This window comes from Actinomadura alba (assembly GCF_014323705.1).
In the GTDB taxonomy this organism is placed as follows: Bacteria; Actinomycetota; Actinomycetes; order Streptosporangiales; family Streptosporangiaceae; genus Actinomadura_C; species Actinomadura_C alba.
In genome coordinates this window covers 170111-222389 of sequence record NZ_JABVEC010000012.1, presented here as the reverse complement: position 1 = coordinate 222389, position 52279 = coordinate 170111, and the positions used below count along the sequence as shown (strand labels likewise).

Here is a 52279-nt window from a genome sequence, read left to right as displayed (position 1 = left end):
AGGTCCGTAGGGAGCCGGCAGCGGCCGCGACGACCGATGGACCGCCCGACCTGAATCACTTTCGGGCGGGGCGGGGGGATGGTCTAGTCGCTGGTGGCGCAGGAGCTGTAGCCCTCGCGGATGATCATTGCCGCCATCGGGACATAGGCGGCCGGGTCTTCGGGAACCACTGCGGCCAGCCCGTCGCAGTAGCGGTTGTACATGCAGAAAGCGGCCGCGATCAGAACGGTGTCGTGGATCTCCGTATCGGTCGCGCCCGCGGTACGCGCGCTCGCCACCATTTCCTTGGTCACGGCGTGGCCGCTCTCCGACGCCGCCTCGGAGATCTTCAGCAGAGCCTTCAGCTTCGGGGAGATGGGCGCGCTGGCGGGGTCGGCCAGGATTTTGTCGACCGTGGCCCGTCCCTCCGGATGTTGCTGTGCGCTCACCTCGGAGTGGGTGTACAGGCAGAACTTGCAGTCGTTCAGAGCTGAAACATGGGCGGCGATCAGCTCGCGGTCCGCACGACTGAGCGAGTGGGCGTCACGGAGTAGGACCTCCGCCAGCTGGCTGAGGGGCCGGCCGGTCTCGGGGCGGTACTGCATGAGACCGGGAGTACCAGGCTTGAGGTCGGGGGCCATGGTGACATGCGGCATTCGAGTCTCCTTTTCGTGCACAGCCGACCTGTGCACGCCATTCCGGTTCCTGCCACTCCTCGCTGCGCGGCGGGCATGTTCCCGCTCTGCCCGGAGGGCCGTGCCAACAGGACACAACTTTAGAAATATCTAGTCAAGGTTTAGACTCCTGGTATTCGACTGTTGCGGAACCTCTGGAGCTCGTGGTCATCGCGAGCGCCACATGCCCAAAGCGACTTGAGAAAGATCTAGTCTATGAGCGCATGGATTCGTCCAGCTTCCGTGGGAAAGGCAGCCCGGCCGATGACCATCGACGAGTTGCTCGCAGCGGCCCGCGCCCGGCTACGCCGTCTGCAGCCTGCCGAGGCTGCTGCTGCCTCCTCCGACGGTGCCTGGCTGGTGGACACCCGCCCACAGTTCCAGCGCCGGGCTGGGGGTGAGATCCCGGGCGCTATCCTCATTGAGCGCAATCATCTGGAATGGCGTCTTGACCCCGCTAGCGCATCGCGCATTCCTGAAGCCACCGATCACGGTGTCCGGTGGATCGTGGTCTGCGAGGAGGGCTACTCTTCGTCCCTCGCCGCCGCGGCTTTGCAGGATCTGGGGCTGCGCAACGCCACCGACCTCATCGGTGGCTTCCTAGCCTGGAAAAGCGCTGGCCTGCCCGTCATCGGCCACCGACCGGTTGGTCCATGACCATCTCCAGGTTGCGGTCGGCGCGGGCTCAAGTGCGCGACAGGCATTGCTCATGTAATGACGGGAGCGGCGATGTCGGCTTGTTCGAAAGTGCAGTTCGCGGAACGAGTTGAACGTCTTCCGTTCTCCGGCGTCGGCGTTATCTTGCTCCCGTGACCGCGACGATTACCGCCGAGCAGTGGACGGCCACGCGGGTCGCCGTCCGGGAGACCGGGGATCGGTTCGCCGCGCTCGTGAACGCCACGGTGCCGGAGACGATGGCGACCGCGGACTGGACGGTGGCCGACACCGCCGCGCACGTTGTACTCATCGCCTGGCTGGACAATCTCCTGCTGGATCCCGGCCTCGCGCCGCCGACCATTCCCGGGCTGATGGACGAGATCGCAGTCACCACGGTGGACACCGTCGACAAGCTCAACGATCACTGCCTGCGGCATTTCGCCGAACGTGACCCGCGGAAGCTCGCCCAGCGGCTGCGTGCCGAGATCGACCGGCTGCTCCTGGTGACCGCGGACCTGGACCCGGAACTGCCGGTGGCCTGGCTGGGCGGCTCCCGGGTTCCGGTCGGCGGACTGCTGGCCCATTTGGTCAACGAACTGCTGATCCATGGGCACGACATCGCCCGCGCGACCCGGACGCGATGGGACATGGCGCCGAAGGACGCGGCCACGTTCCTGGCGGTGTTCGTGCTCGGCATGGTGCGGCACGGCATCGGGCGGATACAAGAGCGCGCGGAGACTCCGTCGGATCGCCGCATCGCGGTCGAGTTCCGGTCCAAGTACACCGCCCCCGCCGTGATGGTCGTGCGCGGGCACGATGTGTCGATCGGGGAGCCCGGCCGTGACATCGACGCACGCGTGTCCTACGACCCGGTGACGCTCAATCTGATGCTGTTCGGACGCGTCAGCCGAGCCCGCGCGCTGCTCACCGGGAAGGTGGTCGTCGTCGGTGGGCGGCGCCCGTGGCTGCTGCCGGCCTTTATGCGCACTGTGCGATTCCCCTCCTGATCTCGGCTCTGTGTTAAGCGCGCAGCCGACTGTGCAGGCTACCTCCTTTTCTGTTTATCGGAACCGTCCTGTTGACCCGGTGACGGCACATGAGCACGCCCTGGGAAATTTGAAAGCTCTCAATATTCCATGGACTGATGCACAATCAGACCTTGGCAGGCCTTTCGGGCGGTCCAGCGAGATTGGGGGGTCAATTGGCCAGTTCTTGGCGTGCGCTGAGGAGCCGCGTTCTCACGCCGAGTTCGACGGAGGTGAGACTCGAAAAACGTGGGTTCCACGTGAAGGACCCTGATGCTCAAGAGCTGCTGGAGACGATCGGACGTGCCTTTTTGACGGGCTACGCCCAGGCCGCCCGATCGCGCTCGCCGGGCGAGCCGGCGAAATCGCTGGAGAAACTCCCTGTGCGGTTTCGCGGATTCGCCTACGAGGGTGCGGCCATGGGTTTCGCCATGGTCGACGGGCTCTCGCCGGGAAAGGGACGCAGGTTCAGCGGGTACATGGCGGGACGCGGTGACGACCACATGTACATGGCGTACGTCGGCCTCGGCTGGGCGATGGCCCGGCTGCCCAGGTTCCGCTGGCCGAAGACTGTTCTGGACCCGGTCGTGCGGTGGCTCGTGCTGGACGGCTATGGCTTCCATCAGGCGTACTTCCGTACCGGCACATATGTGCGCGGGCGGGCCGAGCCCGCGCGGTTGCGCTGGCCGGCCGATGGGCCCGAGTGGTACGGGGCCCGGGTCTTCGACCAGGGCGTCGGCCGGGCCCTGTGGTTCGTCGGCGGCGCCGATGCGGACGTCGTCCTCGGGCTGATCGAGAGGTTCCCGGCGCGGCGGCGGCCGGACCTCTTCAGCGGCGCCGGGCTGGCCGCCACATACGCGGGCGGCGCCGGCGAGGCCGAGCTGCGCGGGTTCTGGCAACGCGCCGGCGAGTACCGGCCGCAGGTCGCGCAGGGCTGCGCGTTCGCGTCCGAGGCGCGGCGGCGGGCCGGCTTGGAGGTGCCGCACACCGATGTCGCCGCGCAGGTGTTCTGCGGGATGTCCGCGGACGAGGCGGCGCGGATCGCCATCAAGACCCGTCCCGCGCGGGTGGTCCCGGGCGAGGTCCCCGCCTATGAGGTGTGGCGGCGTGGCATCGCCGATGAGTTCGTGTCGCTGGGGAGGTGTTAGTCCGTGGCCGCTGTACGTGGCTGGGTGTACCGGCAGCTACCGGGGATCATCGTGATGGTCGTGACCGTGGGTATGTTCTTCGCGGTCCGGCTGCCGGCGGTGCCGGCCGGGGAACGCGCCGAGGTGGCGAGCCGATACCGCTTCGTGCCGATGTCGATCGAGCTGCCGGGCGGCTACCGGCAGCAGACGATTCGCCGGGTGAACAAGGACTACAAGCACATCGACGCATGGATTTCGTCGGTGGGCGCGGGGGTCGCGATGAACGACCTCGACGGTGACGGCCTGTCCAACGACCTGTGCATCACCGATCCGCGTATCGACCGGGTCGTGGTGGCGCCGAGCCCGGGGAGGGGTGCGGACCGGTACAGGTCGTTCGCCCTGAGCCCGGGCGCGCTGCCCATGAACGACGTCATGGCGCCGATGGGCTGCGTTCCCGGCGACTTCAACGAAGACGGCCGGATGGACCTCCTCGTCTACATGTGGGGCCGTACGCCGATCGTTCACCTGGCCCGGCCGGATGCGCGCGCCCTGACCGCCGCCGCGTACGTGCCGGTGGAACTGGTGCCGAATGCGGGCGGCGCGACGTACACCGGTCCGCAGTGGAACAGCAACGCGGCCACGGTCGACGACTTCGACGGTGACGGCCACGACGACATCTACATCGGCAACTACTTCCAGGACGGACCGGTGCTCGACGACCGGGTCAGCGGCGGCGTGACGATGAACCGCTCGCTGTCCGACGCGACCAACGGCGGCGAGGACCACTTCTTCCGGTGGACCGGCGGCTCCGCCGGGCCCAAGCCCGCGGTCGCCTACCAGAAGCTCGACGACGTCCTGCCCGACGACGTCTCGAAGGGCTGGGTGCTCGCCGTCGGCGCCAACGATCTGGACGGCGACCAGCTGCCCGAGCTGTACCTGGCCCAGGACCACGGCAGGGACGCGCTCCTCTACAACCGCTCCCGTCCAGGCAAGATCCAGTTCTCGCGGGTAACCGGAGCCCGTACCCCGCTTGTGCCGAAGTCCAAGCGGGTCGGCATGGACTCCTTCAAGGGCATGGGGATCGACTTCGCCGATCTCGACCACGACGGGCTCTACGACATGTTCGTCAGCAACATCACCACGACCTTCGGTCTCCAGGAGAGCAACTTCCAGTTCATGTCCGCGGCCAGGGGCCAACGTGACCTGCGCACCCGGTTGCGGAACGGCGAAGCCCCTTGGCGGGACCGCAGTGCGGAAGCGGGCACGGCCTGGTCCGGCTGGGGCTGGGACGTCAAGATGGCCGACTTCGACAACAGCGGCGACCCGGCGATCGTCCAGACCACCGGATTCGTCAGGGGCGAGGTCAACCGCTGGGCACAGCTGCAGGAACTGGCCACGGCGAATGACGGCGTGGTCGAGTTCGAGAGCTGGTGGCCGCACGTGACCGCAGGCGACGACATCGCCGGGAGCCAGACCGTGGCCTTCTTCGCGAAGATGCGGGGCGGCCGGTATGCCAATGTGGCGGGGCCGCTCGGCCTCGCCATCCCGGTACCCACCAGGGGCATAGCCACCGGCGACGCCGACGGGGACGGCCGCCTTGACATGGCCATCGCCCGGCAGTGGGACGAGCCGGTCTTCTACCGCAACGAGAGCCCGTCCCAGGGCGCCTTCCTCGGGCTGCGGCTGACCGACGACGTCCCGCTCGCCGCCCCGGCGGCCACCGGAGTGCTGCCCGCTCCGGGTTCACCGGCGACCGGCGCACAGGTGACGGTGACGACGTCCGACGGCCGTACGCAGCTGGCCAGGGTCGACGGCGGCAGCGGCCATTCCGGCAAACGCAGCCACGAGGTGCATCTCGGTCTTGGCGCCGATGTCCGGCCTGTCAAGGTGCACCTGCGGTGGCGTGATCACACCGGTCAGGTACGTGAACAGGACCTCCGGCTCGCCCCAGGGTGGCACGCGCTGCGGCTCGGTTCACAGGCACGCATTCAGACCAGGGAGAAGTGACGATCATGAACGAGAAGAAGGCAAGCCCTCCTCGCCATGACCCGAAGGTCGTCAAGGCACTGCGCAACTTCGCCATATCGATCTCGGTGTTCAACATCCTCGGCTACACGCTCTTCGGGTTCGAGCAGCCGTGGCTGTACCCCTTCATCGCCCTGGCCACCGCGTACACCGTGGAGTTCGGGCTCGAGATCGTAGGCGCCCGGGTGGAGGGGCGGGTGCCGCGTTTCCTGGGCGGCGGCGCGCGCGGCGTCCTGGAATTCCTGTATCCCGCGACGATCACGGCGCTGGCGCTGAACATGCTCATCTACGTGAACGACCGGGTCTGGGTGATGATGTTCGGGGTCGTTGTCGCGGTGGGCGGCAAGTGGGTCCTGCGGGCGCCGGTGCGCGGGCGAATGCGCCACTTCATGAACCCGTCGAACCTGGGCATCGCCGTGATCCTGCTGCTGTTCCCGTGGGCCGCCATCGCGCCGCCGTACGAGTTCACCGAGCACCTCTCCGGCCTGGCCGACTGGATCGTCCCGGCGGTCATCCTGGTGGCGGGCACCATACTCAACGCCAAGCTCACCGGGCGGGTTTGGCTGATCGCTGGATGGCTCGGGGTGTTCGTGCTCCAGGCGATCGTGCGCGGCCTCGTTCTCGACACGGCGATCCTCGGGGCATTGGCCACGATGACCGGGGTGGCGTTCGTGCTCTTCACCAATTACATGATCACGGACCCCGGCACCAGCCCGTCAAAGCCGGCGTCACAGGTCGCCTTCGGCGGCGGTATCGCCCTGCTGTACGGGTTCTTCGCTGGTGCCGGCATCACGTACGGGCTCTTCTTCGCCACCGCGCTCGGCTGTCTCATCCGGGGCGGGTTCCTGTGGTCCATGCACTTCGCGGAGCGAACCGCGGCCGGGGCGGCGCGGGAATCCGCCGTCTCCGCGGACGGGTCCGCTGCCCCAGCGTCCGACCCCGCAGATGGAAGGAAGGTAGTGCCCGCGTGAGACCTGTGGTCGTCGGTCGTGCAGTGCGAACTGAGCAGGCGCGAACTGAGAAGTCGCGAACCGAGTAGGCGCGAACTGAGAAGGATGGTGCCGGGTGTCTAAGCTCGCGGTCGTCGGCATGGCGTGCCGTTATCCGGACGCTGCGTCGCCGAGAGAACTCTGGGAGAACGCGATCGCAGGTCGCCGAGCCTTCCGTCGGCTGCCCGACGAGCGGATGCCGCTGGCCGACTATTGGGACGCCGACCCGTCGGTGCCGGATCGCTTCTACTCGCCGAACGCCGCGGTCATCGAGGGCTACGAATTCGATCGGGTCGGTTTCAAGATCGCGGGAAGCACGTACCGCTCCACTGACCTCACCCACTGGCTGGCGCTCGACATGGCCGCCCAGGCCCTCGCCGACGCGGGATTCCCGGACGCGGCCGGGCTCCCCAGGGAGCGCACCTGCGTGATCGTGGGAAATACCCTCACCGGGGAGTTCACCCGCGCCAACGTGATGCGTCTGCGGTGGCCGTACGTCCGGCAGACAGTGGCCGCGGCGCTGATGGCGCAGGACTGGGACGAGGAGCGGATCGCCGCGTTCCTCGACGCCCTTGAGGCCGATTACAAGAGCCCCTTCCCCGGCATCGACGAAGACACCCTGGCAGGCGGCCTGTCCAACACGATCGCCGGTCGCATCTGCAACTACTTCGACCTCAAGGGCGGCGGCTACACCGTGGACGGCGCGTGCTCCTCGTCGCTGCTGTCGGTGGTGACCGCGTGCAAGTCGCTGGTCGACGGCGAGGTCGATGTGGCGATCGCCGGCGGCGTCGACCTGTCGATCGATCCGTTCGAGATGGTCGGCTTCGCCAAGACCGGCGCGCTGGCCGTCGGCGAGATGCGGGTGTACGACCGTCACTCCAACGGATTCTGGCCTGGTGAGGGCTGCGGGATGATCGTGCTGATGCGGGCGGCGGACGCCGTGGCCGACCAGCGCCGGGTCTACGCCACCATCGCCGGCTGGGGGATGTCGTCCGACGGGAGCGGCGGCATCACCCGTCCCGAGATCGGCGGTTACCACCTGGCGCTGCGCCGCGCCTACGAGCGGGCCGGGTTCGGCATCGACACGGTGCCGATGTTCGAAGGGCACGGCACCGGCACCCAGGTCGGGGACGCGACCGAACTCCGCGCGCTGTCGTCGGCCCGTGCCGCGCGGGTGGACGCGGCCGGCCCGCCTGCCGAGCCGGCCGTGATCAGCTCCATCAAGGGCGTGATCGGGCACACCAAGGCCGCCGCCGGTGTGGCGGGCCTCATCAAGGCCGTGATGGCCGTCCATGAGGAGGTGCTGCCGCCGGCCGTCGGGTGCGTCGATCCGCATCCGGTGTTCGCCGAAGAACCTGCGGCGCTGCGAGTACTGCGCAAGGCCGAACCGTGGCCGTCCGCCGCACCGGTGCGCGCCGGGATCACGTCCATGGGGTTCGGCGGCATCAACACCCACATCGTGGTCGAGAACACGGTCCCGCGGCGGCGCGATTCGCTCGACGCCCGCACCGGCTCGCTGGCGGCATCGATCCAGGACGCCGAACTGCTGCTGTTCGACGCCGAATCACCGGCGGCACTGCGCGACCGGGTGGCGCAGTTGATCGACTTCGTTCCGGTCTTGTCCTATGCCCAGCTCGGCGACCTGGCCGCCGTCCTGCAGAGCGAACTGCGCGACCTGCCCTACCGCGCCGCGGTCGTCGTGTCTTCCCCGGCCGACGCGGAGCGGCGGCTGCAGCGGGTGCCGGCGGCCATCGACGCGGGAGAGACCTCGCTGGTCGACATCGAGGGCCGGGTCTTCCTCGGGCACGTGAGCGGCCCTGGCAAGATCGGCTACCTGTTCCCCGGCCAGGGCTCGGGCCACGGCACGACCGGCGGTGCGCTACGCCGCCGGTTCCTCACCGTGGGCGAGGTGTACGAACGCGCGGCGCTCGACACGACCGGCGACACGGTGGCGACCGCCATTGCGCAACCGCGAATCGTCACCGGCTCGGTGGCCGCATTGCGCGTTCTCTCCGCCCTTGGCGTGGCGGCGAGGGTCGCGGTGGGCCACAGCCTCGGCGAGATCTCGGCGTTGCACTGGGCCGGCGCGATGGACGAGGAGACGCTGCGCCGGCTGGCGGCCGCTCGAGGCCGGGCCATGACCGAGCACTCCGCGGCGGGCACCATGGCCGCGATCAGCGCGGCGCCAGACACCGTGTCCATGCTGGCCGACGGCCTGCCAGTCGTGATCGCCGGATATAACGGCCCAGCGCAGACGGTCATCGCCGGATCGGCCGAAGCGATCGTGGCGTTCGGGCACCGGGCGGACCAAGCGGGGACGCGCTGGAAGCGGTTGGCGGTCTCACACGCCTTCCACTCGCCGCTGGTGGCGCCCGCAGCGGAGGCGTTCGGCGGCTGGCTGGCCGGCGCGGACCTCGCCCCGATCGGCCGGCGCGTCATTTCCACGGTGACCGGGGCCGCGTTGGCGGCCGACACCGACGTTCGAAGCCTGCTGCGCAGGCAGATCACCGCGCCGGTCCTGTTCGCGTCGGCGGTGGAGCTGGCGGCCAAGGAGGTCGACCTATTCGTCGAAGTGGGGCCGGGGCGGGTGCTCAGCGGGCTGGCCGCGGCCCTGACGGATGTGCCGGCGATCGCGTTGGACACCGACGATGAGAGTCTGCGCGGGCTGCTCGCGGTGGCGGGCGCCGCGTACGCCTTGGGCGCGCCGGTACGACACGAGGTGCTCTTCCACGACCGGCTGACCCGCCCGGTGCGCGTCGGGGTACGACCGAAATTCTTCACCAATCCGTGCGCGGTGCCGGCGCGGCAGCCCCACGCCGCCCGGCGCCTCGCACCAAGCGGAGCACCGCCCGAGCAGCCGTCGAAGGGGACGGCACCGAGCGGGACGGGGCCGGACGGGGCGGCGCCTGAGCAGGAGCGCTCGACGGAGCCGAGCCTGGAACTGCTGCGCCGGCTGGTCGCCGAACGTGCCGAGCTGCCGGTCGCCATGGTGACCGACGACAGCCAGCTGCTGGACAGCCTGCACCTGAGCTCGATCACGGTGGGGCAGGTCGTGAACGAGGTCGCCCGGCGGTTGGGTCGTCCGGCGATCCAAGCGCCGACCAACCTCGCCACCGCGACGCTACGGGAGCTGGCCGAAGTGCTTGACACGGTGGCGGACACGGCGGGGCCGGTGGACGCCGAGCCGGCACGCGAAGTGGCCGGGGCGGCGCCCTGGGTTCGAGCCTTCCGCGTCGACCTGCTGGAGGCGGTGGACGAGCTGCCGCTGCCGCCGCGGGCGGCACCCGAGGTCGCCGGATCGTGGGAGGTGTACGCACCGCACGGTCACCCGCTGGCCGAGCCGCTACGGCGGGAGCTGACCCGGGCGAACGTCGGCTCCGGCGTGCTGGTCTGCCTGCCCGCCGATTGGGGCGTCGACGATCTGGAGTCGGCGCTGGCCGGGGCGCGGGCGGCCGCCGCCGGAGCGCCGGACAGCCGGTTCGTCCTGGTTCAGGCGGGCTGCGGCGCGGCCGCGCTGGCGAAGACGCTGCGCCAGGAGGCTCCGCACCTGCGGACGACGATCGTGCACCTGCCCGGGGGCCCGTGGGCGGCCGGCCGTACGGTGCCCCAGGTGGTGGCCGAGGCGGCGGCGACCGACCGTTTCACCGAGGTGTACTACGACCGTGCCGGTGTGCGGCGGGTGCCGACGCTGCGCGCGCTGCCGGTACGGCCGGCCCGGGCACAGGCACCGCTGGACGACACCGACGTGCTCCTGGTGACCGGTGGCGGGCAGGGCATCACCGCCGAATGCGCGCTGGCGTTGGCGGCCGACACCGGGGCTCGGCTGGCCGTGCTCGGGCGCTCCGATCCCGATCAGGACTCCGAGCTTGCGGCCAACCTGCGGCGGATGGCCGACCGCGGCGTGACCGTACGGTACGCGCGCGCCGACGTCACTGATCCCGCGCGGGTGCGGGACGCCGTCGCCGAGCTGATCGCCGAGCTGGGGCCGGTCACCGCGCTGCTGCACGGCGCCGGCCTCAACGAGCCGACCTTGCTGACCGGCCTCGACCTGGACATGTTCCGGCGGACGCTTGCTCCCAAGGTTGACGGACTGCGGGCGGTGCTGGCGGCGATCGAGCCGGACCGGCTGCGGCTGCTGGTGACGTTCGGTAGCATCCTCGGCCATACCGGGCTGCGCGGTGAGGCGCACTACGCCACCGCGAACGAGTGGCTGGCCGACCGCACCCGTGAGTTCGCCGATCTTCACCCGCGGTGCCGCACGCTGTGCCTGGAATGGTCGGTCTGGTCGGGCGTCGGCATGGGCGAACGGCTGGCCGTCGCCGAGGCCCTGGCCCGAGAGGGCATCACACCGATCACGCCGGACCAAGGCGTACGGATGTTGCGTCGGCTGGTCAGCGACCCGGACGCCCCGACCATCGTGGTGATCAGCGGTCGGACCGGGGACATCGACACCGTCCGCCGCGAACTTCCCGAACTGCCGCTGCTGCGCTTTGTGGACAAGCCGCTGGTGCGCTACCACGGGGTTGAACTGATCACCGAGGTGGAGCTGAACCCGGGCACCGACCCCTACCTGGCCGACCATCGCCTTGACGGCGACCTGCTGTTCCCTGCCGTGCTCGGGATGGAGGCGATGGCGCAGGTCGCGGCCGCGGCCACCGGATGGACCCAGACGCCGATCATCGAGGAGGCCGAGTTTCACCGCCCGATCGTGGTGCCGCCGGACGGCGCCGCCACCATTCGGATCGCCGCCGCCGTCACCGCCGCCGACACCGTGGAGGTGACGATCCGAAGCGCGGAGACCGGCTTCTCCGCGGAGCATTTCCGCGCCCGGCTGCGCTATTCCGGCGCTGCGGTGCCGGCCGGTCCACCGAGCCAGGTCGACGGCGACCTGCCGCCGGTGCCGCTGGAGCCGGCCCGCGACCTGTACGGCGATCTGCTGTTCCAAGGTGCGCGATTCCAGCGGCTGCGCCGCTATCACCGGGTCGCCGCCCGTCACGTCGACGCCGACGTCGTGGTGTCGGACGCAAAGCCCGGGACCTGGTTCGCCGGCTTCCTGCCCGCCCGCCTGCTGCTCGGCGACCCCGGAATGCGGGACGCCCTGATGCACGGCAATCAGGTCTGTGTGCCAGACACCACCCTGCTGCCGACTGGGATCGATCGGGTGTATCCCATCGGCGCGAAGAAGGTGGCCGCCGGACGGTTGCGCTATTGCGCGGCCGAACGGCACAGGGACGGCGACACCTATATCTATGACGTAGCGGTACGCGACGGCGTGGGCGACGTCGTCGAGCGATGGGAAGGGCTGCGGCTGCGCGCGGTCCGCACCGGCGACGGGCGCGGGCCGTGGGTGCCCCCGCTGCTCGGGACCTATCTGGAGCGCGGCGTCGACGATCTGCTCGGCGCCCTGGTCGCGGTCGTCGTGGAGCCGGACGCCCCGACCGGTGCGGATGACTCGGCCGGTCCGGACCGGCCGCCGGGGACCGGCAGCGAAGCGCGGCGCCGGTCCAAGACCGCCATGGCCGTGGCGCGGGCGCTAGGACATCACGCCGCGGTGCGATACCGGCCGGACGGCCGGCCGGAGATCGATGGAGACCGGGTGATCTCCGCCTCCCACGGAGCGGGGCTGACCCTGGCCGTGATCGCCGACCGCACGGTGGCGTGCGACGTCGAGGCGGTGGCCGCGCGAGCCGGGGAGGAGTGGGGGGACCTGCTCGGCCGCAACGCATCCGTGGCCCGGCTGGCCGCCCGGGAGTCTGGGGAGCACGCCGACACCGCGGCGACCAGGATCTGGGCCGCCACGGAATGTCTGCGCAAGGCCGGGCTGCCAGCCGATGCTCCGCTCACCCTGGTCGCCGGCGGGAGACACGCGTGGCAGGTCCTCTCAGCAGGCACCCTGCGAATCGCGACGCTCGTGACCGCCGTCCGGGGCGTCTCCGCTCCGGTGGCGTTCGCGGTTCTCACCGAAGGACGTGGATGAATATGGCCAGCTCCGCGGAGAGCTATTTCGAATATCTGTACACGGTCGGATTCGAGGACACCAACATCGTCGGCAACGTCTATTACACGAACTATCTGCGCTGGCAGGGGCGGTGCCGGGAGATGTTCCTCAAGGAACGCGCACCCGAGGTGCTCGTCGACCTTCAGGATGACCTGAAACTGTTCACCCTGAAGGTCGACTGTGAGTTCTTCGCCGAAGTCACCGCGTTCGACGATATCTCCGTCAGGATGCGCCTGATCGATCTCGCTCAGACGCAATTGGAGTTCGGATTCGATTACCTGCGGCTCGAACCCGGCGGCGAGACGCTGGTCGCCCGCGGCCGGCAGCGGGTGGCGTGTATGCGTGGCCCCAATAACGCCACCGCTCCGGCCCGGATCCCCGAATCGATGATCCGGGCGCTCGCGCCGTTTACGGTTGCCGGAGCGAGGGGGGCGGAATGAATGTGAATTCTGTGGAGCCGCGCGAGATGACCAGCGCCGATATGGCCGACGCCGCGCTGCTGCGGCGGACGTTCGGCACGTTCGGTACCGGGGTGACCGTGGTGACGGTGGGCGGCCGGACTCCGCACGGGATGACCGCCAACTCCTTTACGTCGGTTTCGCTGCGCCCGCCGCTCATTCTGTTCTGCATCGACCGCCAGGCGATCATGCACCGGCGGATCCGCTTGGGCTTCTTCGGGGTTTCTGTGCTCGCTGCCCACCAGGAGGGAGTGGCCAGGCATTTCGCCGATCTCCAGCGTCCGCTGGGGGCAAAGCAGTTCGACGGCATCGCCTACGAGCCCGGCCGGCTGATCGGTGCACCCCTGATCAGCGGCGCGCTGGCCCGGTTCGAATGCGAGCTGTGGCGCACCTGCGACGGCGGTGACCACACGATCTTCATCGGCCGGCTGCTGTCTCTGGACTGGGCGAGCGACCTGTCGGCCCGCGAGGGGCTGCTGTTCGTTCAGGGCCGCTTCCGCAGCTTGGCGCCGGAGACAGGCGCGCCGGAGACAGGCTCGGCGTAGACGGCGAGGTCGCGGTATACGCTGGGGGAGAGCCCAAAGGTGCTCTTGAATTTGGCGCTGAATGTACCGAGGCTCGAATACCCGACTCGCTCGGCGATCTCCGTGACGCTCAATGAGGTGGACAGGAGTAGCCGCTCCGCCTCCCGGAATCGCACCGAAGTAAGGAACCGGCCGGGCGGCACGCCGATCGCCTGCTGAAACATCCGGGTGAAATGGAACTTGCTGTACATTGCCGAACGCGCCATGTCGTCAATAGTTATCGGCTCGCCGAGACGCGCATAGATTTCGGCGACAACTTGGCCAATAACATCGGTCGACCTGTCGTTCGTCATGTCCAACTCCCATCTCGCAGCCGAGGCCATCTCTATCGTACTAAAGGGCAAAGAGTTTATGGAGAGAGGCGGCTCCTGGTGATTTGACAGTCGACCGATCGTGTCGCAGCATTTAACTGCCAAATCCAGTGATACCGGCCGCATGGCTGGCCTAATCAAGGGGGCGGGATGACTACCACGCCGCAGGCCCTGACTGAGCGGGCACGGAAAATATGGGGTTCTGCCGATTACAATCCGATTGCCGTGCGGGACGTTCTGGTCAGTGAATTGCTCGCGCGTGCCGCCGACGTGCACAGCGGGGAACGTGTCCTGGACGTGGCCGCCGGGACCGGCAACACCGCGCTGGCCGCCGCCCGGCGGGGCGGCCAGGTCACGGCCACGGACCTCGTTCCCGGGATGCTAGAGACGACGTCCGACCGGGCGGCCGCGGAAGGCCTGGAGCTCAACGTCCAGGTCGCCGACGCGCAGGATCTGCCGTTCGAGGACAACAGCTTCGACGTTGTGCTGTCGAGCTTCGGCGCGATGTACGCGCCCGACCAGCAACGCGCGGCGGACGAACTGCTGCGGGTGTGCCGGCCGGGCGGGCGAATAGGCCTGGCGAACTGGACGCCCGACGGGCTGGTGGCGCGACTGCAGAAGGTCATGGCGGCCAACATGCCTGCGCCCCCCGGGGCGCGCGGAACCCCGCCGGTGATGTGGGGAATGGAAGAGCACTGCAGGAAGCTCTTCGGGAGCCGGGTCGCGACGCTCAGCTCGGTCGTTCGGACCAACGAGTGGTGCGCGCCATCGGCCGAAGCTCAAGCCGCCTTCCTGGTCAGCCACCTTGCGCCTTGGCGGGCCGGTTATCAGTCCCTCGCCCCGGACGTGCAGGAGAAGGTGACGGCGGGCGCCATCGCGGAGATCGATCGCGCCAACCGCGCCAGCGACGGAACCCTGGTGGCCAAGGCCGACTACCTTGAGCTCGTCGCCATCGTCGCCTGACTTACAGCGCTGACCAAGGCCGGCCTGTTCGCGCCCAGCAAGCTCGAACCGGTCGGCCTTGGTCAGCGTTGTCATGGTCCTAGCGATCATTGTCGGCATGACGATCGCCTCGACCCTGCACCGAGCTCGCCGTGGGATGAGCGTGGTGTGTCACCAACCTACGAGCACTTGGCGTTCGCGGTCTCTGGCGACGATGAGGTGCTCGCCCCGCTCGGTGCGGTGCCGCGGCCGCTCGCGCTGGTGGAGGACGATGCGTCCGCTGGGCTGTGCCTTACCCCGATCGGTATGCTCCCGCCCGCTACGGCGACCACCTGGTCGGCCCGGGTGAACCCGTCCTGGAGTGCGCGGCGACCGTACTGTTGCATGTGCCATCGGCCGCAGGGCGTGATCGCCGCTGCGGCCGATGGCCTGACCTGATCTCTGAGGGTTAGTGCGCCTGGTGGTAGGCCGCTATGGCGCTGACGAAGAACCGCTTGGCCTGCGGTCGGTTGAGCTTGTCCGCGGCGACGAGGTCGTCCAGGGCCCGCTCGACGCAGGTGGTGTACCTCCGTAGTGACACCGAGGTGTCATAGCTGCAGGGGATTTCGGGGACGGTGATCCGCTCGCCGGCGCGAACACCGAAGAGCTTGTTGCGCACTCCGCCGGGCCAGAGGACCTCGACCGTGCCGAGACGCTGCTTGCCCATGCCGAAGGTGCCCTCGAGGGCGTCCTGCGAGGCGAAGCTGGAGCCCGCGATGACCGGCCGGATCGCGGCCGGGCCGCCCTTGGGCGTGAACTTGACGACGGCGCCGATCCCGTCCCGGTTGACCCGGCCGCCCGGCGTGACGCCGACGCTGCCCAGGGCCCGGACGGACGTGGAGTTGTTGGAGTTGCCGCCGTTGATCGCGACGGACAGGTCGCCGTCCTCGGTGTGCCGCCCGGTCGGCTTCAGGGTGATGGAGGGCACCGAGGGGCCTCCTCCGGTGCGCTGGTAGGTCTTGAGGTAGGACCCGTTGTCGAAAGGCGAATCGAAGTCGAACGGCGCCTCGTCGGCGTATGGCGTGAGGGGGCCGACCTTGCGCGACTGGGCCACGCTCACGATGTCGTCGAAGCCGTCCTTGTTGAGGTCGCCGACGGCGACTCCGGTGACGGTGCGCTTACGCTGGTTCTTTCCGGACCGCTCGAAGGCGGGGTCGTATTCGAAGGAGGGGTAGAAACCTTTGCGCAGCGCGCGCGGGCCCTTGTTCTTCAGCAGTGCGCCGGGGTTATCGGAGGTCACCCAGAACATCCCGTCCAGCGACCCGTGGTAGAAGATGTCGGTGTCGGCGTCGTTGTCGTAGTCGAGGGTGGACGAACCCCAGCCCCACGGGGTGGCGCCAAGACCGCCGAGGCTGGGGTCCGCACCGTCCTTCGCGGGATCCGGCAGAGACGAGCGGCGTGGGTCGGCGAAGGTGTGGTTACCGCGCTGCAGGAACCAGCGGCTGCTGAAGTCGCCCAGCTTGGCGCCCATTTCGGGCAGCGGGAGGAACAGGTAGTCGCCGGCGCTGGTGCTGAACACGTCCAGGTTCCCGTCGAAGTTGAAGTCGCCGTACGCGAGCCCCATCCAGGCGCCGGGCTCGTTGGTCCCCACGTCGTGGGTGACATCCTTGAACTTGCCCTTGCCGTTGTTGCGATAGATGTGCAGCAGCCCGCGGTCGACCCCACCTCTCTTCTTCATCGGATAGGCCGCCTGGTCGTCGGCGACCATGATGTCCAGGTCGCCGTCCTGGTCGTAGTCGACAGCGGCGATCGCCCAGGACATGCCGGCGAACGGACCCTCCACGTCGGGCGGTACGTCCCTGACCTCGATCTTGGAGAACCCCGAGCTGTCGCCGACGTCGGTGAACCGGCGTCCGTTCTCGTTCCGCAGCAGTTGGTTGGCCTGGTTGAGGGCGAACGGGACGGCGAAGATCGCCAACGCCTTCTTCATGTCGAACGAGTTGGTGATGGCGATGTCGATCATGCCGTTGTTGTCGAAGTCGGCCATCGTGCAACTCGTGTGGCTGAACGCTCCCGCCCCTGTTCCGCTCGCCGAGGTGATGTCCTGGAACGTGCCGTTCCCGCGGTTCCGCAGCAAGTGGTTGGGTGCGTTCCTGCCAAGCACGTAGAGATCCACGTCGCCGTCGTTGTCGATGTCGCCGGCACAGGCGCCGTTGGAATCGACGCCGGTCAGCGTCACTCCGGCGGTGCCGGCAACGTCGGCGAAGTTGAGCTTCTTATTCTTGCCAAGCCGGTTCTGGTAGAGGCTGTTCGGGCGGCCGGGTCCGTTCGTGACGTAGAGGTCAAGGTCGTCGTCCCCGTCGTAGTCGAACGTCACCACCCCGGCGATGCCGTGGTCGTGAATCGGCTCACCGGCGTAGTCGCCGAACGTGAGTCCCGGGCGTTGCTTGTTCGCGTCCCGGATCGCCTTCTCCGGCGAGGGCCCGCGCCGGTAGTCGGCAAGTTCCGAACCGGGCAGGGCGATCTCATGGAATCGCACGCCGTCTCGGCCGGTCGCGCCGGTCGCATCGACCGGCGCGGCGACGGCGTATGCCTGCGCACCTGCCAGCGCTGAAACCAGCACGACGGTAAGACCGACACGCAGCGAGCGTCTAGGCGAAATCATGATGCCTCCGTTTCCTCACTGTTCCTCGAATAGCGGACAAATTTCTTAGTGCTGGGAATCAATCACGGTTGCGCGGCATTGATCGGTGGGACCTCGACACCGGCAAAGAGAAGGGTTGACTTGAAAAAAACGGCCGCCCCCGCCTTCCGGCCCAGGGAGAGACCGCTGGCGACTCCGTCCCTGAAATGGAGTCCGCCATATTCTCGGGATATCCCGTTCTCCGCCGCCGCCTCGGTGAATGTCCGCCAGGAAAGCGTGATGTCCCGGCGCGGCGAAAGGCCGGGCTCGACCCGCGACGATCCGGCCCGAACGGTGGCGGAGTCTCCGTACCTGTCGCTTCCGGTGAACGACTTCAGTGCCTGCGCGGCGGCGGCGCCGAACGCGGAGTGGCCCGAGACGTACTCGGCGAACGCCGGGGTGGCGAAGAAGATCGGCTGGTAGGGCCACCATTCAGCGCCGTCGATCCTCTTTGGCGGCCGCCCGGCTTCCGGCCACGAAAGGATCTTCTTGCCGTGATATAGATATCGGATCGCCGTGATCGGCCGCACGTAGTCGTAGTGTCGCTTCATGCCCCAGGTGGCGGTACTCGCGTCGAAGATCGCGTTATTGACCGCGAAGAACATCTTCGCGTCCTGATCGACGTTGTGGCGGTCTCGGCGTGACACGAACTGGCTGATCCGCGACCAGGTGCCCGGTGGCGAGACGAAACCAGGACCCTCGTCCGCCCAGTATTCGGTTATCACCTTCTGCCGGTCGGTGAGGTTGGCCGCATAGTCGACGAGCGCGCGCGCCTGCTTCACGTACTCGCGGCTGCCGAAACGGGCGGGCGGGGGCATTTTGAACTGATCCCAGGAGGTCATCGCGAACGGCGTCACGTTGCCCATGTGCGGACCCATGTACGCCTGCGTCTTCTGGTCACCGTTCTGGTCGACGTAAATGAGCGGTTGCCAGCGATTCGGATTCTTGACGGTCCTCAGATCAAGCGGTTGGTCGACCCGCATCGGCTTATTGACCGGCGCGTAGTTCGTATAGTCGGAATATGCGCCCTCGGCAAGGTCGCCAAGTTGATTGGAGCCGTCGGTGTGGCGATAGCCGAGCACCGCACGGCAGGCGCGGACACCAACGGCTTTGGCGCGCTTCGACCGCGGCTTGGAATACCCGAGCTCGGCCATCAAGGTGTCGAATCTCGGCCGCAGCTCCGGCCAGATATCGACCGCCGCGGTGTAGGCGGCGAAGCTGATCGCCTCGTCCTTGTTCCGCGGCGTTCGCTCCCGCGGGGGCTGCCGCAGTTCGGTCCCCAGCTGGGTGCCGGCGGCCCGCCGGTCGTACGCGGCCCAGGCGTCATAGATGCAGGTGTGCAGAATCGCCAGTGCGCGGGCCACCATCGGCGGGCCCAGGTGTGAGTTGATCACCGCGTCCAATCCGGCGTTGTTCCACCGGATGACTACGTTGTCGCCGCGCCGGTCCGACGGTTGTTGCGCATGCGCCGGCACCGTCGCCGGAGTGGCGACCCCGAGCGCCAGTATCGCCGCGGTCGCCACGGTGACACTGTGGATGCGATGAGGCCGCTTGCCTCGGCGGAGAGGCGGGCTGTTCCCACCGCTTCGTGACACTGGGTCACCTCCTTCGCGAACAGCAGGTGGCCGTTCTGCCACTGACGCTGCGGTTCCGATCAACTATAAAATTATTAAGTAATCCTGTCTACGGTTGACTTCTAAAACATATAGCGATAGCTTGGCTCGCTACAGCTGGATCATCACTACCGAGTCGACTGCATGAATGGCAGCACGGCTGGTCAAGGTGGGAGAACGGCGCACGTCTGGACTATCTAGGGCGGCGGCCCAGGAACTTTAGAGAACGATAGTTTGCTCAGCTCATCAGGCCGAGCAGACGGGAGCAGCGGAGCACCGCTTCCTCCGCACCCTCCATAACGACGCGCCTGGTGAGCGTCGCCTCCAGCGGGTTCAGCCGGCCGGCGCCGATCTCGACGAAGGTCACCGCGTCCGTCCGGACGACGAGGGCGGGTTCGGCGGGCGCCTTGCCATGCAGCACCTTGACCCGGCCGTCTTTGACGTCGATGTGGAAGACCTCGTCATCCAGCCGGAACTCATATACCTCGTCGGGCCCGGCGTGCCGGGGATCTATCATCGCCTCGACCGCGAGCACCCCCCAGCGCGGGCGGACGACCTCTTCGGCCTCGGGCGTGCCGAGCATACCGAGGCCCCAGCGCGCGAGGTCGAGCACTGCTGTGCGTAGGCTTTCGCCCTGCTCGGTGAGCTCGTACATCCGGGTCTTCGCGCCGTCCTGCGACCGCTGCCGGATGATGTCCATCTCGGTGAGGAACTTCAAGCGATCGGCCAGGAGGTTGGTACCTATGCCCGGGAGATTGGCCTGCAGCTCGTTGTAACGGCAGGGGCCGGTGAGCAGCTCACGCACGATCAGCAACGTCCAGCGCTCGCCGAGGATGTCGAGTGCTGCGGCCAGTCCGCAGTACTGTCCGTAGTTACGTCGCTGGTGCTTCACGGTTGGGCCCCTCCGGAAGGCTGAGTGCTTGACAAGTATATTCCTTGTTAGCTACCCCAATCCGAACTTGACCCACCTCCGTGGGTGGACCGCGCGGCCCGGCCCGCCTCGCCGCAGGACCATGCGGCCGGTGGCGCCGGCGGCCAGTGAGGGGATCCCGCGAGACCTCGGCCACTCGGTCGAGATAAGCGACGGCTACCGGAGGCGGTGACACGCCGCTGGTGCCGCGATCGCTCGGCCGCAGTCAGCTCGATCCTGGGCTGGCCGTACACAGGTGATCCCGCAGTCGGTGCCGCCCATTGAGCCGTGGCTGCCTCCCTTGCCCACGCCCGCCCGGTGAAGGATCCGCTGCGGCTGGCCGCCACGCTATGTTCCGCGGAACAGGATCGGGGTGGCTTCCTCGAGCGCTGCTCGAGCAGTGCGCTCGCGCGTCGCCCCGGCGCGGGAGAAACAGGTATTCGCGAAGATGCTGGTGAAGGGCGGTCTGCGGCTCGGGATCAGGTGTAGAAGCTCGGCTCGGGCAGTTCGCCGAGCAGTGCGTATCGGCCAACCTCACGCTGCTTGTAAGCCACCGGATCATGCAGGCTGTGCGTCCGCAGGTTCCGCCAGAATCGATCAAATCCATACCGCGCCGCGGTGGCGCGGGCGCCCATGACGTCGAACATCCGGGTGCCTACCTCGAGACCTTCCTTGATGATCCGCTGTTTCGCAGCGGCGATGCGCACCGCGGCCTCGCCCCGCTGCTGGAAGGTCACGGCTTCCCGCGGCCCGTGAAGCAGTTCGGAGAGCTCCTCGTCGACATGGTTGATCAGCGCCTCAGTTGCCCACAGCTTCGAGCGGAAGTCGCCGTAGGCCTCCAGGATGTACCACTCATCGGTGGCCGACTCTTTGTCGTCGCCGCCGTAGGGCCAGGGGCGCGTCGTGGTCCGGGTGTATTCGGCGGCCGTTTCCATCGCGCCTTCGGCGATGCCCTGGTACATGTTCGTCATGATCAACTGCAGGGTGAGCAGCGATAGGCTGTTGTACGGCATCGGATTGATCTGCTTGTCGACGTAGCCGATCGCCGCGTCCCACGGAACGCTGAGGTCGGCGAGCGTGACGCTGCCCGATTCGGTCAGCCGCTGGCCAATGTTGTCCCAGTCGTAGTTGTAGATCAGTCCGGCGGACTTCGAGTCGACGATCATGAACACCGGACGGCCGTCATCGAGGGTGCCGAGAAGGCAGGTCAGGTCGGAAACGACGCTGCCGGACGCGAAGGACTTCCGGCCGTTGAGCCGCAGCGTGTCGCCCTCGTCGGTGACGACGACCTGCTTGTCTCGGGGATTGATGGCGCCGCCGTAGAAGTAGCAGTTGCGAGTGTAGAGAGCCTCCTGCTCGGCGATCTGCTCCTCTGTTCCGAAAAACCGGACGGCCCATGCCCATAGATAGTGGTATCCAAGCAACTGCCCGATCGAACCGTCCGCCTTGGAGACTTCTCGGCACACCCGCAACGCGGTGGACCATCGCTCACCGGCCCCGCCGTGGGCATTCGGGCCGAGCAGGGTGACCAGCCCGGCGTCCTTCAGCAACTGGACTTCGGCGTGCGGCGGCTTTGCCTCCCGTTCCCGCTGCGTGGCATCGGCTGCGAGAGCATCCGCCACCTGCCGAGCCCGTTCGAGCCAGCCCTGGGTGTTGTCCGGAAAGACCTGGAAGTCAGTGACAGCCTGCGTCGTCATCGCTCACCCCAGTGTACTGGAAAAACATATAGCAAAGATGCTTCACGATGGCACGGGGGTCGGGAACCGTCAAGCGTCCCTAGGATCACTGCCGCCTGCTCGTTCTCGACGAGGTAGATCATGACCCGCACGACCTCCGCCGGTGGGAGTGGTCGCCCCGCCGGGATACCCAACTCGGCGCCGACTCCCTGCGTGGAGGAGGCTTCACGGTGTTCAATGCCTTCACCGGGGTAGTGGGCAAGTCTGTGCTTCCGAAAGTTGACGCTAACGAAAGCGGCGACCTACACTCGAGCCTGGCGAGCACGGCAAGAGAGCGACAGAGGAGTGATCATGGGGCGAGCGGTTGCCTGGTTCGACATCGCGGCCAACGACCCGGCCAGATCGCGCAAGTTCTATGCCGACCTCTTCGAGTGGGACATCCACGTCCTGGAGGAGATGAACTACGGGATGGTCGACGCCGGGGCGTCGGAGGGCATCCCAGGTGGTATCGGGCAGGCTGATGACAGCAATCCCGCAGGCATCGTGATCTATGCGGCCGTCGACGACGCGAAGGCGGCGCTCGACAAGGCGGAAAGCCTGGGCGGCAAGGTCGTGACGACGCCGTACGAGATCCCCGGCTCCGGTGTGATGGCCGTGTTCCAGGACCCCGAAGGCAACCGCGTCGGCCTTTGGCAACGCTGACCAGCCGACTGCTACCTTACATTGATGCCACCGCAACGATCAGGCCTTGATGCGGACGTCGTGTTCCGCGCTCTCGCGGAACCACGGCGTCGAGCCATCCTGAGCCTGGTGGCATCCGTGGAGCTGCCGGCCGGAAAGATCGCTGAACACTTCGACGTTTCCAGGTCCGCCATCTCGCAGCACCTGCAGGTGCTCAAGGACGCGGGTCTGATCACCGAGCGGCGGGATGGCACCCGTCGGCTCTATCGGGCCAGCGAGGTCACCCTGGTCGAGCTCCGGACATTCCTCGAAGGGCTGTGGCGCCAGAGTTTCGAACTCGCGAGGGACGTTCTCCAGGAGACCCCTCCGCACAAGGGTGAGTCAGCCGCCGCCGGCTAGTTCATATTCGTATCGCCCGTAAGACCGGCCCTTGCCGCACCCGGCCAGGGCCGGTCGCGTGCGCCTGAGGCGGGGTCTGGAGGGGCCCGAGGTGATTCCCGCGCAGAGGGTGCGACGTTATGAGGCCCGGTGGCCCGGGTGAGCGGGCGTACGGGGCGTGGCGGCAGGTCGGCTGAAGCACCGGATGCGGGCCGGTATGTCCGGTGGGTGTGAGAGGAGGGCCAGGCAGCCCGGGAGTCCTCCCACTCGATCCAGGATCAGGAACACCGAGAAGCGCTACCAGCGGTTTGGGTGCGAGGGCATCTGGCACACTGGGCATCGCCGACGCTGATGCGATGAGGTAGGGCGCTGACCGTGGAGCCTCTCGAACCGATCCGACACGCTCTGATGATCGAAGCGGATCAGGAGCGGACGTTCCACATGTTCGTCAGGCGGCTGGCCGCGTGGTGGCCGATGGAGACGCGGGCGATCACGTCCGGAACCGACATGGACGAGCTGCGCGTCGAGGAGTGGGTCGGCGGACGCATCTACCAAGTCCACGATCTCGGTGGCGAACACGACTGGGGCCACGTCACCTCGTGGAATCCGCCGGACTCGTTCTCCTTCACCTGGAAGATAGTCCCAGACCCCGAGTTCACCGAAGTGGATCTCCATTTTCGCCGGCTTGGGCCGGTTTTGACCCGCGTCGTCGTTGAGCATCACGGCTGGGAGCGCATGAGCACCGCCTTGCTCGACCGTTACACCAAGTACGCCGGCGGCTGGCAGGCGGCGCTGCGCCGGTTCGCGGCGATGTTCGAAGGCGGTCCGCGGGTGATGCGATCCGTCTCCGACGACTCCGAGTCGCGCGGCTGACTCTCTCGTCCGGTCGTTTCGTCAGGTGCCCCATGTCTTCCCTGGCTCTTGCCGGGTGTCCCATGTCTTCTTCCCTGGCTCCCGCCGACCCGTTGACTATATGAATTTAAAGTGTTCTACTGACAGGGATGCCGGGAGCCGGAGTGAATTCGGCGAGTTGGCCTGGCGCCGTGGCCGCTGTTCCCTATCCGTGGTCAGGAGGATCACATGACAGCATTGGACGCGACGACCTCGCCGGATGTCGTCCACCTAGCCGACGAGTTTCGCAGCAACATTCTCCCTGTGACCAGGGATTTTCTGAAGATGAAGATCTCTGCTAACGAGTTGCGGGAGGCCTGGCGGCCGTACTACTACGACGTGTTCCACTCGTTCGACCTCAGCGTGGAACAGGCCTGGCGCCGCGTGTCGGACTCGACCGGCCAGCTGGAGTCCGGGCCGCCACAGGCCGATCCCGCATATGAACTTCCACTGCTACTTTTTCCAGTGAGTATCGCTCACAACAACTTCGATCGGCTGATCGAGGTGCTCGCCGTCGAACTCGGCGATCGGACCGTCGAGGCGACCAAGATCCCGGAGCGGATCGTTGACTTCGCGCATGTCGTCGACGCGCTCAACCAACTGTTGACGTCGCTGGCCCTGCGGCCTTGACGTCGACCCGTCACATCGATACCCGAAAGGGGTAGCAAATGGACACACAGAACATCCTGCAACAGCTCGTTGATCGCGGCATCGCGCCCGGGATCGACGGCTCGACCCTGTCGTCTGCCGACGTCGTCAAGGGTCACGAGTCCGCATGGGGCGGTGCCGGGAATCTCTACCCGATCCGGCCCTACACCCTGACCCCGGCCGCGCTCGAGAGCTTCACCGTTCGAGAGCGTATCCACGTGAGCATCGACGGTCTGGGCGAAGACATCGTCGACCTGCATGGCCTGGGGATCTACCGGCGCCACGACCCCGTCGCCGCCGACGGTCAGGAGCTGGACTGGGCCGGTGCCACGGTCACCGCACAGTTCCTGTCCCTCCAGGTGACGGGGCACAGCGAGGTCTTCGGTCAGGTCAAGGTCTCCAACTCGCCGGAGAAGGCCGAAGGCGCCCGCGTGAAGCCGAGCCCGGCACCGGGCAAGGGCAACGTCATGCCGATCAAGGACTGCGTCACGTCGCTCTACCCCCGGTTCGAGATCGAGGACCTCGGGATGACCGTGGACACCGGCGACGAGGTCGTGCGGCTGGAATCGCGCATCGCCATGGTTCCGCCGGTCGGTGACGTGTCCCGTACCTCCCGCAAGTACCCGCTGTACGACAGCAACGGCCGGCAACTCGGCGAGCTGATCGCGGCTGACATTGAGATCGGCGCCCTGCTGCACCACGTGCCGATCGCGAGTGTTGTCGTGCCTGAGGCGCTCGCCGCGGTCGTCGCCTAAGCGGGGACGCTGCCCGTAGACGACATGCGTTAAGGCCGAGCCGGCCCGTGTGATTCACAGCACGGGCCGGCTCGTGCTGTGCCCGGATTCTTCGCACTGACCAGTAAAGCCAGTACAGAAAGACGCGCCCCGGCAAGTCAGGAACCTCCTGCCAGGGCGCGAGATCTGGCCCCACTCAGCCAGATCGGGGGCTCACACCGAATCGGCCTTGGCCGCACGCGTCGGTGCGTCCCGTGCGGTGAGTGGGCGGATGACCAGTGCGGGAACAACTCCGAGAAGGGCGATGACCGCCAGTACCGTGGCCGCCGGGCCGTACCCGTCGACGAACTGCTGCGGTGCGGCGAAACCGCCGCCGGAGCTGGTGAACACGGCCACCGCGACCGCGACGCCGAAGACGGCGCCGACCTGCCGAACGGCAATGCTCACCCCGGAGGCGATACCGAGTCGGGCGGGTTCCACGGCTCTCATCACCGCCGACGACATGCTGACGAACGTTATCGGTCCGCCGATGCCGGCGATGATCAAAGGAATGACCAGCGTCGCGTACGACGCGTCCGACCTGGCGAGCGGAGCCATGAGGAAGAAGGCGGCGGCGAAGAGCACGAAACCAGTGATCACGAGCGGCCGCTCGCCGATCCTGTCGGCGAGCTGACCGGCGAGCGGCGCGACCAAGGGGGCGGTCGAGACCCACGGCAGCAGCCGGATTCCGACCCCGAGCGCGTCCTGTTCCAGTGCCACCTGCAGGTACTGGGCGAAGATGAACGTCTGGCCGTAGAGGGCGACGCCCATGATGAAGCTCGCACCACAGCCGCCGGTGAAGCTCAGATTGCGGAAAATCGCCAAGGGCATCATCGGCGCCGGGTTCCGGTGTTCCCACAGTACGAACAGGGCGAGCGCCACGACGCCGCCGATCAGCCCGAGGAGAATCGACGGTGCGGTCCAGCCCGCGTCGCTGCCGCGCAGCAGCGCCTGCGCGAGCGTGACAAGGCCGATGCTGGAAAGAATCAGCCCTACGACGTCGATGGGAAGGCGGTTGCCCGTCGACTCGGTGATCTTCACAAGGCTCAACCCGAGCAGAATCACACCGACCGGCACGTTGAGCCAGAAGATCCATTGCCAGGTGAGGCCATGGACGATCGCGCCGCCGACAATGGGGCCGACCGCCACCGCCGTCCCGGTCACCGCACCCCAGACGCCGAAGGCCGCGCCTCGCTTGGCCGGTGGTGTCACGGAGCTGATGAGCGCGAGTGACAGCCCGACCGCCACACCGCCGCCGAGCCCCTGGAAGGCCCGCGCGACAACGAGCATCTCGATGCTCGAGCTCAGCGCGCACCAGGCCGAGCCCACGGTGAAGGCCGCCACGCCGATGACGAACAGCAACCGCCGCCCGTAGCGGTCTCCCAGGGCGGCACCGGTGAGGATGAGCGCGGCGAAACCTATCTCGTAAGCGTTGATCGTCCAGCCGATGCCGGCGGCGTCGGCGCCGAGTTCCTCGCGGATGGTCGGCAAGGCCGTCATGAGTACCAGGACGTCGAGACCGACCATGAACGAGACGATCGACACGATAACGACCGTCCAGCGTTGCCGCTGCGGCGCGTCGGTCTCTTGATCATTGAGAGCCATGGGTGCTCCAGCAGGAGTACTACACAGGTGGTGGGAGATACCGAGCTCTGGTCAGCGGCACCTGAGGCGCGCGAACCAATGGCGTTCAGTACGTTAGTGTCGACTTTCGAAAGCGTCAACCGTCGCTTACCGGCGTCCCGGAGTCCAAAGAGGCGGAATCCGTGCCGTGCGTTGAAGGCCACGTGCTGTCGTTAACCGGACAAAGCATTGCAAAGAGAACCATCGTAAGCCTAGACTTACGATCGTGAAAGCTTACGGAGATGCCGGTCTCGGGTTGCTCGGTGACCCGACAAGGCGGGCGATCTTCGAGTTGCTGGCTCAAGGCCCATGCTCGGTGGGGGAGTTGGCCCAGCAGTTGCCGGTCAGCCGACCGGCGGTGTCCCAGCACCTTCGCTTGCTTAAAGACGGCGGTCTCGTGGTCAGCAAGGCCCAGGGCACCCGCCGCGTGTATCGGCTCAACCCGGACGGGCTGGCCGCCCTGCGCGCTTACCTGGACCGCACGGCATTCCCGTGGCCGCCGGCGCGATCCTTGTCGACCCGATCGACAGGGTGGATGACCACGGCGCCCAAGATCCCGGCGCTGCGGGGAGCGATCACTGTAAGCGCGTCCCCCGACCACGCGTTCCGCGTCTTCGCGCACTCCTTCGGCACGTGGTGGCCGCACCAATTCCATATCGGCCAGGCAGATATGGCCGAGGTCAACCTGGAACCGGGGGTGGGCGGGCGATGGTACGAACGCGGCGAAGACGGCAGCGAGTGCGACTGGGGCCGGGTGCTGATCTGGGAGCCGCCGCACCGGTTGGTCGTCACGTGGCAGATCAACGGTCAGTGGGAGTTCGATCCCGATCCCGAGCATGCGAGCGAGATCGAGGTGCGGTTCACCCCGGGCGGCCCCGGGTGTGCCACGGTGGAGCTCGAGCATCGGTACCTCGATCGGGTCGTCGGCGGCCAGGCCGTATGCGACGCGCTCATCAGCTGTGGCAATTGGATCGTCCTGCTGGAACGGTTCGCCGAAAAGGCCTCCCGCCGCGACCAAGGGAACAAGCGATGACCGAGCTCGGAGACGTTGAACTGTTGACAAGATGCTATAGAAGTTATTAGTTGAATCACGATCTGTCCGTGCCGTCGGAGGGCTCGGATCCACGGATCTACCGTGTCGCCATCGAGATCACTAACCGTGCCGGTCGGGAGTGGGCCGCGCGAGGTGTTCTTCAAGTCAGGGCCGACCTCCGCACCTAGGGCCCAGTAAACAGGTGAGCCTCGGACCTGCACTACACGATCTTTCCCGGTCGCGGCAGCAGATTCTGTCGCCGGCCTGATCGCCGCTCTGAACCAGGTGACGGCAATGCGGTGCGCAGGCCATCGTGGCCGGCGCCCCCGGCAGAACTCACCCGGCGGCCGCGGCGGCCCTGGGTTGACGGGGCCCGGACGGTCTTCTGTCGAAGATTGGAATCTCAAGATGGCTGATATGGGCAAGATGGCGCTCTACGAACAGTTCTCCCGGGTGGGGAAGGCGCTGGCCAATCCGGTTCGCCTGATCTTGCTCGACCTCTTGGCCCAGGGCGAACGCAGCGTGGAGGACCTCGCCGAGGCCGCGGGGATGAAGGTGGGCAACACCTCGGCCCAGTTGAAGGTGCTGGCTTCGGCGGGGCTGCTTACCACCCGTCGATCGAGCGTCCGGGTGTTCTATCGGCTGACCGACGAACGGGTAGGTGCGTTCGTCGATCAGGTTCAGGAATTCGCGGCGCTGCGGCTCGCCGAAGTGGAACTGGCCGCGCACGCGTATCTCGGCGATGTAGCGGCGCTGGAGCCGGTGTCGCAGGACGAACTGGCCCGGCGTATCGAGGAAGGCGATGTCGTCGTGGTGGACGTGCGCCCACCGGCCGAATACGCGGCCGGGCACATACTGGGTGCGATCAATTTGCCGAACGACCAACTTGAGGCGCGCCTGGCCGAACTGCCACCTGGAGCCGATGTTGTCGCCTACTGCCGCGGTCGCTACTGCCTACTGGCCCCGAAGGCCGTTCGCGCGCTCCGGGCGCACGGCCATAACGCCCGGCCGCTGGCGGGTGGGATGCCCGAATGGCGGCGCGCGGGACTGCCCGTCGCCCATACCGTCGCCGCCGACTACTCGGACGATCTTGATGAGACGAGGTTCTCGGAAGATATCTGATTCACTTCGGCGGCGGCTCCCGCGAAAGTACTCAGGCCGCGACCCAGCGCAGGTAGGCAGCCATGCAGTTGCCCCATCCGCCGGTGGATTCCACTGCGGCGCGCACGGCGGGAGCGCCCGCACCATGCCGCTCGAAGTACCGATGCACAAGCTCCACCCGCGTGCTGTTGCCGTCGGCAACGAAACGCACCTCGACCTCGCTGGCGTGCGCCGGGTCAGGGTCGAACTGCCAGTTGCCGTCGAGATGCCAGGCCAAGACGAGGCGATCCGGGGGCTCGTAGGCGGTCACCCGGCCGGTGTCGCACTCGGTGCCGTCTACTCCGACCTCGTACCAGCGGCCACCCGCCCTGGGCTCGACCACGAAGTCGGCCATCGCCACCTTCCCGATGCTGTATTCCTGCGGCCACCAGAGCCCGAACTGTTCGGTGAACGCCTGGAACGCCTGTTTCGGCGTCGCCGGGACCGTAATGGTCTGGCGTACCGCATCCTTGATGTCGACTGGCTGGCTCATGCCTGGTGCCTTTCCTTACCTGCGGACTCGCTGGTCCAGCCGGGTCGCGTGGTCGCGGTGTGCACGGCCTGCGCGCTTGGTGACCAAACCGGACTCTTTCCGGACTTTCAAATGTTGGGAGACGGTTGGACGGCTCACCGGCAACGCTTCAGCCAGTTCGCGGACCGACTTCGGCGCGCTGCCCGGAATCTCGAAGACCGCACGCCACGTCGGATCGCCGAGTGCTCCGCGAGTATCAACTCGGTAAGTCGCCACTAACCGTAGTTTAGAACTTACAGACGCGCTTACGCAAGAGTTGCCGGGGGGCCAGACTAGCGACGTCGATGGGCTCTATCCGGGTGAATCCGTGATTGCCCGCCACCGTGCTGTCCCGGGGTCGCCGCGTCAGTCTGCCAGGCAAACCAACACGGTCGAGATGATCGATTTTCGCCGGGCAGGAGAGCCACCCAGGTCCAATTACAATTGGTCACGACTCCAGGCCGAAAGTAATTACACGGATAGTGTCAAGTCGTCCCCAGTTGAACGGGTAGGAATCTGCGGACCAGAAGCGGCCACCCGTTTCCTAGTGCAATTTACTACTGGAGAGGTTTATGATAATTTATCTCGCTCGGTCTCAAGGCTCCTAGCAGGACAAAGTCGGCAGCCCCATCCCAGTGACGGGAGAATGAGTCATGCCCAGCTTTATGCGACCTCGAAGTTTGAACTCTCGGAAGTGGGCGATCACTGTCTGCGCGATTCTGTCGCTCATCGTGCTCACGGTCCCAGCGGCGGTGGCCATGCCGAAGAAGGCGGTGCGAGCGGCTTTCGACTTCGACAGGGGCAACGCCGTATCCGAGGTGGTTTTCCCCGCGCTCGCGCAGGCGCAGGGAGTGACGATATCCGCTGACGGCTCCGACGTCACGTTCATCGTCGACCACGCCCTGCTCCTGGAGCTCTCCTGGTTCGACGCCATCGCCCCGTACCACCCCAAGGCGGTCGGCATCTTTTCGAATCTCGGTCGCCGCCCGCCGAGCGAGAACACCAATCGAAATAAGAACACCGCCGTCATTTACGCGTCCTATCGCATCCTGAACAAGCTCATCCCGGAGTTCTCGGCGCAGTGGCGCAACATGATGAACTCACTCGGTCTCGATCCCGACGCCGGACAGGAGAACACCGATACCGCGATCGGTCTCGGCAACCTTGCCGCCCGCCGTGCCCTTGAGGCACGGAGCAAGGACGGCATGAACAGGTTCGGCGACGAGGGAGGCAGCCGATACAACACGGAACCCTACGGGGATTACACCGGTTACGTGCCGGTGAATACCGCCTACCAGCTTCGTAACCCGTCGCGCTGGCAGCCGGCCATCGTTTCCAACAACAACGGCACCTTCACGGTGCAGCAGTTCGTTACCCCGCAGATGGGCCGCGCCAAGCCGATCACCTTCGATGACCCGAGTCAGTTCCGGCTGGCCCCACCGCGCGACAGCGATCATCACAACCTGGAGGCCTACCGGCGCCAGGCCAACGAGGTCCTCGCGGCTTCGGCGGCGCTGACCGACACCCAGAAGATGACCGCTGAGTTGTTCAATGACAAGTTCTTGTCCCTGGGTTTCGCCGCCACAGCCACGGTGATCGCGCAGAAGGGCCTGGACGTCGAGAAGACTGTCCACTTCGTCGCCACCGTCGAGGTCGCCTCCTTCGATACCACCGTCGCGGTGTGGTACCAGAAGGCGCGTTTCGATGCGGTGCGGCCGTTCAGCGCGATCCGCTACCTGTACGGCGACAAGCGGGTGCGGGCATGGGGCGGCCCGGGCAAGGGCACCGTAGACGACATCACCGGCAAGGAATGGCGCAGCTACCTTCGCACCGCCAACCATCCCGAGTACCCCTCCGGCTCGGCGGCGCTCTGCCTGGCCTTCGCACAGGCGTCGCGACGCTACTTCGGCACCGACGCGATCCAGATCGCGGTCCCCTGGCAAGCGGGTTCATCGAAGATCGAACCCGGCGTCACGCCGGCGCACGACATCACCCTGAGCTGGAACACGTGGACCGGTTTCGCCCAAGACTGCGGTATGAGCAGGCTCTGGGCCGGTGTGCATTTCCCGGCCTCGATCAAGGAGATGGCCGGCTTCGCCCCGCAGTTCGGCGAACGCGCCTTCACGTTCGTCCAGCAGAAGCTCAATGGCGGTCGCTGACCTGCCGGAATCGATAGTTGAGAGTCCGTGCGGATAGGGCTCGCGTCGCGAGCGGTTCCTGGGCGGCGTGCGGCGACGCTGTCCCTATCCGCCGGACTTTTTGCGATGGCCAACCATGATGACGCCTTGAGGGCGAGCTGAAGCTGGGGAATTTGCTCGCGCTGCAATGGCTGACCAACCGGCTGGGGAACACCAGCGCTCAGAGTTATGTGTCCGCGGCGTCGTCGCCGGCTGCTGCGCCACGGGCGCGACCTCCGTGAGGCCGAAGGCGTCCAGGGAGCACAGGACATTTCACCTCGACCGCCGGCTGTGTGCCGGGTTCGTCGTTCTACCACCTCCCGATCCCGCTGTCGGCGGTCCTATGGAAACCTCTCCCTTGCGCCTGGGGAAACGTTTGGGAGCAGGCCCGGCCCCGCGCCTTCGAACTCGTCGAACCGGCGCAGCGTCAGCTCGTTTCAGCACTTCAGAAGGCTCGTTTCAGCATTCCAGAAGAAGGGTTGGTGGCCCCTGCCTGTTCGATACTCGGGTTGTCGGTAGGGCAACAAGTCCTGAGGCGGTATTTGAGCGCCGAACATGTGCGTAAGGAGGGGATCCGCGTGTTGTTCGCGGCCTATGAGAACACCGCGGAGATGACGCGGCGGCTGGATGAATTGGTGTCTTGTGAGTCGCCCAGCGGATCTCCGTCACGGCTGACCGCCTGCTCCGAACTGTTGGCCGGGTGGGGTGAACGGATTCTCGGTCGTCCGGCCACCCGGGTAGTCCGGGACGGGGTGCCGCACCTGCTGTGGCCGGCGAAGCAGCAGAAGGTCCTGCTGCTGGGGCATTTCGACACGGTGTGGCCCGCCGGCACGATCGCGGACTGGCCCTTCACCGTCACCGGCGACCGGGCGACCGGGCCGGGCGTGTGCGACATGAAGGGCGGCATCGTACAGATGTTGGCCGCGCTCGCCCTGGTGACCGATCCCTCGCAGGTCGGCGTGCTGCTCACCGGCGACGAGGAGACCGGCTCGGTGACCTCGCGTGGTCTGATCGAACGGGAGGCGCGGCGCTCGGGAGCGGTGCTGGTCTGCGAGGCGAGCACACCGGCCGGTGAGCTGAAGGTGGCGCGCAAGGGCGGGGCACTCTACCGGCTCGTGATCCACGGCCGGGCGGCCCACGCGGGCGTGGAACCCCATCGCGGCGTCAACGCCACTATCGAGGTCGCCAGCCAGGTGCTCGCCGTCCAGGCGCTCGCGTCCACGCCGGACGGCACAAGCGTCACGCCCACGCTGCTCTCCGGTGGGACGACGACCAACACCGTGCCCGAGGCGGCGACCGTCTGTGTGGACGTGCGCTCCTGGACCGGGAGCGAACTGGACCGCGTGGATCGGCGGATGCGCGCACTGGCGCCACTGCTGGAGGAGGCGCGGCTGACCGTCGAGGGCGGCGTGAACCGGTACCCTCTGACGCCCGAGGTCGCGCTGCCGCTGCTCAGGCTCACCACACTGGTGGCCGCCGACATCGGCGTCCCGCCCCCGGCGGGGGCGTCCGTGTCCGGCGCGTCCGACGCGAACTTCACAGGGGCACTCGGCGTGCCGACCCTTGACGGGCTGGGTGCGGTCGGCGGTGGCGCGCATGCCCGCACCGAATACGTCGAGGTGGCGAGGATGCCGGAACGGACGGCGCTGCTGGCGGCGCTCATCGACCGGATCGTGTCGGGACCCATTTGACCGATCCACCCGGCGGTGGTCGGGCGCCCTGTCCTGTGATCGGCCGCGGTCCGTGCGGTCTCAGGGCAACCGCGAGGGGTACGCCGCGCGCGACCTGGACGCACCGCCCCGGATCGGTGTGGAAGAGAGTTGAGCGACCACCGGGCCCAGGAGTGCAGCGACCCAACACAGCACACCGCCGTAAGGCGCCACGGCTTGCTGCGGGCTCATCCTGGAGACATCACGCAGCTCGGAGGCTTTCCAATGACCCAGAGCGCGGCTCAACCCACGGTCCCGTTGCAGCACCGGCGGATGTCTCCCGAGGACGCCGTTCGTTCGGTACGAGCCTTCGCCGACCAGATGGCGAGCCGCCGGTCGGTCCGTGACTTCTCCACCGATCCCGTCCCCGAGACCGTGATCGAGACGGCCGTCCGTGCTGCGGCCAGCGCTCCCAGCGGGGCCAACATCCAGCCCTGGCGGTTCGTGGTCGTGACGAGCCCGCAGCACAAGCGCCGCCTGCGGCTGGCGGCCGAGGCGGAGGAACGGGAGTTTTACCGGCGCCGTGCGGGCGCCGAATGGCTGGACGCCATCGCCCCGATCGGCACCGACTGGCGCAAACCGTTCCTCGAAACGGCGCCTGCGGTGATCGTGGTGTTCGAGGTGCACCGCGGGCCGAACACCCCCAAGCCTTACTACGTCAAGGAATCCGTGGGCATTGCCGTGGGCATCTTGTTGGCGGCACTCCATCACGCGGGCCTGGCGACCCTGGCCCACACGCCCAGCCCGATGCGTTTTCTCAACCGGGTCTGTGACCGGCCGCCGGAGGAACGCCCCTACTTGGTGATTCCGGTCGGCTATCCGGCCACGGACGCGCGAGTGCCAGATCTGTCCCGCAAGCCTTTGTCCGAGGTCATGGTCCGCCGCTGAATCCCGGCCTGGACGATCGCACCGCTTACCGTCGAACACCACGTGTTCGGTGGTAGGCCGTCTTTCCGGGGGAGGCTCGCAAGGCGACGCCGCGCGCGTCGAGACGCGCCGGTCCTCGCGTCGGAGGCTGCCCGCCTTCCTGCACACCATGCGGGTGCCACTCAGGCCAGGTCCCTGGAGACATCCGATCTTCCTAGGTCGTCAAGTGGTGACCGCTAGCTGCAGGAGTAGTGCCTGGGCCTGTTGCCGAGGGCGTTTTCGACCAGCGGGAGCTGGTGGAGGCGTTCCCTGGCGAAGGATGGTCTGGAGTTCGGCGAGCAGTTCGGCGAGCATCCGCCAGCCGACGGCGTCGTAGGGATGCGCCGCCGGGCGATGAGTTGCCGTCGCCATCGACCAGGGCGACGTCATGGTGGCGTTCGGCCCAGTCGATCCCACATGTCACTTTCAACTGTCACACTCCTACACGAAGGGGTTAGCGCAGGTCAAAGAGCCGTGCGGGGACACGCCATGCCCTAATGAAAGAGCTCGATGGCTCGACATCCGATCAGCAGTTCGTGACCCAGCCGACCGCAGGGCCGCGCTCTGCGTCGGGGCTCGATGGCCCTGGCTATGCGAGCGGTGTTCCTGCGGCTGGCTTCAAGATCGAAAAATGGCCCCGGAGGAAGATCAGAAGCCCTTCTGACCTGCACAAACCCGGTCGGGGCGGCGGGATTCGAACCCACGACCCCTTGCCCCCAGGCAAGAACCGTACGACAGCGTGACGGAGGGGTGGGAGGAAGCCCGGCGGGCCGTCGGCTCACAGGCCTGGGGCGCCCCAGACCGGGAACCAGCGGCTGAGATCTTGTTCGATCCGCAGGTCGTCGGCGATCGTCGCCTTGATCTGGAGTTCAAGTGGGTTGTCGCGTTTCTCGCCCGGGAGCGGCGCGAAGGGGTAGAACGTCCCGCGCTTGTAGAGGTAGACCAATGCGAGCGGGCGCTGTTCGGCGTCGCGGAAGCCGGCCAGTGAGCAGAGTAGCTGTGGGCCGAAGCCGCTGTCTTGCAGGGCCGTGTTCACTGCGTGCAGGTCGCTTACGAGGGCGGCCAGGTCGCCGGGATCGCGGCGCGAGAACAGCCAGGAATACCCGTATGCGTCGCGGCTGAGCTCCACCGGCATCCCACCGCGTTCGGTGTCCGCGTCGAGCAGGGCCCGTACGTCCTGCTGGACCTGTGCGAACGCTCCACCCTCGATGGTGGCAAAGCACACCGATCCACTGCCGGTCGGTTCGAAGCCGGTGGCCGCCTGGAGAGTGATCGCTGCCGAGGGCAGGCCGAACAGTTGATCGAGATCGGGCCTGACCGGTTTGCTACGGCCGAAGAGGACGTCCCAGAAACCCACCCGCACCATCTCCTCAAACGCTGCTCGGTTCGTCTGGCCCGCGACGGCTGCGAAGCGGGCGGGCCCGTGGCGCGCGGTCACCCCGGCCCGGACAGCTCTGCCGAGATCTGCGCCAGCTGGTCGAGCCGGCGTTGGAGGCTGGGGTGGGTGGAGAACAGGTTGGAGACGACGGTGCCCGGCCCCAGGGCGGGGGTGAAGAAGAAGGCGTTGAACGCCTGGGCGGTGCGCAGATCCTGGGTGGGGATGCGGGCGATGTCGCCGCTGACCTTGGTCAGCGCGGAGGCCAGCGCGGAGGGCCGGCCGGTGAGCATCGCCGCGGCGCGGTCGGCGGCCAGCTCACGGTAGCGCGAGAGCGCGCGGATGAGCAGGAAGCTGATGGCATAGACGAGGGCGGATACCGCCATGACGGCCAGGAGCATTGCGGCGGTGTTCTGATCACGTCGGCCGCGCCCGCCGAACAGCTGGGAGTAGAAGGCGAAGCGGACGATGAGCCCGGCGATCACACCCAGGAACGAGGCGATCGTGATCACCGCCACGTCGCGGTGCGCGACATGGGAGAGCTCGTGCGCGAGGACGCCCTCCAGTTCCTCGGCCTCCAGGCGGCGCAGCAACCCGGTGGTGACGCAGACCACCGCGTGATCGGCGTTGCGGCCGGTGGCGAACGCGTTGGGCAGGTCCATCGCGGACACGGCCACGCGGGGTTTCGGCATGTCCGCGGTGGCGCACAGCCGGTCGATGACGCCGTGCAGATGGGGCTGCTGCTCCGGGGTGACCAGACGGCCGTGCATCGCGTACAAGGCGATCCGGTCGGAGAACCAGTACTGGGCGCCGAGCAGGCCCGCCGCGATGACCACCACCAGGAGCCAGGACTTGAGCAGGACGATCAGCACCGCGATGAACGCCACATACAGCAGTCCGAGCAGGAAGATGGTGACCAGCATGCGGGCGGTCAACTGCCGGTCGGGCTGGAAGCGGCTGCGCATCCCCCTCACCGCGCGATCAGTCCATTGTCCGACGGCAGCTCTCGCATCTGCCGTGGATCCTCGGCCCGGTCCAGGACCTTGTCCGCCTTGATCCGGAACAGTTCGGCCAAGCGATGAGCGATGCGGCTCATTACGCCCGCTCTCCTCTCCACCGGGGCGCGGCACCGGCCGCGCCACAGCCCGTCCCTGCTCTCATGGTCCTCGCACCCGGCCAGGGCGGAACGGGCCGTTCGTCCCGACATCCAAGGCCGATGTGCCCCATGACGCCTGCCACGAGTACGCGTTCCTGCGGCTCTTCACCGAGGGTTCCCCGCTCGGCGACGACATCCAAGCGCCCGCCGGCTGGTCGCTTTCCTGCCGGCGGCAGACTGAGCCGAGGCGACCCGGCCGTCAGCTGGACCGATCAGGCGACTGCTCGTCGCAGATCGACAAGGACGATCGATATCGTCTGGCGGGGGTGGACTCGCTTCGGCTCCCGGATCGCCAGGTCTCTGGCCGCTGCATGACACCGCCGGCGGCGACGGGCCGGTGTCCGTTCGGCCAGTTCGGTGATCTTCACCCTGGTCGACCGTCGGCGCGTCCTGCGACGGTGGCAGCTGTCATCGTCTGGAACTGGAGAATTCGTGTCGTCTCGTCGCCGGTCACTTCTCACCGCGGTGCCCGCTCTCATGGCCACCGTGTCGGTGCCGGCCGCGCTCTTGGCGGCCTGCTCGGCCGACCCGCCGGTCGCCGAGTTGAAGAGGATGGCGGTCGCGCCGGAAGCGGTCAAGGCCCGCGCCGAGCGCCGGGCGTCGATTGATGAGCGCCTCGCCCCGTTCAACGTCCGGGGCTTGACGCACGGCTTCACGGTGATCAGCGACTCCTGTTCGGGCCCGCGCCCGTATACCTTCGAGGATGGCCGCGACCCGTGGCTGCTGACCTGCCAGATGAGCGGTACCTCGGTGTACGGGGTGAAGGGCGGCAGGATCGTCGACGTGCTGCGGCAGATCGAGACCGCGAAGATCATTGACGATAAGCCGGCCGGATCGCAGGCGAACGTCGCCATCGACTACTACGTCAAGCGCGGCCGGACGGACGAGAGCACCCTGCTACCCGCCCCCGGTCTGGACGACGGCCGGGTCGTCGTCGGGTGGGATGTGACGAGGCCGCTGATCAGCCAAGTGGAGGCGCTCTCGGCGACCTGCCCGCCGTCGGGCGTGGCGTTCGGGCAGTGCTCGGTCGATGCGGGGGCTGGTGCATCGGTCGCCGAGTTGCGCCGGCGCTTCGGGATGGTGCTGCGGGTGAGGGTGGTGACCGGCACGTCTTACTACCGGCTGCCGCGCCACCGGTGACCGCCATTGGTTCTCCCGACATTGAACAACGGCACCCTCACGCCGCAGCTCGATTTAGAGGGGGACAAGCCATGGTGTTCCATGTGTTCATGGCACGTCCCGATGCTGTCGCGAATTCAGTCCTCACATGGTGACCGGCCGACCTGGACGAGTCGTGGCTGGTCGTGTCGCGTTGATCGACAGAGTGGGCTCCGGCGCGGCGGGCTCGGTATGGCGGGCGTTCGATCACCGGAGGGCCCGTTACTGCGCCGCCAAGCTCATGAACCCCGAGATCGGCACCATCGGCGTGGTGCGCGCCATCCGTGAGCAGTCGCTGCGGATCGCACATCCACACGTACTGATCCCGTACGGCTGGGCTGCCGACGACGACGACATGGTGCTCGTCATGGACCTGGTGCACGGCGGGTCGCTGGAGACGCTGGTCAACGACTACGGGCCGCTTCCCGCCGCGTACGCCGCGGAGATCCTGGCGCAGTTGCTCGCGGCACTCGGCCATGTACACGCCGAGGGAGCGGTCCACCGCGACGTGAAGCCGGCCAACGTGCTGCTGGAGGCGACCGGTGCCCGGCTCCCGCACGCGCGCCTGATCGATTTCGGGGCCGCGCTCCATCCCGATGGGCAGCGCTTCACCACGACCGGCTTCGTGGTGGGCACGCCCGGCTACGTCGCACCCGAGGTGCTCGAGGGCGGCCATCCGGGGCCGCGGCAGGACCTCTACGCCGCGGGGATGGTCGCCTGGCAATTGCTCACCGGGGCCGCCCGGCCTGAAGTGGGACAGCGGTTCGGTCCGCCGCCCGAAGGTGTGCCCTCCGTGCTGTGGTCGGTCGTCGCCGGGCTGTGCGCTCCGGACCCGAGAGATCGCCCGGCCGACGCCGCGGCTGCGGGTGAGTGGCTGGGTAACTGCGGGCTGACGCTGGAGGTGCCCGCTCGTACGGCCGATGGCGAGCTGATCGAGATCTTCGATCAGCTCGGCCCGCTGCCTGAAGGCTGGGATGCACCGCGGGCATCGCCGCACGAGGCCGGGACGGAGCAGAGCCGGGGGCGGGAGCCGACCGGCCGGGGGCGGGGCCCGGAGCCGACGCCGGCCGGCCTGGGCCGGGATCCGGAGCTCGCCGGGCACGCGAGGTCGCGCCGGCGGCCGGTCGTCGCCGCCGTGATCGCGGCGGCGCTCGGCGCGGCGGCGGTGGGCGGCGTGCTGTCCGTCCGGGGCTCCTCGGATCGCGGATCGCGCGTGGAGCCCTCGCACTCTCCCTCTCTCACGCCGACGGCTCAGGCGTCGGTTCCGGCGGGAGGGCCGCAGTCCGACGTCCGGGTCGGTGGCTCCTGCGGTTGGCAGGACGCCGGGACCATGGAGACCACCGCGGACGGCCGCCGGGTGCGCTGTACGTTCCGCTCCGGCGCCACCTACTACTGGCGGCCGGTCGGCTGACGGCCCGTCGCCGGTAACAGGTGTCGACGGAGTGGTAAGGCTGCGCCCGGCGGAAGCCGGACACAGCCTTACCCGTTCGCTCTCAACGGGGAGGGCCGGGCGGCACGCCGGAACCCGGGCCGTGGGGTGGCGCGCCGGAACCCGGACCGAAGGGCGGTGCACCGGAACCCGGGCCGAAGGGCGGTGCGCCGGGATGGTGCGGGTGGGGCGCCGCATGGCGACGGCGCCGTCCGACGAGCACCGTCCCGATCACCGCGCTGATGACGACGGCACCGGCGGCGGCCGCTCCGATGATCCACCAGGCCGGTCCTGACTCGGCGGAGACCTTCCGGCCGGACAGAGGCGTGGCGGCCGGCGGTCGGGGCGGCGGGGCTCCGAAGGCGTCCGTCCCAGCGGCGGCGCCGGCGTATTGCGGGCCCTTCTCCGGCGTGCCGACGACGGAGACGTCCATGGTGACCGGGATTGCGTTCGGTGACGCGTTCTCGCTGCTCTTACGGCCGAGCTTGACGGCGAAGTAGTACCACCCCGCCACACTGTGCGGTGTGAACTTCGACTCCTTGAGCTCGCGGTTGCGATAACGGATCGGAAGGGTCGAGAACCCGCCGGTCTTGACGCCGAGGAACGGGGCGTCCAGCATTTTCGCCCGTCCTGAGTAGAACGTGGTCTCCCAGGTGAGCCGCTTGCGGGACGGTGCGTACATCTCGGTCTCGATGTTCACCGCCGCCCTGGTGTTCGGATCGTCGGGGTAACGCACCCGGTAGGTCAGGGCCTGGCCCCAGTCGAGCCGCACCTTGTAGAAGAGGAACTCGCCATAGTGGATCTGCTCGGTGTAGTGGCCGGACCCGGGCAGGGCGGTGGCGGTGCCGAACGACGCGCCGCCCGTGACCGGCCGGTCGGGCCCGCCCGGGTTCTGGAAGGCGACGGGCTGGCCGGCGGGCGCCGAACCCTTGTCGCCTGCGACCGGTGGTTCGAGGCCGACCTGCAGTTCGACGGGCAGTCGTTCGCCGCCGCCGTCGTCGCCGGCCGCCGGTGCGTCGGAGGCCCCGGTGAAGTACACCGAGAAGGTGTAGCGACCAGGCCTCTTGCAGTCCGGGAAGGGCGTGCGGCTCTCGGACACCAGGCCGTCCCAGGTGAACTCCACGCTCAGGGGGCGGCCGTCCCGTCCTCTTGTCGTGATCGCGTTCTCGGAGACGTTGCAGTCGGTGCCGTTCACTCCGAGCAGCGCGATGTTGAGCCCCTTGACCTGCACCGATCCGCCCCGAACGAAGGGCACGGTGGCGGCGAAGTACGCGGTGTTGCCGGCCGGTATGTCGACCGAGTAGTAACGCTTGGCGTCGCCCAGGGTGTCCTGGTAGCCGCCGGGTTTGAGGACCGGCGCGCCCTGCGGTGTGTTCGTTCCCTTGACCTGTATGCCGGCCGGCTCATAGTTGCGCAGCGCCGAAGCGGTGACCCGGCCCAGCGACTGCCCGAGCGAGGAGGCGTCCGGAACGTCGGTGTACGTGCCGCCGGTGCTCTGGGCGATGCAGGTCAACTGGTTCCTGGCCTTGGCGTCGACCTGGTAGCCGACCGTGTGGATCCGCAGATCGATGCCCTGCTCGGCGAGATCCTTGGCCACCTCGCACGGCGTGGGCGGTGCACAGGTGTCCTCTCCGTCGGAGACCAGCACGATCGAGCGGGGGCCCTCCTTGGGGAGCGCGTCGGCGGCGGTCCGCAGGGACTGCCCGATCGGCGTGTGGCCACGAGGCTCGACGCCGTTCGCCGCACTGATCATGCCGGCCTTGTCGAGGGAACCGACCGGGTGTACGACCTTGATGTCCTTGCAGCCGGCGGCTTTCTCTCCGGCCGATGGCCCCGTGCCCGTGCCGTACACCGTCAGACCCAGCCGGCTGTCCGCGGGCAGCGTCTCCACCACGGAGCGCACGGCCCGCTTGGCGGCGTCCATCTTTGTGCCGCCGCGAGCGGGCGCCGCCATCGAGCCGGAGGCGTCGAGGACCAACATGATCGGGGCCAGGTCCTTGGACCACGCCGCGGATCCCGCTTGTGCCGTGGCGGCGAGGGGGTGAGCCGGCACCAGGGTGAGCCCGGCGAGCACCGCGCCGATCAGCGCGGCGAGCCTGCGGACGCACCTCGCCGTTCGCGGCCGCCGCTCGCCCGTCGCATCTGTGAACGGGCTGATTCGCGCAGTAGTATGCATACTTCCCTCCGAGGAAGCCTTCTTTCGTATGCGGATGTGAAGCTATCGTTTGCAGTTGTTAACAGTCAAGGGAGAGTCGGTGGGCACCGCAGAAGGTAACGTCGACCGCAACCGCAGGCTGCAGGCCGAGTGGTACGGCGAGCCGCTCGGCGATCGGTTCCGGTGGCTGCTCGAACGGCTCGGCATCTCGCAGGCGAACCTCGCCCAGGTAGTAGGCCTCTCGCCGCCGATGCTCTCTCAGCTCATGTCCGGCCGCCGCGCCAAGATCAGCAACCCGGTGGTGCTCAACCGGTTGCTGGCGGTCGAGGAACTCGCCCGCGATCCGGACTTCGGCACGCTGACCCGCGACGCGATCGGCGAGCGGCTGAGTCGGATCCATGCGGAGTCGGCGACGACGTCGTCCGGCATGCGCATGACCACGCCACCGGTCCGGACGGCCGCGGAGGAGCCGGCACGCGCACTGCAGTCACTGCTGCGGGCCGTCGCCTCCGCCGCCGAGATCGAGGCTGCGGCGTCGCTCCTCGACGCCGGCTTTCCCGACCTCGCCGCAGTGCTCCGTGTCTACGGAAACGGCCGTACGGCGGACGCCCAGGCGCATTTCGCGCACACGCTCGGAACACCGTGACCGCCGGTCCGCAACGGGATCTTGATGAGGCCGGTGTCTTCGGCTGGGCCCCTGCCGGCCCCAAGAGCAAGGGCATGCTTCTCATCACTGGTGTACAGAAAGGGCCGACGGCCGTCGCTCGTACGTGAGCGATCAGCCTGCCGCAGGTGATGACGGCCGGCCGACGGCCGTCCCGTCCCCTCGTTGACTCGTGGCGTGTCGGGCCCGCGTCTGCCGCCATGACCCCGACACGCCACGACTCGATGAGGGTAGGGAGGGCGGTGGTGTGCGGCACGTGTGGTCCGGCCTTGTGAACGCTGAGCCTGTTTGAACCGGCTGGTTCAACTAAGCTAGTGTCTGGGTTCGAATTACCTTACTGGGTATGCACACCTTCTGCAGACCATGAACGCACCCCAAACCGCGGACTAGGGACACTGACTTGACGAAGACATTCGTGATCACGGGCGGCACCGATGGAATCGGGGCGGCCGTCGCTCGCGCGCTGTTCTCACGGGGAGATCACGCCGTAGTGATCGGAACGAACCAGGGGAAGGCCGACCGTCTCATTCGGGAGGCGGACGATGCGCCGGGAAGTGCGGCTTTCTATCCGGCGGACCTCAGCCTGGTGTCGAACACCCGGCGTACCGTCAGCGATCTACTCGAGGCCTACCCGGAAATCGACGGCCTCGTCATGTGCGCGCGCTACTTCCGAACGTACCGGTCGGTGACCTCCGATGGCTTCGAGGACAACTTCGCGCTCTTCTATCTGAGTCGCGTCCTGTTCAGCTACGGGCTGCTCGGCGCCTTCGAAAAAGCGGATGGCGCGGTCGTCGTCAATGTGGCCGGCCCGGGCCACGACACACCGATCGACTGGGACGATCTGCAGAGTGCCCGGCAATACGACGGCGTGCGGGCGATGTTCATGAGCGGGCGACTCAACGATCTGCTCGGGGTCACCTTCGCCAAGCGCCATGGCAAGGGCCGCGTCAAATATGTGCTGTTCCACCCGGGGACGACATCGACGGGCTTCGTCGGTGAGTTCGACCCGCCGACGGCGGCATTCATCGAACAGCAGAAGGCAATGGCGAAACCCGCGACCGCAGTCGTACCGCCGATCCTCCGGCTTCTTGACGATCCGCCCCAAGAGCCGCTCAGCGCGTTCAACATGTACGACGAGTTGAGCGTTCGAAGCGGTCTCTTCTCACCGAAGTCAGCGGCTCGCCTCGCGGACATTACGGCAGAGCTGCTGGATCTCGACGCGAAATAACGGGTGCCCCGGCGGACTTGGCGACGGCCGGCCATCTCATATCCCGCCGTCCCGACCGGGCAGGGGCCCTGCCTCACGGAAGTGGGAAAGGGCGTGTTGCATGGCTCGCTTGAGCCGGTGCCCTACGATCAGGCGATCATGGCTGATCCGGTTGATTTCGAATGGCTGGAAGGCAGCGTGCTGCGCCCCAGCCGCATCACGGCCGGGTCGGCCGCACTACCCACCGATCCACGCCGGGGGTTCCGCGCGACCGTCCTGACGCCCTGTCCACGATGCCGGGGGAGCGGCACCGTCGGCACGTACACGGGCAGTCCCGACGAGTGGGAAGAGGGCTGGACCTGCGGCGACTGCGGAACACTCGGCGTCCTGGCCGCGGACACCCCGATCGTGGATCAGCCCCCCGGGCCCGAGGCGGCCGCCGCGCTCACCCGCGATCCCGACGGGCTGTTGCGCGCCGAGAGGCTGGCTCGCACCTGCGTCCGGCACCTGGCGCTGTGGGACGTCCCGGCATCGGATCGGATCATCTGGCGGGTCGGAGGTCCACTGACCGAGCCCATGCGGGCGACGTTGCCGCATCCCCGTACGGAGATCATTCGCCGGTTGTTCTTCGGCCACTGGAACCTGAAGCACGGCACCCACGCGGGCGCATTTACCGACCCGGGCTACCGACAGACATTCATCAACCGGGCCATGTGGCACGCGAAGCTCGACCACTGCTGGCGGCTCGCCGCCGAGCGATCTCTGATCGTCCCAGGCTCGTTCAACAACGTTGGGATCGTGGACCTGTCGGACCGGCCGGGCGTGATCGGCCACAGCATGGCCGACCTCCCCAACCCGTTCGGACCGTTGGTGGAACTCTGGGCCACCGGGTACGCCTTCGCCGATGTGACCTCTGACGGCATCCACCTGATCGCTCCAGAGCCCACCTGAGATCGGGCGGCACGGGGACGGTTCGGTACGTCGGGGTGGCCGGTGAAGCGCCTGCCGGCGTTCAAAGCCGGATGAGACCGGCGTTCGTCGGTGTGAGTCCGCAGGCGTCGAAGTAAGTAGAACGCCCTTAGATGTTCCTCGGCTGCGACCGCCCGTTACGGGCGGGGCCAGGGCCGTCCGGCGAGGCGTTCTATGTCGGTGTTGAACCGTTGGAGGTAGGCGGCGAAGGAGGTGACCTCTTCGGGCGTCCATTGGTCGAGGATCTTCTCCAGGCCGCTGACGATCACCTCGCGCTCCCGGTCGAGGCGGCGCTCGCCTTCGTCGGTGATGCGGAACTTGCGGGCGATGCCACCGTTGGGGTCGGGGATGCGTTCGACCAGTCCGTCGCGGAGCATGGCGGCCGTCTGCCGGTTGAGTGTGGAGGCGTCCAGACCGAAGGCATCGCTGAGCTGCCGGATGGACATCGGACCCTCCATCCCGATGCGGCTGAGCAGGATGTAGGCGCTGCGGTCGAGGAGACGGCCCTCACGCCGGGAGCGGCTGGTCAGGTTGTGCCGCCCGAGCAGCATGGTCTCGTATTCGATCAAGTGAGTGGGCTTGTCCATGCCAGTCCTCCCGTGTGCCGCTCCTTGGTAACAGACCTGACATGCATTGTACACATTCTGTGCATAGTACATATTACGTGTATGGTGCATGTGCACGATGCACATCATTACCTCTGTCAAGGAACCGGGAGGGTCGCATGGGCGGCTCCATATCCGTTGCCAAGTCCGGCAAGATCGTCGGCGTGCTGGCGCTGGCCGGCATCATCGCCTCGGTCATGCAGACGTTGGTGGTGCCGTTGATCGGTGAGCTGCCGCGGATCCTGAACACCAGCGCTTCCAATGCGAGCTGGGTCATCACCTCCACGCTGCTGGCGGCCGCGATAGCCACGCCGGTGACCGGGCGGCTCGGCGACCTTTACGGCAAGAAACGCATGATGCTGATCCTTCTGGTGCCGCTGATCGTCGGTTCCGTGGTCTGCGCCCTGGCGGGCTCCCTGCTCCCGATGATCATTGGACGGGCGCTGCAGGGCATCGGCGCGGGCATCGTTCCGCTGGCCATCAGCGCGCTGCGGGATCTGCTGCCTCCCGAGCGGCTGGGCTCGGCGATCGCGCTGATCAGCGCGTCCATGGGCATCGGCGGGGCGCTGGGCCTGCCGATCTCGGCGGCGGTTACCGAGCAGGCGAGCTGGCGCGTGCTGTTCTGGGCCGTGGCCGTGCTGTGCCTGCTGGTCGCCGTGGCGACCTGGCTGGTGGTGCCGGCCACTCCCGCCGGGGCCCAGGGCCGTTTCGACCCGCTCGGCGCGCTCGGCCTGGGTGTCGGGCTGTTGTGCCTGCTGCTCGGTATCTCCAAGGGCGCCGACTGGGGGTGGGCGAGCGGCGCGGTCCTCGGTCTGTTCGCAGCCTCGCTGGTGATCCTGCTGGTGTGGGGCTGGTGGGAGCTGCGGACCAGCGACCCGCTGGTCGATCTGCGGGTCACCGCGCGGCCGCAGGTGCTGCTGACCAACGCGGCCTCGATCGTGGTCGGCTTCGCCATGTACGCCCAGGCGCTGATCGTCCCGCAGCTGCTGCAGCTTCCCAAGGCCACGGGCTACGGCCTGGGCACCTCGATGCTCACCGCAGGACTGGTGATGGCCCCGGGCGGCCTGATGATGATGCTGCTGGCACCGGTCGGCGGAAAGTTGACCGCGGCCCGCGGCCCGAAGGCCACCCTGCTCATCGGCACCCTGGTCATCGCCCTCGGCTACGCCTCCTCTCTGGCCCTGATGGGCTCGGTGTGGGGACTAATGATCGTCGGCTGCATCTGCAGCATCGGTGTCGGCCTGGCCTACGGGGCGATGCCCGCCCTCATCATGGGCGCGGTACCGGTGTCGGAGACCGCCTCGGCCAACAGCTTCAACACCTTGATGCGCTCCATCGGCACCGCGGTGTCGGCGGCCGTGGTCGGCCTCGTCCTGGCCCAGATGACCATCCAGATGGGCGGATACGCACTCCCGTCCGAGAACGGCTTCCGCACGGGCCTGCTCCTCGGCGGCGGAGCCGCGCTTCTCGCCGCGGCGATCATCCTCACCATCCCGGTACGGCGCGCCGGCCGTCCGGCCGAACGCTCCGTCACGACCGAGGTACCCGTAAAGGCCGTGGTCTGAAGCGGGCACCTCTCACATACCGGACCTACCGCTGACCTGAATCAACGCAGGTCAGCGGTTGGTCCGTTGGATTCTCGCCGATCGTTACGGGAATCTCGCTGGGTCGGCCGGCGTCATCGCCGGCCCGCTTGTGGCGCACACCGCCTGGTGACGCCTATGTGGCCTCGGCGGGCTCTGCGGCGAAGGCTTTTAGGAAGGTATGGACCGCAGCACTCGCTACGGTCCGCAGCTCGGTGTCGGGGACGTGCCGGGTGCCGAGACGGGATCGCTTGTCCACCGGGCCGGAGAGCAGGGCGGAGAACTGCTCGGCGGCCAGTAGCGGGTCGGTTGTGCGCAGGCGGCCGGCGAGCGCGAGGCGCGCCAGCCGGTCGGCCAGGGCTTCGGTGACTCGGTCCGCCACCTGCCCCTGGACGATGTCGAGCAGGTCGGGAAACTGGTTGATCTCCGCCGACAGCAGTCGACGCATCGCCCAGGACCTGTCGTCGCAGTAGCACTGGAGCAGGTGGAAGCCGACGTCCTCCAGCATCGCGCGTAGCTCGCCGCCGTGATCGGCGAGCCGCTCGACCGCTGCCAGGTTCTGGGTCAGCGCGCTGTCGGCGAGGGCGGCGAACGTCTGGCGGAGGAGGGTCTCCTTGTCGCCGAAGTGGTTGTACACGGTGGCCTTGGCCACGCCGGCTTCAGCGGCGATCACATCGACCCCGGCCTGGGCGTATCCCTCGCGGGCGAAGACGGTGAACGCGGCGTCCAGGATCGCCCGCCGCTTGTCGATGCGCCCGCGTGCGCCGGCGAGGCGCTGCCCGGCTGAGGTTCCTGCTCCGCTCATAGGCCGCATCATACTGGCCTAAGGCGCACAACTGAACTGGCCAGTCCAACATAATGGTCGACTTGCCTAAGACTGATGAGTCTCTTAAGTTGGACCGGCGCGTCTAGTTCTTGGCGGTCGAACCGGAGGCAACTCATGACAAAAATGCAAGGTGACCGGATAGATCCGGCGCTGCGGCGGCTGATCGGGGTGATCCTGCTGGGCGGGATCATGGGGATCCTGGACGGCACAATGGTCGCCGTCGGGGCTGACATCCTCGCCGAGAAGTTCGATACCTCGCTGAGCGCGATCAGCTGGGTCTCCACGGGCTATCTGCTCGCCCTCACCATCACCATCCCGATCACCACCTGGGCCGTCGACCGGTTCGGTGGCAGGAGGCTGTGGCTGTTCGGCCTTGCCCTGTTCCTGGGCGGATCGCTCGCATCGGGGCTGGCCTGGAACGTGGGCAGTCTGATCGTCTTCCGCGTGATCCAGGGCATCGGTGCGGGCACGATCGATCCGCTCGTGTTGACGCTGCTCGCCCGCGCCGCCGGTCCCCGCCGTGCGGGTCGGGTGATGGGCCTGATGGCCGGGGTCCTGTCCTTCGGCCCCGTGCTCGGGCCGGTCGTGGGAGGGATCGTTCTGCAGACGCTGGGCTGGCGGTGGATGTTCCTCATCAACCTGCCCATCGGCCTGGTGGCGTTCCTCGGTGCCCTGCGGGTGATGCGGGGCGACCCACCGCGCGAGGAACGGCCGGCGACCCGGCTCGACATCATCGGCGTGGCGCTGATCACTCCCGGATTCGCGAGCCTGGTTCTGGCCCTGTCGCAGGCGGGCGACCGTGCCGCGTTCACGGTCTTGCCGGTCCTCGCTCCGCTGGCCGCCGGCATCGTGCTAATGATCGGCTATGCGGCCCGCGCGCTTCGGGTCCGTCGCACGCCGCCGTTGATCGACTTGAGGCTGTTCACACGCCCGAGCTTCGCCGCGAGCGTGACCGTCATGGCACTCACCGGCCTTGCGATGTACTCGATACTCTTCGTGGTTCCGCTGTACTACCAGCAGGCGCATGGACATGGGGCTCTCGCAGCAGGGCTCCTGGTAGCTCCGTTCGGGGTCAGCGCCGCCATCGCCGCGCCACTGGCGGGGCGCCTATCCGAACGGTTCGGAGCTCGCAGCGTCGTGCGGGCGGGCGCGTTCATGGCGGCGATCGCCGCACTCGCCTTCACCCGGATCGGAGCACAGACCGACGAGGTATGGCCGACGCTGGCCGCACTCGCGACCGGCCTGGGGCTGGGCCTCGTCGGCGCGCCGACAATGGGATCGATGTACCGGACGCTGCCCGCACCACTGGTGCCACAGGGCAGTTCGGTGCTTTACATGCTCAATCAGCTCGGCGCCTCGATCGGCATCGCCGTCGTCGCGCTCATCGTCCAGACCGCCGGCGACGCCGACGCGATGCGGGGCTTCCACGGCGTGTTCTGGTTCGTGACCGCGGCGATCCTGGTCATCCTGGCCGGCACCGTACTCCTTCCAGGGCGACCCGAGCCGCCGCCCGCCGCCGGAACCTCTGGAAACGGTACGGCGGCTGCCCAAGAGCAGCTCGCCCTACCAGGCAACTGACCTGTCTGAACCGCGGGGGCAATCATCGGCCGTAGCTCCCCAACAGACCCTATGGCCGGCGAGACTCTCCGAATGGGTCCGAGTCTGGTGGCGTCCAGATGATCGACACGATATTGAGGGCGGCCGTTGCGAGCCGGTGGTCGCCGTCGATGCGGACGCGTTCTGCGGCCTGGTGGGGGTGGATGCCGCGAGTGCACAAACGCCAGGCGGTGTCGGTTTCGAGCTCGAGATAGGCATCGGGTCGGGGGCTTGAGTCCCGTTGAAGCACCCAGCGTTTCGGGCCGCGGATGCAGGCCCAGGTTCCTTCGCCGGGTCCGGTCACACTCACCTGGAGTGTGGTTCGTTCCGGGGCCTGCACTTCGCGCAGGGTGTGGGGAAGCGCCCGCATGAAGGTGTCAATGACCGGCCCAAAGTATTCGGGGTCGGTCAGGCCGGTCCGATCGGTGGCCTCGCAGATCTGCTGGTGATGGGTCCAGTACTCGGTGAAGTCCCGGGACGCGTCCAGCCAGGCCGGATGTGGTTCGGGACCGGCCCAGCTCACCGATCCGTCAATGGCGTCCATGTCGACGTTCTGCCAGAACAAGACGACCTGATCGCCGATGAAGGACAGCAAGTCGGTGAGCACGGCCGGGCTGAGCCTGGAGGCGGCGGTCACCCAGTCATCGTTGATACGGTCGAGAAAGGCAGGGAACGCCTCGCCGTCGCTTGGGCGCAGCACGTGGAAACGGTCTCTGTGCATGGACAAGCGTCCAATATGGTCGCCCAGGACGTGTGCGGCGACATCCTTGACGTTCCATCCCGGGCAGGCCGTGGGACGTATCCATTCATCGGGTTCGAGGCTGCCGAGAAGCTCGATGAAGGCCGTCTGCTGCTTGGGGAACAGGGGCTGGACGTTGATCGGGGGCCCCAGCCAGGAGGAGTCGGTCACCACTTGACCTTTCTCGTCATCCGGTCTCCCAGAGGCCCGGGTGGCGGTCCTTGAGCGAGCGTCGAGTAGACGTTGGTGAAGTCAACCAGGCGCCGGACTGCTTGCTCATCCGCGCGTGGTGGCCGATGTCCGGAAACCGTCCAGTCCGAAGGTCAGCAGTCGCTCGCCCTGGGGTATGGAGCTCTGCTCGCCCGCCCACGCCGCCGCATTGACCAGCGCGTACAGGTCCGGGGCGGTGACGTCCGGCCGCACTTCACCGGCCGCCCGCGCCCGCGCCACCAGTCCCTCCCCGGCGGCGAGCACCGCCTTGCACGCCGTGTGCAGCTCCGAGGTCTCGTCCTCGACAGCCTGCATCAACGCGGCGCCCAGCCCTCGGTAGATCGTCGTGTGCGCCATCGCCGCCCGCGCCCAGGCGGCCAGGCCATCGAAGGGTGAGGGGTGGGGGAGCAGTTCCTCGCCGGTCGCGGCCAGGGCCCGCATCCGATCACCCAGCAGCGCCTCCAGCAGCGCCCGTCGGGTGGGGAAGTGGCCGTAGAGCGTGCCATTGGCCACCCTGGCCCGGCGCGCGATCTCCTCCAGTGAGAAGTCCGCGCCGTGCTCGGCGAACGCTGCCGCCGCCTCGGCCAGTAGCCGTTCGTAGTTGCGGCGTGCGTCCGCGCGCATGCGGCGCCGGGGCGCGGGTGTGCCGATGTCCATGAGCAGAACCCTCACTGGAAAACTCGAGACTGTCTCGATATATTTCTCGAGACAGTCTCATCTTACCGTCGGGAGATCCCACCACATGACCACGCCCCTGAAGCGTTCGCTCTCATCCACAACCGCCGCGATCAGCGCCGGCAAGCCCATCCTTGTCACCGGCGCCACCGGCCGGCAGGGCGGAGCCGCCGCCGTACGCCTGCTGGCCGACGGCTGGCCGGTCCGCGTCCTGGTCCGGGACCCCGCCGCCGCGGCCGTCCGCGAGCTGGCCGCGGCGGGCGCCGAGCCGCTCCGGGGTGATCTGGACGATCCCGGCAGCCTCAAGGCGGCCATGGCCGACGCCCACGGCGTCTTCGCTGTCACCCCCGACGACCTGGACGGCGATCGCGAGATCCGGCGCGGCCGGCACCTGGCAGACGCCGCAGCAGCGGTCGGCGTCGCCCACCTGGTCTTCGCCTCCGTCGGCGGCGCCGAGCGGGGCACCGGCATCTCCTACTGGGAGAGCAAATGGGCCATCGAGCAGCACATCGCCGCCCTCGGGCTGCCGGCCACCGTTCTGCGACCGGTGCGCTTCATGGAGAACCACGCCATCCCCGGGCTGGGGCTGGGCGGCATCTCCGCCGACGGAGTCCTGCGCCACCTCTTCGCCCCTGACGTCCCCGTGCAGCTGATCGCCGTGACCGACATCGGCGCTTTCGCCGCCCTCGCCTTCGCCGACCCTGCCGCATACCTTGGCCGGGCCTTGGAGCTGGCAGGCGACGAGCTGACCCCCGACGCCACCGTGCGCCTGATCAGCCGGCACCTCGGGCGCCAGATCACTTACCAGCAGGTCGCGGGCGAGGAGCTGAACCTGAACGAGGACGCCTCGCGTGCCTTCACCGCCCAAAATGGACTGTGGCGAGCCGACATCCCGGCCCTGCGCCACCGCCACCCCGACCTGCTGGACTTCCCCGCCTGGTTGGACCAAGGCGGAGCCGACGCCATCGCCACGCTCCTCGACGGCGCTGACCCGGCCCGGTCCGCCGGCGCGGGGCGGGATCACTCATGAGTTGAGGTAGGCCAGGACGGCAAGGACGCGGCGGTGGCCGCTGTCGGTGGGCGGCAGACCGAGCTTGGCGAACACGGCGCCGATGTGCTTGCTGACGGAACGCTCGGCGATGACGAGGGTGGTCGCGATGGTGGTGTTGTCGAGACCCTGGGCCATCAGTCCGAGTACCTCGCGCTCGCGGGGGGTCAGCGCCTGGAGTGGGTCGTGCCGGGCGGTCATCAGCTGGGAGACGACCTCCGGATCGAGGGCGGTGCCGCCCGCGCCGACGCGCCGGAGGGCGTCCAGGAACTCCTCGACCCGGCTCACCCGGTCCTTGAGCAGGTAGCCGACGCCCTGGGCGCCCCCGGCGAGCAACTCGGCGGCATAGGTCTCCTCGACGTACTGCGACAGGACCAGGACGGGCAGCCCGGGCAGCGCCTCGCGGGCCAGGATCGCGGCGCGCAACCCCTCGTCGCGGAACCCCGGCGGGAGCCGGACGTCCAGGACGGCGGCATCGGGACGGTGCTCCAGCAGGGCCGGAAGCACATCAGGGCCGCTGCCGACGACGGCGACGACATCGTGGCCGTCGGAGGTCAGCAGCAACACGAGGCCTTCGCGCAACAGGACGTTGTCCTCGGCGATCACGATCCGCACGGCAGGTCCACCTCGAGCGTCGTCCCTTCCCCGTCGGGACTGTCGATGCGGGTGGTCCCGTCGAGCGCCGCCACCCGGCGGCGGATGCCCGCCAGGCCGCTGCCACGGCCCGGGTCGGCCCCGCCCTCGCCATCATCTCGCACGATGATCCTCAAGTGCGGGCCTTGGC

47 protein-coding genes and 1 pseudogene (1 of these 48 only partly in view) are annotated in these 52279 nt (G+C 67.8%); 28 read left to right on the top strand and 20 right to left on the bottom strand.

The window, feature by feature from the left end:
* Positions 1-83: 83 nt before the first annotated feature.
* The gene (locus HKK74_RS18185) at positions 84-635 is read right to left on the bottom strand and encodes a carboxymuconolactone decarboxylase family protein (protein WP_187244403.1); all 552 of its coding nucleotides are present in this window, start codon (positions 633-635) and stop codon (positions 84-86) included.
* Positions 636-917: 282 nt separating this feature from the next.
* On the opposite strand from HKK74_RS18185, the gene HKK74_RS18180 reads away from it, so the two are divergent.
* The 8 genes from HKK74_RS18180 (at position 918) to HKK74_RS18145 (ending at position 13477) form a co-directional block, all read left to right on the top strand.
* Entirely contained in the window at positions 918-1310 is a 393-nt protein-coding gene (locus HKK74_RS18180) for a rhodanese-like domain-containing protein (protein WP_222722409.1), read from the top strand.
* Between the two features lie 152 nt (positions 1311-1462).
* Positions 1463-2317, top strand: coding sequence for a maleylpyruvate isomerase family mycothiol-dependent enzyme (locus tag HKK74_RS18175; RefSeq protein WP_312881595.1), 855 nt, complete (start codon positions 1463-1465; stop codon positions 2315-2317).
* Between the two features lie 251 nt (positions 2318-2568).
* Positions 2569-3483 (top strand): DUF1702 family protein, encoded by a 915-nt coding sequence (locus HKK74_RS18170; RefSeq protein WP_376771535.1) that lies wholly within the window; start codon positions 2569-2571, stop codon positions 3481-3483.
* A 3-nt stretch (positions 3484-3486) separates the two neighbouring features.
* Positions 3487-5469, top strand: coding sequence for a CRTAC1 family protein (locus HKK74_RS18165; RefSeq protein WP_312881593.1), 1983 nt, complete (start codon positions 3487-3489; stop codon positions 5467-5469).
* Between the two features lie 5 nt (positions 5470-5474).
* Entirely contained in the window at positions 5475-6458 is a 984-nt protein-coding gene (locus HKK74_RS18160) for an RnfABCDGE type electron transport complex subunit D (protein WP_187244400.1), read from the top strand.
* A gap of 94 nt (positions 6459-6552) precedes the next feature.
* Positions 6553-12453, top strand: a complete 5901-nt coding sequence (locus tag HKK74_RS18155; protein WP_312881592.1) for a type I polyketide synthase — start codon at positions 6553-6555, stop codon at positions 12451-12453.
* A gap of 2 nt (positions 12454-12455) precedes the next feature.
* A complete protein-coding gene (locus HKK74_RS18150; RefSeq protein WP_187244399.1) occupies positions 12456-12914 on the top strand; it encodes an acyl-CoA thioesterase in 459 nt (152 codons plus the stop codon).
* Positions 12915-12925: 11 nt separating this feature from the next.
* Positions 12926-13477 carry a flavin reductase family protein gene (locus tag HKK74_RS18145; protein ID WP_312881591.1) on the top strand — a complete coding sequence of 184 codons (552 nt, stop codon included), beginning with the start codon at positions 12926-12928 and terminating at the stop codon, positions 13475-13477.
* Here the strand turns inward: HKK74_RS18145 and HKK74_RS18140 are convergent.
* Complete coding sequence (locus tag HKK74_RS18140) at positions 13417-13809, bottom strand: helix-turn-helix domain-containing protein (protein ID WP_222722408.1); 393 nt, start codon at positions 13807-13809, stop codon at positions 13417-13419. The two genes, HKK74_RS18145 and HKK74_RS18140, sit on opposite strands and share 61 nt — an antisense overlap.
* Positions 13810-14052: 243 nt before the next feature.
* On the opposite strand from HKK74_RS18140, the gene HKK74_RS18135 reads away from it, so the two are divergent.
* Together HKK74_RS18135 and HKK74_RS18130 are read left to right on the top strand one after the other, a co-directional pair.
* Positions 14053-14790 carry a class I SAM-dependent methyltransferase gene (locus tag HKK74_RS18135; protein WP_187244397.1) on the top strand — a complete coding sequence of 246 codons (738 nt, stop codon included), beginning with the start codon at positions 14053-14055 and terminating at the stop codon, positions 14788-14790.
* A gap of 147 nt (positions 14791-14937) precedes the next feature.
* Positions 14938-15207 (top strand): hypothetical protein, encoded by a 270-nt coding sequence (locus tag HKK74_RS18130; RefSeq protein WP_222722407.1) that lies wholly within the window; start codon positions 14938-14940, stop codon positions 15205-15207.
* 10 nt (positions 15208-15217) lie between these two features.
* Here HKK74_RS18130 and HKK74_RS18125 read toward each other — a convergent pair whose 3' ends face one another.
* From HKK74_RS18125 to HKK74_RS18110, 4 genes are all read right to left on the bottom strand, one after another.
* A complete protein-coding gene (locus tag HKK74_RS18125; RefSeq protein WP_187244396.1) occupies positions 15218-17413 on the bottom strand; it encodes a CRTAC1 family protein in 2196 nt (731 codons plus the stop codon).
* A gap of 62 nt (positions 17414-17475) precedes the next feature.
* Positions 17476-18954, bottom strand: coding sequence for a vanadium-dependent haloperoxidase (locus tag HKK74_RS41475; RefSeq protein ID WP_187244395.1), 1479 nt, complete (start codon positions 18952-18954; stop codon positions 17476-17478).
* Between the two features lie 328 nt (positions 18955-19282).
* The gene (locus HKK74_RS18115) at positions 19283-19936 is read right to left on the bottom strand and encodes an HxlR-like winged helix-turn-helix transcriptional regulator (RefSeq protein ID WP_312881590.1); all 654 of its coding nucleotides are present in this window, start codon (positions 19934-19936) and stop codon (positions 19283-19285) included.
* Positions 19937-20433: 497 nt separating this feature from the next.
* The gene (locus tag HKK74_RS18110) at positions 20434-21651 is read right to left on the bottom strand and encodes an acyl-CoA dehydrogenase family protein (RefSeq protein WP_187244394.1); all 1218 of its coding nucleotides are present in this window, start codon (positions 21649-21651) and stop codon (positions 20434-20436) included.
* A 330-nt stretch (positions 21652-21981) separates the two neighbouring features.
* Between HKK74_RS18110 and HKK74_RS18105 the strand changes: the two genes are divergently transcribed.
* The 5 genes from HKK74_RS18105 to HKK74_RS18085 all read left to right on the top strand — a co-directional run bounded on the left by HKK74_RS18105 (position 21982) and on the right by HKK74_RS18085 (position 24983).
* Positions 21982-22332, top strand: a complete 351-nt coding sequence (locus tag HKK74_RS18105) for a VOC family protein (RefSeq protein WP_187244393.1) — start codon at positions 21982-21984, stop codon at positions 22330-22332.
* A 24-nt stretch (positions 22333-22356) separates the two neighbouring features.
* On the top strand, positions 22357-22710 hold the full coding sequence (locus HKK74_RS18100; protein WP_187244392.1) for an ArsR/SmtB family transcription factor: 354 nt from the start codon (positions 22357-22359) through the stop codon (positions 22708-22710).
* A gap of 387 nt (positions 22711-23097) precedes the next feature.
* The gene (locus HKK74_RS18095) at positions 23098-23562 is read left to right on the top strand and encodes an SRPBCC domain-containing protein (protein WP_187244391.1); all 465 of its coding nucleotides are present in this window, start codon (positions 23098-23100) and stop codon (positions 23560-23562) included.
* Positions 23563-23769: 207 nt separating this feature from the next.
* Positions 23770-24210 (top strand): hypothetical protein, encoded by a 441-nt coding sequence (locus HKK74_RS18090; RefSeq protein ID WP_187244390.1) that lies wholly within the window; start codon positions 23770-23772, stop codon positions 24208-24210.
* 38 nt (positions 24211-24248) lie between these two features.
* Entirely contained in the window at positions 24249-24983 is a 735-nt protein-coding gene (locus tag HKK74_RS18085; protein WP_187244389.1) for a DUF6073 family protein, read from the top strand.
* A gap of 192 nt (positions 24984-25175) precedes the next feature.
* Here HKK74_RS18085 and HKK74_RS18080 read toward each other — a convergent pair whose 3' ends face one another.
* Positions 25176-26606: a DHA2 family efflux MFS transporter permease subunit gene (locus HKK74_RS18080; RefSeq protein WP_187244388.1), complete on the bottom strand. Its 1431-nt coding sequence runs from the start codon at positions 26604-26606 to the stop codon at positions 25176-25178.
* Positions 26607-26850: 244 nt separating this feature from the next.
* Here HKK74_RS18080 and HKK74_RS39120 point away from each other — a divergent pair, with 244 nt between their 5' ends.
* Together HKK74_RS39120 and HKK74_RS18065 are read left to right on the top strand one after the other, a co-directional pair.
* Positions 26851-27657, top strand: a complete 807-nt coding sequence (locus HKK74_RS39120; protein WP_222722406.1) for a metalloregulator ArsR/SmtB family transcription factor — start codon at positions 26851-26853, stop codon at positions 27655-27657.
* Positions 27658-28074: 417 nt separating this feature from the next.
* A complete protein-coding gene (locus tag HKK74_RS18065; RefSeq protein ID WP_246491678.1) occupies positions 28075-28779 on the top strand; it encodes an ArsR/SmtB family transcription factor in 705 nt (234 codons plus the stop codon).
* Between the two features lie 31 nt (positions 28780-28810).
* On the opposite strand, the gene HKK74_RS18060 is transcribed toward HKK74_RS18065, so the two are convergent.
* Positions 28811-29290, bottom strand: a complete 480-nt coding sequence (locus HKK74_RS18060) for an SRPBCC family protein (RefSeq protein ID WP_187244386.1) — start codon at positions 29288-29290, stop codon at positions 28811-28813.
* 15 nt (positions 29291-29305) lie between these two features.
* Positions 29306-29545 (bottom strand): ArsR family transcriptional regulator, encoded by a 240-nt coding sequence (locus tag HKK74_RS41920; protein WP_187244385.1) that lies wholly within the window; start codon positions 29543-29545, stop codon positions 29306-29308.
* 416 nt (positions 29546-29961) lie between these two features.
* Here HKK74_RS41920 and HKK74_RS18050 point away from each other — a divergent pair, with 416 nt between their 5' ends.
* The 3 genes from HKK74_RS18050 (at position 29962) to HKK74_RS18040 (ending at position 34082) form a co-directional block, all read left to right on the top strand.
* On the top strand, positions 29962-31467 hold the full coding sequence (locus HKK74_RS18050; protein WP_222722405.1) for a vanadium-dependent haloperoxidase: 1506 nt from the start codon (positions 29962-29964) through the stop codon (positions 31465-31467).
* A gap of 596 nt (positions 31468-32063) precedes the next feature.
* Complete coding sequence (locus HKK74_RS18045; protein WP_312881587.1) at positions 32064-33176, top strand: M20 family metallopeptidase; 1113 nt, start codon at positions 32064-32066, stop codon at positions 33174-33176.
* A gap of 243 nt (positions 33177-33419) precedes the next feature.
* A complete protein-coding gene (locus HKK74_RS18040; RefSeq protein ID WP_187244384.1) occupies positions 33420-34082 on the top strand; it encodes a nitroreductase family protein in 663 nt (220 codons plus the stop codon).
* A gap of 309 nt (positions 34083-34391) precedes the next feature.
* On the opposite strand, the pseudogene HKK74_RS41915 reads toward HKK74_RS18040, so the two are convergent.
* From HKK74_RS41915 to HKK74_RS40890, 4 genes and pseudogenes are all read right to left on the bottom strand, one after another.
* Positions 34392-34530, bottom strand: a pseudogene (locus tag HKK74_RS41915) (IS110 family transposase); the annotation flags it as partial.
* Positions 34531-34878: 348 nt separating this feature from the next.
* Positions 34879-35457: a PspA-associated protein PspAB gene (pspAB, locus tag HKK74_RS18035; protein ID WP_187244383.1), complete on the bottom strand. Its 579-nt coding sequence runs from the start codon at positions 35455-35457 to the stop codon at positions 34879-34881.
* 77 nt (positions 35458-35534) lie between these two features.
* Positions 35535-36440 carry a zinc metalloprotease HtpX gene (gene htpX / locus HKK74_RS18030; RefSeq protein WP_187244382.1) on the bottom strand — a complete coding sequence of 302 codons (906 nt, stop codon included), beginning with the start codon at positions 36438-36440 and terminating at the stop codon, positions 35535-35537.
* Positions 36441-36445: 5 nt separating this feature from the next.
* Entirely contained in the window at positions 36446-36571 is a 126-nt protein-coding gene (locus tag HKK74_RS40890) for a hypothetical protein (RefSeq protein ID WP_281397805.1), read from the bottom strand.
* 492 nt (positions 36572-37063) lie between these two features.
* Between HKK74_RS40890 and HKK74_RS18025 the strand changes: the two genes are divergently transcribed.
* Together HKK74_RS18025 and HKK74_RS18020 are read left to right on the top strand one after the other, a co-directional pair.
* Complete coding sequence (locus tag HKK74_RS18025; RefSeq protein WP_187244381.1) at positions 37064-37771, top strand: hypothetical protein; 708 nt, start codon at positions 37064-37066, stop codon at positions 37769-37771.
* Between the two features lie 154 nt (positions 37772-37925).
* Positions 37926-39200 (top strand): serine/threonine-protein kinase, encoded by a 1275-nt coding sequence (locus HKK74_RS18020; protein WP_187244380.1) that lies wholly within the window; start codon positions 37926-37928, stop codon positions 39198-39200.
* A gap of 82 nt (positions 39201-39282) precedes the next feature.
* Here the strand turns inward: HKK74_RS18020 and HKK74_RS18015 are convergent, their stop codons facing one another.
* Positions 39283-41394, bottom strand: coding sequence for a vWA domain-containing protein (locus tag HKK74_RS18015; protein WP_187244379.1), 2112 nt, complete (start codon positions 41392-41394; stop codon positions 39283-39285).
* Positions 41395-41473: 79 nt separating this feature from the next.
* Between HKK74_RS18015 and HKK74_RS18010 the strand changes: the two genes are divergently transcribed.
* From HKK74_RS18010 to HKK74_RS18000, 3 genes are all read left to right on the top strand, one after another.
* The gene (locus HKK74_RS18010) at positions 41474-42019 is read left to right on the top strand and encodes a helix-turn-helix domain-containing protein (protein WP_187244378.1); all 546 of its coding nucleotides are present in this window, start codon (positions 41474-41476) and stop codon (positions 42017-42019) included.
* 418 nt (positions 42020-42437) lie between these two features.
* On the top strand, positions 42438-43265 hold the full coding sequence (locus HKK74_RS18005; RefSeq protein WP_187244377.1) for an SDR family NAD(P)-dependent oxidoreductase: 828 nt from the start codon (positions 42438-42440) through the stop codon (positions 43263-43265).
* Between the two features lie 138 nt (positions 43266-43403).
* Positions 43404-44195 carry a hypothetical protein gene (locus HKK74_RS18000; protein WP_187244376.1) on the top strand — a complete coding sequence of 264 codons (792 nt, stop codon included), beginning with the start codon at positions 43404-43406 and terminating at the stop codon, positions 44193-44195.
* Positions 44196-44350: 155 nt separating this feature from the next.
* Here the strand turns inward: HKK74_RS18000 and HKK74_RS17995 are convergent, their stop codons facing one another.
* Positions 44351-44800 carry a MarR family winged helix-turn-helix transcriptional regulator gene (locus tag HKK74_RS17995; RefSeq protein ID WP_187244375.1) on the bottom strand — a complete coding sequence of 150 codons (450 nt, stop codon included), beginning with the start codon at positions 44798-44800 and terminating at the stop codon, positions 44351-44353.
* A 137-nt stretch (positions 44801-44937) separates the two neighbouring features.
* Between HKK74_RS17995 and HKK74_RS17990 the strand changes: the two genes are divergently transcribed.
* Complete coding sequence (locus HKK74_RS17990; RefSeq protein WP_187244374.1) at positions 44938-46383, top strand: MFS transporter; 1446 nt, start codon at positions 44938-44940, stop codon at positions 46381-46383.
* 154 nt (positions 46384-46537) lie between these two features.
* Here HKK74_RS17990 and HKK74_RS17985 read toward each other — a convergent pair whose 3' ends face one another.
* Positions 46538-47206 (bottom strand): TetR/AcrR family transcriptional regulator, encoded by a 669-nt coding sequence (locus HKK74_RS17985; protein ID WP_222722403.1) that lies wholly within the window; start codon positions 47204-47206, stop codon positions 46538-46540.
* Between the two features lie 135 nt (positions 47207-47341).
* On the opposite strand from HKK74_RS17985, the gene HKK74_RS17980 reads away from it, so the two are divergent.
* Positions 47342-48805: a DHA2 family efflux MFS transporter permease subunit gene (locus tag HKK74_RS17980; protein ID WP_187244372.1), complete on the top strand. Its 1464-nt coding sequence runs from the start codon at positions 47342-47344 to the stop codon at positions 48803-48805.
* A gap of 49 nt (positions 48806-48854) precedes the next feature.
* On the opposite strand, the gene HKK74_RS17975 is transcribed toward HKK74_RS17980, so the two are convergent.
* Both HKK74_RS17975 and HKK74_RS17970 read right to left on the bottom strand, forming a co-directional pair.
* Complete coding sequence (locus HKK74_RS17975; protein ID WP_312881586.1) at positions 48855-49733, bottom strand: maleylpyruvate isomerase family mycothiol-dependent enzyme; 879 nt, start codon at positions 49731-49733, stop codon at positions 48855-48857.
* 105 nt (positions 49734-49838) lie between these two features.
* On the bottom strand, positions 49839-50444 hold the full coding sequence (locus HKK74_RS17970) for a TetR/AcrR family transcriptional regulator (RefSeq protein WP_312881585.1): 606 nt from the start codon (positions 50442-50444) through the stop codon (positions 49839-49841).
* 70 nt (positions 50445-50514) lie between these two features.
* On the opposite strand from HKK74_RS17970, the gene HKK74_RS17965 reads away from it, so the two are divergent.
* Positions 50515-51477, top strand: coding sequence for an NmrA family NAD(P)-binding protein (locus tag HKK74_RS17965; protein WP_187244370.1), 963 nt, complete (start codon positions 50515-50517; stop codon positions 51475-51477).
* Here the strand turns inward: HKK74_RS17965 and HKK74_RS17960 are convergent.
* Complete coding sequence (locus HKK74_RS17960) at positions 51472-52110, bottom strand: LuxR C-terminal-related transcriptional regulator (RefSeq protein WP_187244369.1); 639 nt, start codon at positions 52108-52110, stop codon at positions 51472-51474. The genes HKK74_RS17965 and HKK74_RS17960 overlap by 6 nt on opposite strands.
* Positions 52098-52279, bottom strand: partial view of a sensor histidine kinase gene (locus HKK74_RS17955; protein WP_187244368.1) — the 3' end only. Its footprint extends 1039 nt past the window's final position; the window shows 182 of its 1221 coding nt (coding positions 1040-1221); its start codon lies beyond the right edge, outside the window; the stop codon is at positions 52098-52100. Before HKK74_RS17955 ends, HKK74_RS17960 begins: the two co-directional genes overlap by 13 nt.

What these genes read in the sequence shown, in the direction of transcription:
- HKK74_RS18185 (WP_187244403.1), bottom strand. Translation starts at nt 635, where the DNA reads ATGCCGCATGTCACCATGGCCCCCGACCTCAAGCCTGGTACTCCCGGT.
- HKK74_RS18180 (WP_222722409.1), top strand. Translation starts at nt 918, where the DNA reads ATGACCATCGACGAGTTGCTCGCAGCGGCCCGCGCCCGGCTACGCCGT.
- HKK74_RS18160 (WP_187244400.1), top strand. Translation starts at nt 5,475, where the DNA reads ATGAACGAGAAGAAGGCAAGCCCTCCTCGCCATGACCCGAAGGTCGTC.
- HKK74_RS18150 (WP_187244399.1), top strand. Translation starts at nt 12,456, where the DNA reads ATGGCCAGCTCCGCGGAGAGCTATTTCGAATATCTGTACACGGTCGGA.
- HKK74_RS18140 (WP_222722408.1), bottom strand. Translation starts at nt 13,809, where the DNA reads ATGACGAACGACAGGTCGACCGATGTTATTGGCCAAGTTGTCGCCGAA.
- HKK74_RS18125 (WP_187244396.1), bottom strand. Translation starts at nt 17,413, where the DNA reads ATGATTTCGCCTAGACGCTCGCTGCGTGTCGGTCTTACCGTCGTGCTG.
- HKK74_RS18110 (WP_187244394.1), bottom strand. Translation starts at nt 21,651, where the DNA reads ATGACGACGCAGGCTGTCACTGACTTCCAGGTCTTTCCGGACAACACC.
- HKK74_RS18105 (WP_187244393.1), top strand. Translation starts at nt 21,982, where the DNA reads ATGGGGCGAGCGGTTGCCTGGTTCGACATCGCGGCCAACGACCCGGCC.
- HKK74_RS18100 (WP_187244392.1), top strand. Translation starts at nt 22,357, where the DNA reads ATGCCACCGCAACGATCAGGCCTTGATGCGGACGTCGTGTTCCGCGCT.
- HKK74_RS18095 (WP_187244391.1), top strand. Translation starts at nt 23,098, where the DNA reads ATGATCGAAGCGGATCAGGAGCGGACGTTCCACATGTTCGTCAGGCGG.
- HKK74_RS18090 (WP_187244390.1), top strand. Translation starts at nt 23,770, where the DNA reads ATGACAGCATTGGACGCGACGACCTCGCCGGATGTCGTCCACCTAGCC.
- HKK74_RS18085 (WP_187244389.1), top strand. Translation starts at nt 24,249, where the DNA reads ATGGACACACAGAACATCCTGCAACAGCTCGTTGATCGCGGCATCGCG.
- HKK74_RS18080 (WP_187244388.1), bottom strand. Translation starts at nt 26,606, where the DNA reads ATGGCTCTCAATGATCAAGAGACCGACGCGCCGCAGCGGCAACGCTGG.
- HKK74_RS18065 (WP_246491678.1), top strand. Translation starts at nt 28,075, where the DNA reads ATGGGCAAGATGGCGCTCTACGAACAGTTCTCCCGGGTGGGGAAGGCG.
- HKK74_RS18060 (WP_187244386.1), bottom strand. Translation starts at nt 29,290, where the DNA reads ATGAGCCAGCCAGTCGACATCAAGGATGCGGTACGCCAGACCATTACG.
- HKK74_RS18050 (WP_222722405.1), top strand. Translation starts at nt 29,962, where the DNA reads ATGCCCAGCTTTATGCGACCTCGAAGTTTGAACTCTCGGAAGTGGGCG.
- HKK74_RS18040 (WP_187244384.1), top strand. Translation starts at nt 33,420, where the DNA reads ATGACCCAGAGCGCGGCTCAACCCACGGTCCCGTTGCAGCACCGGCGG.
- htpX (WP_187244382.1), bottom strand. Translation starts at nt 36,440, where the DNA reads ATGCGCAGCCGCTTCCAGCCCGACCGGCAGTTGACCGCCCGCATGCTG.
- HKK74_RS40890 (WP_281397805.1), bottom strand. Translation starts at nt 36,571, where the DNA reads ATGAGCCGCATCGCTCATCGCTTGGCCGAACTGTTCCGGATCAAGGCG.
- HKK74_RS18015 (WP_187244379.1), bottom strand. Translation starts at nt 41,394, where the DNA reads ATGCATACTACTGCGCGAATCAGCCCGTTCACAGATGCGACGGGCGAG.
- HKK74_RS18000 (WP_187244376.1), top strand. Translation starts at nt 43,404, where the DNA reads ATGGCTGATCCGGTTGATTTCGAATGGCTGGAAGGCAGCGTGCTGCGC.
- HKK74_RS17995 (WP_187244375.1), bottom strand. Translation starts at nt 44,800, where the DNA reads ATGGACAAGCCCACTCACTTGATCGAATACGAGACCATGCTGCTCGGG.
- HKK74_RS17990 (WP_187244374.1), top strand. Translation starts at nt 44,938, where the DNA reads ATGGGCGGCTCCATATCCGTTGCCAAGTCCGGCAAGATCGTCGGCGTG.
- HKK74_RS17985 (WP_222722403.1), bottom strand. Translation starts at nt 47,206, where the DNA reads ATGAGCGGAGCAGGAACCTCAGCCGGGCAGCGCCTCGCCGGCGCACGC.
- HKK74_RS17980 (WP_187244372.1), top strand. Translation starts at nt 47,342, where the DNA reads ATGACAAAAATGCAAGGTGACCGGATAGATCCGGCGCTGCGGCGGCTG.
- HKK74_RS17965 (WP_187244370.1), top strand. Translation starts at nt 50,515, where the DNA reads ATGACCACGCCCCTGAAGCGTTCGCTCTCATCCACAACCGCCGCGATC.